Genomic DNA, 57671 nt, shown 5'->3' with positions numbered 1-57671 from the left:
CAAGTTGCTATACCAATATTTCGGGCATTTATCAAAGTTTGGGCAACCAGAGTCAGGCGCTGGTTTATCTTAAAATGGCCTTAAAAGTATTTGCCCAGGAAGGCGAAAATTCACGCGGGGTAGCCGTTGTTTATGGTTTAATTGGCAGCAATTATTTCGAAGCTTCAGACCGTGAATTAACGGAAATGAATGTTTCACCTGACCAAAAGATAAAATTGGCACTGGAGTATTACAATAAGTCTTTAAAGGTATCGGAAGCAATAGAAGATACAGGTTTGATAGCCAGTGTTAAACGTAATCTGGCCGATTTATATAGTTCGGTAGGGCAGCAGGAACAAGCTTTAAAATCTTACCAGAAATCGGTAGAACTGAGCAGGGATGGCGAAGATCAGGAAAGTTATGCCTCCAGTTTATATGCGCTGGGTAACTATTACCAAAAAGAAAATGATTTGGGCAATGCCATTGTTTTACTTAACCACAGCTTAAAAATTGCCGAAGAAAACCGGTTGCTCGATATCGAGAAAGAATCGTGTTTGGGCTTAAGTGCAGTTTACGAAAAAAAGAAAGATTACAACAAGGCATTGGCTTATTACAGACAGTATATCGGCGCAAGAGATCAAATTTTCGACAAGGAAAAGGAAAAGGAGATTACCAGGAGGCAAATGCAGCTCGATTTTAGTGTTAAGGAACGCGATTACCTGCTCAAACAAAAAATTACCGAAGGTGAACTGAAAAGGCAGCAACAGGAATTGGTGTTAAAGCGGCAGCAGCTGGCCCTGAGCGATAAGGAAAAGGCCTTGGATTTACTTACCTTTCAAAAGGCAAAGGCCGATCTGGATTTCCAGCGTTTGGCGCAGGAAAGCAAATTTGAAAAAGTTAAATTCCAGGCACAAATGGCTGCCGAAGTAAAAGACAAGGAAATTAATAAGCAGCGTCAGCAGATTAAGCTTGATGAACGTGTAAAATTACTGCTTACCATTGCCATTACCTTAATTCTGATTATCGCTGTGGTAATTTATTTTAACCAGCGCAAAACAACCAGGCTTAATAAAATTATCAATACGCAAAAACGCGAACTGGAGCAGTTGAGTAAGGTGAAAGACCGCATTTTTAGTGTGGTGAGCCATGATATGCGTACCCCTGTTAATTCGCTTATTTCGTTTATGCAACTGCTGGAGGGTGGAAACATTGAACAGGAGAAGTTAAACCGTTACGCAGCATCGCTGAAAAACAATTTGACCTATACTTCTACCATGATGGAAAACCTGCTCAATTGGGCTGCCAGCCAGATGCATGGTTTTAATCCTTGTTTAGAAACACTGGATATTCAAAGCCTGGTAAACGAGGTGCTTGGTTCGCTACAGGATCAGGCCAATGAAAAGGAGCTGAAATTGCAAAACGTAATTCCTGACGGAATCACTTGTTTGGCCGATGCCAATATGCTTAGCCTGGTAATCCGAAACCTGGTGAATAATGCCATTAAATTTACCCCAAATGGAGGAGCAATTGAGGTAAGCTCGGTTAATGGATCCAACCACCTGGAAATTAAAATTGCTGATAATGGTATTGGCTTAACCCCGGTTCAAATCGATCATTTTAATAAACCAGGTTATCTTGGTGGCGGGCTAAGTACGCCGGGCACCAATAAAGAAAAAGGTACAGGATTGGGTTTGTTGCTATGCAGAACATTTATCGCCCTCATGAACGGTAAAATTACTGCCGGTGTTAATGTGGCAGGAGGGAGTTACTTTAAGATTTTACTCGGTAGATAACTACTTTAAAAAACGCGAAAGGATTTTCTTATCAATCGATTTTTCTAACAGTTCCTGTCTGTTAGTTGCACTGATGGGTACGGTAAAATTGTGATCTAAATGTACCTCGTGATTGGTTAAGGTAGCAATGTGGTTAACGTTAATGATATACTGCTTGTGCACGCGGGCAAAAAGTTTAGCCGGCAATTGTTTCTCCAGGTTCTTCAGGCTAACTAAAATTACGTGCTTATCGGTGCTGGTAAACAGCTTCGAAAAATCGCCCATACTTTCGATGTAAATCACATCATCATACTTTAATTTGGTAATGCCTTTGGTTTCCCTGAAAAAGAAGTGATCATCTTCTTCTCCAACAGGTTGTTCATCCTGAGAAGTTTCCTTTCCAACCAGTTTTTTAAGTTCAAGGTATTCAATAGCCTTATTGGTGGCTTTAAGTATGCGCTCAAAGGTAGCCGGCTTTACAATAAAATCTAAAGCATCGAGGTTAAAACTTTCGGCAGCATACTCGCTATATGAAGTAATAAATATAAATAAAGGCTGTTTTTTAAGGCTTTTCATCAAATCCATCCCCGAAAGCTCAGGCATGTCAATGTCCGAATAAACAATGTCAACCTTGGTTGAAGCCAGGATTTGTGAGGCCTCGATTCCGTTACTACAAACTGCTAAAATGTTTAATGAAGGGATTTTTTTAAGGTGCATTTCAATTGCATCTCTTTCTATTTCGTTGTCATCAACAATTAGGCAGTTGTAGGTCATTTAGGGATAGTACTTAATTTAGTTAGAGAACAAGGGATTTACACTTAATGTTTCAAATTTAATTGAAAATGTGAATTATTGTGTAAATCCCCTTAATTTTTTATCAATCCCCGATCGGGAACTATTTGCGGTGTTTCTTTTCGCCGGTGTATAACTTTTCGCCTGCTGCTACCGCCAGTTGTAAGTCGTTTTCTTGGGGTGGAACCGGACAACGATAGCCCTCGCTATAAGCACAATACGGATTGTACGCCTTGTTAAAATCTATTTCAATCTGGTTGTTTGTAATTGCTTTGCTATCCAAATCAATATACCTGCCACCTCCATAAGTGATTTTGCCATTGGTTTCATCGGTAAAAGGCAAAAACAGATGATCTTTGTACACCGGGTTGGCCGATAGCGCAACACTTTTGTATAAAGTCATTTGTAGTTTTTTACCATTTAAGCTGAAATTCACATGTGCATACCGGTAATAATCGCTGCTGGTGCCATCGTAGGTCGGCATTTTGAAAACTTTTTCGTTTTGCAGCAGTGTTACATCAGCCAAAACTTTATAAGTACTGTCTGCATCGTAGAAATGAAGATTTTCGAGATCTTTTTTCTTTAATGGAGATCGGCTGTCGGTAATAAAATCCTGTTTGTACGCTTCCCTGTGCTTTGCGATTTTTGCTGAATAGCTTTGTGCAAAGGCATTTATACTGATAAAAACGAGTAGAACAGGCAGGAATCTCATCATAGGATTTATAAGGTACTTACTTTATTTCTTAAAAACTGATCGGCCAAAACCAAAGCAGCCATAGCTTCTACAATAACAACAGCGCGAGGTACCACACAAGGATCGTGACGGCCTTTACCTTTAATTTCGGCAGCTTCGCCGGCGGCATTAATGGTTTGCTGGTTGTGCATAATGGTGGCAACAGGTTTAAAAGCCACTTTAAAAGTAATATCCATCCCGTTCGAAATGCCACCTAAAATACCACCCGCATAATTGGTAGTGGTTTTAAATACTTTCGAGTCGGCTGCTTTAGGCTGAGGGATATCGTTATGCTGCGAACCTCTTAATTCGCTGCCTGCAAAGCCAGAGCCATACTCAAAACCATGAACGGCATTAATGCTTAACATGGCTTTGCCTAAATCGGCATGTAACTTATCAAAAACAGGTTCTCCTAATCCGGCAGGGCAGCCTTTTACCACACAACTGATCTTTCCGCCAACAGTATCTCCATCTTTGCGTACAGCATCAATAAATTCGACCATTTCGTGTGCAGTGGCGGGATCGGCACAACGTACAATATTTTCTTCCCTGATTTGAAGTAAAGCAGATAAATCGTTGCTTTCCAGATTTGGAGCTTCAATGGTTCCTACTGCAGTTACATGTGCAAATATCTCAATGCCTTGTTGTTTTAAGAATAGCTTGGCAATTGCACCTGCGGCTACGCGGGCAGCAGTTTCGCGCGCCGATGAACGGCCTCCGCCACGGTGATCGCGGATACCGTATTTGGCATCGTAAACATAGTCGGCATGGCTCGGACGATACACATCAACATTGTGGCCATAATCTTTAGAGCGCTGGTCTTCGTTTGGAATAAGCAAGGCAATTGGCGTTCCGGTACTTTTTCCTTCAAAAATACCCGATAACACCTGAACGGTATCGCTTTCTTTTCTTTGCGTTGTAATTTTCGACTGACCGGGTCTGCGTTTATCCAGTTCTGACTGGATAAAATCCATATCAATATCCAATTGTGCCGGACAGCCATCGATAATTACACCAATAGCTACGCCATGAGATTCGCCAAAGGTAGTGATGCGAAAAAGTTGTCCGAAAGAGTTACCTGCCATATTTTATTTTAGATGTTAGAAGTTAGATATGAAGCAGGAGAAATATCCCGGTTATCATGTCTAAACTTCAATTTTTTAAGGTTAATTATTTTACTCCAGCTGTTAGCGTTGAGATATAAGAATTTTCTCTGTCTATTATCTCATATCTACCGTCTCACATCTCACTTCTCAAATCTCCTGTATCTCGAATCCCGCCTTTTTCAAATCCTCCCAGTAATACGGATAAGATTTTTCTACAACCTGCATTTCCTCAATTTCAACTTCGTTGATGAGTAGGGCAAGTGGAGCAAAGGCCATTGCCATACGGTGGTCCTCGTAGGTTGCAATGGTAATTTTATCAGGGAAATGAAGGTTGTCGGTATTTAAAGTATAAACCAGGTTATCTTCTGTTAAAGTAACACCGATTTTAGCCAGTTCGTTTTGTAATGCGGCAATACGGTCGGTTTCTTTGATTTTTAAGGTCTCTAAGCCTGTAAAAGCCATGTTTTTGCCCAATGCAGCTGCAATAACCACAATGGTTTGTGCCAAATCCGGGCAGGTTTTAAGGTCTAACACCTGATTGGTATCTAAAGATAAGCCCAGGTTGCTGATCGAAATCCCTTTTTCTGTTTTGCTGGTTGCGATGCCAAAAATTTTCATGATTTTCTGGATCTGGCTATCGCCCTGCAAGCTTTTATCTTTTAAAGCCGGTAGGCTGATTTCGGCTTCATCGGCTAATGCAGCAATGCTGTACCAGTAAGATGCAGCACTCCAATCCGGTTCAACAACCAAAGTGCCTGGCTTAAAAGCCTGCGGTTCAATAGAGATTGAATTTCCGTTCCAGCTGTGTGCAATACCCACTTCTGCAAGCATATCTAAAGTCATATCTACATAAGGCTTAGAAGTAAGTTCGCCCTCAATTTCTAATGTTAAGCCTTGAGGTAGTACAGGAGCGATCATCAACAAGGCAGAAATGTACTGACTGCTGATATCGCCTTTAATTTTTACCTGGGCAGTTTTCTGATCCAATGGACCGATAATATTTAGTGGGGGAAAACCCTCGTTTTCTGCATAAGAAATGTTTGCACCGATTTTTTTAAGCGCTTCGGCCAGAATACCGATTGGGCGTTGTTTCATACGCTCGGTTCCGGTTAACAGGAAATTACCGTTTTTTGCCGAAAGATAAGCCGAAAGAAAACGCATTGCAGTACCTGCAGGTCCTACATCAACCAGTTCGGAGTTTGCAGTTTTCGGTTTAGCATCTCCTTCCAACTCACTACCCTCAACTCCCAACTTACTTAGAATACCATTTAATGTTACCGTATCGGCCGCATTGGAAAGATTTTCTACTTTAACCAGTTTCTTGCTTAAAGCGCTTATAATTAACGCCCTGTTGCATTCGCTTTTAGAGCCTGTTAATTGGATTTCCGTGTTAATATTCTTGGTTCCTTTAAAAGAAACTAAGGCATTTTTTGACATTTTAGTTCTGTTTTATGCTCAAATGTAAGTGTCAGATGGAAACATCTGACACTTCATTATATATTGTTAATCGTCACATTCCTTCGACAAGCTCAGGATGACATCGCTGTCAGACGCCGCTTTTAGCTTTAGTCTTTGAGCTTTAAGCTTACCTATGCTTTAACTTCGCTATGTTGCTCAGCAGCAATGCCTTGCTCAGCTTTGCCAGCGTTCATGATTTCAGTTTGCTTGCGGATTGACTCACCGTGTACCAATTCTAAGAATTTTTCGGTAAAGTTTAAGTCTAATTTTAATGCTTTTGCAAAAGCCTGACCTTTTTGGATGATGGCATCCCAACGGTTAACCTGTAAAATAGTTACCTGGTTATCGCGTTTAAATTCACCAATTTTAGCAACAATCGCCATACGCTCACCTAATTTCTGTAATAAGATATCATCAATTTTATCGATTGATTTACGTAAGTCAGCTAATTTATCGGCAGATGCTTCGTTTGGTGCTTCTGGTTCGCGTACTGTTAAGCGGTCTACCAGTTCTGCTAAAGCAGCTGGGGTAACTTGTTGCTTAGCATCTGTCCAGGCTACTGAAGGATCAACGTGCGATTCGATCATTAAACCTTGCATATCTAAATCCAATGCTTTTTGCGAGATGTAAGGGATTAACTCACGGTTACCGCAAATGTGGCTTGGATCGTTGATGATTGGTAAATCAGGGCAAAGCGTTTTTAACTGGATAGCAAGTTCCCACATTGGTTCGTTACGGAAAGAGCTTTTCTCGAATGAAGAGAAACCACGGTGAATGGCACCAATTTTAGTGATACCTGCGCCATTGATACGCTCAATTGCACCAATCCATAACTGTAAATCAGGGTTAACCGGGTTTTTAATCAATACCGGAACATCATGACCTTTTAAAGCATCAGCAATTTCCTGTACGGTGAAAGGGTTTACAGTAGAACGTGCACCAATCCAAAGGATATCAACACCTGCTGCTAAAGCCTCTTCAACGTGTTTTGCATTGGCAACCTCAACAGCAGTTGGTAAACCAGTTTCTGCTTTAGCGCGTTTTAACCACTCTAAACCAATACTGCCGATACCTTCAAATTCTCCCGGACGGGTACGTGGCTTCCAGATACCAGCTCTTAAAACTGATACTTTACCAGTTGCTGCTAATAAATGTGCAGTAGTTAATAATTGTTCTTCGGTTTCTGCACTGCATGGTCCAGAAATTAACAACGGCTCGTTGTTTGTGTTTAACCAGGTGTTTAAAGGTTGAATGTTTAAATTTAGTTTCATGATGATTGGTATTTAATTCCGGAGTCCGGTTTATATTTTAAATTGTTTAATTGTTATATTGTTGGATTGAACTGCCAACTGAAAATTGTTTACTGCCAGCTTTTTACACTTTATCGTTCTTCTGATATTCGCCAAGGATATTAAAGTTCGAGGTATATTTTAATGCCTTCCTGATAGCTTTATCGTATTTATCGGTGCTTGGCCATTCTAAATCGACGTAAAAGTAGTATTCGTTTCTTTTACCTAATACCGGCATAGATTGTATTTTTGTTAAGCTTACATCCTGTTCGGCAAAAATGTTTAACACGGTGGCCAGCGAGCCGGCTTTATGTCCAACCTGGAAACAGATAGAGGCCTTGTTTATTTTTTTGCCTTCGTCTGTTTTGTCTTTTTTCAGGATCAGGAAACGGGTATAGTTTTTCTTGTTCGATTCTACACGGCGCTCTAAAATATTTAGGCCATAAAGTTCTGCGGCTAAGTTATTTGCGATCGCCATTGTATCTGTCAGTTTTTCTTCCTGAATGCGTTTGGCACAGGCTGCAGTATCATTGCTCTCTACAATTTTAATGTGCGGATAATCGTAAAAGAAATCAATACATTGACGGATGGCGATAGGGTGCGAGGTTACCACTTTAATATCCTCGAATTTTACACCAGGTAAAGCCATTAAGTGCAATTGGATAGGTAAATACACCTCACCAACAACCGAGAAACCATAATCGCGAATCAGGGTGTAGTTTGGCAATAAGCTACCTGCAATGGAGTTTTCGATGGCCATTACCACGAAATCTGCTTCGTTTTTTTCAAGCTTATCGCAGGTTTCTTTAAATGAATTACATTCTACAGTTTCAATGCTTTTACCAAAGAATTTGTAGGCTGCTTCTTCGTGAAAAGAGGCCTTAATACCCTGAATTGCTACTCGTTTTGTCGTTTCCATTTTTTGTGTTAAACAAAAAAAGTCCCGGCTGTTTGCCAGGACTTTTTTATACATTTTAATATTTTTATATATCTTTTTGCATATTAGCCCCGGCTCTCACTAAAATAGTAAAAGTAACCAAAGTAATATGTGTTAAAATTTTTCATTCTTTTTTTTCGTTGAGCCAAATGTAGTAACAAAATTTAATTTGTCAATAGGAAATTGAAAATATTTTTAATAAAATTTAATTTTATTGATTTTAGACCGTTTTGGTGCATGGTATAAATTCTGTAAAAGGTTGGTTTGAAGTAATGAAAATGAGCGCTTGTTATTGGGAATACGTAGGGCAAGTGATTTATACGTTGTTAAGGAATTGAATATGTATCACAAGGTATCAATTATTTTCTGTATGTCTTTTTTAGTAATAGTAGCCTCTTCTGATTTGTCATAAATGTAAATCATATTGATTTCATTTTTAATTTGTAAGTAGGTAATTACTCTATAACCACCACTTTTTCCTTTTCCCTTACTTTTTACAGCTAATCTTATTTTGAAAATGCCATTGCCTAAATCAGTACCTGTTCTTGGGTTCTCAAGTAATACGGATTCTAATTCAGATAAGTCGCTAATTAATGATGCATGTTTCTTCTTTAGCTGCTTAGCTTTTTTTATGAAAATTGGCGAGTAGACTATGGTAATTTCTGCCATATCATATATCTTTCAATGATAATGGCGCAATTTTTCCGGCTTTGATTTCTTTTGCTTCTCTTATTCCTTGCGTAATGCCATCAAGTAAAAGTTGCTTTTTAGAAGTTTGGATCACTTTCGCATTAATTCTTTTTAGTACCTCTAAAAGAAATTCTGTATCGTTATCTTTAACTTGTATAGTCAATGTTGTCATAGCAATAAACTTTATATCAAAAATACGAATTATATCTTTAAATATTTTGGCGCTGTTTGTCCATTTCTATAAGGATTAAATCAAAAAAAAGCGGCCCGTAATACAGACCGCTTATTTTTAAACTGCCGAACTTAATTCGGGTTGTTCAGACTTTAACTTTTTTGATTTTTCGAGGATCTCAGCATCCCGAAGCTCCTGTTGCATAATTTTAGCAATTTTGGTGCTGCCATCATGGCTCCATCCCGGCGGATTGAAAACGTATTTTACTTTATCCATAAAAGTTGGGGCCTTTTTTACATCAGCGGTTAAGGCAATAAATTCGTGGAAAATGATATTTACAGGCCCGGTATCAGTAGGTTGGGTAGTTAAACCGTATTTTACTTCATCTTCAGGTAATTCGGCCTGGAAAGTTCCAAACCATCTGTCCCAAAGAATTAAAACCATGCCCATGTTTTTATCCAGGTAACGCACATTGCTGGCGTGGTGCACACGGTGGTGAGATGGCGTTACAAAAATATATTCGTACCATTTCGGGAATTTGATATTGTATTGGGTATGCACCAGGTTGCCATAAATTTGGGTAACCAGGTAGGCAAAAAGAATATCAACCGCAGTAAAGCCCATAAAGGCTAACGGCAGGTAAAAGAATACCCGGTACAAAGGTTCAAAAACAGTAGAACGGAAACCAGTGGTTAAGTTAAAATGCTCTGACGAATGGTGGGTAACGTGCATGGCCCAGAAAAAGCGCACGTAGTGGCCAACGGTATGCAAAAACCAATACAGAAAATCTTGAGCTAAGATTAACACCAGCCAGTAAATCCAGATATTGCTGATCTGGAACAAACGGAACTGGTAGCAATATTGCAATAAGAAAAATGTACCTGTTTTAGTCGCCAAATTGATTACAATAGCGGCTGTCATCAGGTAAATATTGGTCCAGGTATCGCGCTTGGTATATAATTTTCTGTCGTGCAGGTAACTGAAATACATTTCAACCAAGGTTAAAACGATTACGAAACCAAAAAGCCCGATTACAGAAATATCACTTCCGGTAAACTTCATGTTATAAACTGTTATAATAATCTAAACTGCTCAAAATATCGGCTTTGGTAGCACGGCAGTTAAACGCGCATTTGCCTGTTGTTTCTAATAATGAGAACAAAATGTTGCCATCTTCGTTCTTTTTATCGCTTTTCATCAATTCTAAAAGTGTATCATAACTTTCTTTTTTGATGTGGTATTTAGGATATAGCGATAAAATATATTTACTGATATCTTCCAGTTCCTCGGTGGTAAGTGTACTGTTATTAATCGAAAGCGCAGCTTCGCACACAAAACCAATAGCAATGGCTTCACCGTGGGTTAGCGGATTTTCGTCGTTAGTTAGCGAGTAACCTTCAATGGCATGACCAATGGTATGACCGAAATTTAAAATCTTACGCAGATTTTTTTCATGCGGATCGATGGTAACCACCTCGTTTTTAATTTCAACAGAGCGGTAAATATCTTCTGCAGATGGTGTTAGGTAGCTGCCCGCCTTTAATTTTTCGTAATAAGGTTTATCGTAAATTAAACCATGTTTAATCATTTCGGCAAATCCTGATAAAAGTTCGCGCTCTGGCAGGGTTTCTAAAAAGCCGGTTTCGATAAAAACCATTTGTGGCAGGGTAAAAGTGCCTACCATATTTTTTACGTTATCAATATCAATTCCGGTTTTGCCACCCACAGAAGCATCAACCTGCGAAAGGAGGGTAGTGGGGATATTGACGAAATCAATTCCGCGTTTGTAGGTAGAGGCAATAAAGCCCCCCATATCAGTAATTACACCGCCACCAAGGTTGATCATTAAACTTTTGCGGTCGGCTTCAAAATCCAGTAAGGTTTTCCAGATGCCGATACAGAAATCGATATTTTTATTTTCTTCGCCTGCTGCAGTTTCAATCAGGTCAAATTCAGAAAAATCTAAAAGTGATTGAAAAAGCGGTAAGCATACTTCACTGGTATGTTCATCAGCAAGTACAAAAACTTTGCTGTATTTATTGCTTTCTAAAAGTACTTTTAAAGCTGCTAAATTACTTTCGAAATAAACGGAGTGGCCTGCGCTTGTTAGTGGTTCCATTAAATAACTTCTATTTTATTTTCCCCAAAAGTAATAATATCGCCAACTCTAACCTTATAACGTTTGCGGTAATCTACTTCGCCGTTACATTTTACCAAGCCTTCTGTTACAACGGCCTGGGCATCGCCGCCGCTTCCAACCAACCCGGTAGCCTTTAACAGCTGAATTAGTGGAATAAATTCGCCTTCTAATTTGAATTGTATCATTTTCTGCAAAAATACGATTATTTAAACCTTTTTAGTTTTAACAATCAATGCTTTTTATAATTTTGCACCAATCTGACTTAATTTATAGCATACAAATGGATTTATCCCCCAATAAGCAACCAAATTTCGATAATACGGAAGTTGCATTCCGCCAAAAAAGCAATACAGAATTAAAAAAAGCTTACTGGCTTTTTAAAATTATCGCCAATAATTTTCTAACCAAAGTTGGCCCGGCCATTACCAATTTCTTCTTAAATATCGGACTACCGATTCAGGGTGCGATTAAAGCAACTATATTTCAGCAGTTTTGCGGTGGCGAAACCATTGCTGAGTGCGATAAAGCAATAGAACAATTACATAAAGGTGGTGTAGGTACCATTTTAGATTATTCGGTTGAGGGAGAAGAAGAAGAGCAGGTGTTTGATGAAACCTGTGAAGAAATTATCCGCACCATTGTTCGTGCCGATGGAGATATAAAAATTCCGATTACGGTATTTAAAATTACAGGTATTGGCCGTTTTGCCTTACTACAAAAATTAGATGCGAAAGAAACGCTTACGGCAACTGAAGAGGCTGAGTACGATAAAGTAAAAGTGCGTTGCGAAAAAATCTGCCAAACCGCTTATGATAAAGGTGTGCCGATTATGATCGATGCGGAAGAAACCTGGATACAGGATACCATTGATGCACTGGCTTTAGATATGATGCGTAAGTTTAACCGCGAACGTATTATTGTGTACAATACTTATCAGATGTACCGTCACGATAAACTGGCTGATATGAAAGCCGACCACTTAATTGCGAAGGCCGACGGCTTTATTTTAGGTGTTAAAATGGTTCGTGGCGCTTATATGGAAAAAGAACGCAAACGTGCAGCAGAGATGGGCTACCCTTCACCAATACAGCCGGATAAAGCTGCTTCTGATCGCGATTATAATGAATCGTTACGCTACTGTGTAGATCATATTGAGGAGATTGCAATTGTTGCCGGAACGCATAACGAAGACAGCAGCCGTTTGTTAACCTATTTGCTCGAAGAAAAAAATATTGACCATAATCATCCGCACGTGTATTTTGCACAGTTGTTAGGTATGAGTGATAATTTAAGCTTTAACCTGGCCGATTCGAATTACAATGTGGCTAAGTATGTGCCTTACGGACCAATTAAAGCTGTAATGCCTTACTTGTTTAGAAGGGCCCAGGAAAATACTTCTGTTGCCGGCCAAACCGGTAGAGAGCTGGGTTTAATTGAAAGAGAATTGAAAAGAAGGAAACTGTAGGTCAGTTTTCAGTTAACAGTTTTCAATTAACAGTTTATAGTTAGCAGTTGGTAGTTTTCAGTTTTAGGTAGTTTACTGCCAGCTGAAAATTGCCAACTGTTTTTTTAATTTAGGAAGTTTCAGTTTTCAATTTTAAATGGTTTACTGCAAACTGAAAATTGCCAACTATTTTTTGCCAATTGAAATCACTTCTTCACCACGAAAGCCTGTTTTCCGGTTAGCAAATCATAAAAAAGGATAAAATCGCTGGCTAAACTGTAGCCCGGATATTGGAAGGTAGCAGGTTTATTCTTCTCGAAAAAGAAATGCCCCACCCAGGCAAAACTATAGCCTACCAAAGGCATTAACAGGAAAAAACGCCAGTTGTGGAAGAGAAAGCCTGCAAAGAAAGCCAATACTACTAAACCGGTACCTACAAAATGCAGTACACGCGAAGTGGTATTGGTATGCTCTGATAAGTAAAAAGGATAAAATTCTTTAAGTGATTTGAACTTTTTCTCTGCCATACCCCAATTTACAAAATTCCATTCGCTTTCAGAAACGCGCCTAATTGTGCTGGTTTTTCGGTCATGAGTAAAGTATTTAAACCTACTTTTTTAGCACCGGCTATGTGTTGGGGGCTATCGTCAATAAAGAGGGTTTCGGCTGGATCTAAGTTATTTTCTTTCAGTACCTGCTCAAAAATATCGGTATTGGGCTTGCGCAGTTTCATGTGCTGCGAGAAATAAGCCTTTTCAAAATAATCGTCGTAATTGTTCATTTTGAAAGTAGCCTGCAGGTAATTGATAATCCAGTCGTAATGGATTTCGTTGTTGTTACTTAATAAAAACGTCCGGTATTTTGCTTTAACCTGTAACAGCAAATCATGGTTTTGTTGTATGGTACCAATCAATAAACTATTCCAGGCGTCATCAATCTGCTGGTCGGTAAGCTGGGGTTGGCTGGCAGCTGCTCTGATGCCCGCCCTGAATTCGGCTGGAGAAATGGCTCCGGTTTCGAAATCATCAAATAAACTGTTATGTGCTTTATGTGCAAAAAAGGTTTCTACATCGTTAATGCCCAGTTTTTGGAAAGATGCCTGTGCGATTCTGAAATCTATATCGAATATTACGTTTCCGTAATCAAAAATGATGTTTTTAATGTTTTGCATGTGCTACCAATTTGCTGCAAAGATATTATTGCTGCATTAAAGAAATGTATAAAAGCTTATCTTTTTACAATAAAAAAGCCCGGAAATTTGTTGTTCCGGGCTTGCAGTTTATTTTGGTGTGACCATTATAGACTGGATCACGAGCTTGCTATTTTTATCTTCAGGTTTTACGCCTTTAAATACAAAATAAAGGGAATGAAGTTTTCCATCAGCGAGGAGGTTTACCGGCGTAGCGCTGGTAAATGTCGATTTTCCGACCAAAGCTCCATCTTTACCATCTAGCCTGATTTCAATTTCGCCAGCTGTGCCAGGTGCTAAATTTGCAAATGAAAAACCAAAACTGGCAATGTCAGTTAAATCTATATCCTTTAAAGCTAACCAGCCATTATCACGGGTTAAAACCAGTTTTTCGCCACCATAAATATCTTTCTTTTCAAAACCTCTCAATTCTTTAATGTCGTCAGCATCAATTGTGCTGCTTCGCAGGTTAACCAGGTTAGTTGTGGTTAAAGGTTTTAAGCCTTTTGCGCCTGCATCGGTATAACTTGCTTTAAGTGTCATTACCGATTTCTTTTTATCTACATTGGCCGGTGGTACAATTTTGCCTGAAGCAGGTAACGAAGCTGCAACCGTTTCTTTATTGCCTAATGTCATAATCCATTCGGTAATCTTTTTTACCTCGGCTTCTTTCATGGCGCTATGTGCAGGCATGGGTACTTCGCCCCAAACACCATGGCTTCCACCAATTACTTTCGATGCCAGATAATCAACCGCTTTACTGTCGTTTTTATATTTTGCAGCCACTTTTTCAAAAGCAGGACCAATTGAAACTGCCGATTCTTTATGGCAGGTACTGCAATCTGATTTTAACATCAGTGCTTTACCAACAGCTGTTTGTGCAGCTTGCTGGTGTCCTAGCTGTGCGCCAGCCATATCTGTTCCCTGCGTATAGGTATTGGAAATATAAATGCGGTTATTGTTAACTTTAGCACCTTTGTCGCTTACCAGTACTTTATAATTTACTACCTTATTTGGAAAGTAAAAACTTTTGTTACCAGCCAAAACGATATCAACAGCAGGGTGCTCGTTGCCGGCAAAAACCGGAATAACCTGACTTTTTGCAGCAGCTTTACTTTTATCCATAACGGTAACGCTTACCGGGTATTCGCCGGCTTTGGTATAGGTGTACTGTACAGTTGGTGTGGTAGTGGTTTTGGTAATTCCTTTGCCCAGGTTCCACACGTAAGTAAGTGCATCACCATCCGGATCTTTGGCTTTAACCGTTGCGGTTAATTTATACGGAAGTAAACCGCTTGTTTTGGTAATATCGAGGCTTTCTACCCTTGGCGGGCGGTTTCCTTTGATATAATCGATACGCGAGATGGCTGCATCCGGATTTTTAGAGAACCAGCCTTTTCCATATTCCAGGATGTAGAGTTTCCCGTCTGGTCCCAGTTCCATATCAATAGGCGCTGCTAACGAAACTTTAGATAAAAATGGTTCCATGCTTACGTAATCGCCGGCAGCATTCATGGTTACAGCTTTTACCCAACCGCGTACCCATTCGTAAATAATCAGTTTTCCATCGTAGTAAGCCGGGTAAGGCGAATTGGCATTGGCATAATAAACCGGCCCTGCCATAGCGGTACGGCCACCGGCGCCAACCTGAGGAAATTCGTTCGATAAGCCATAAGGATACCATATAAAGGCTTTTTGAGCAGGAGGGAGCTGCGTTAAGCCTGTATTGTTTGGCGAGTTGTTAATCGGAGCAGCCGGATCGAAAGCACTGCCGTTTTCGCCATTAGTAAAATCATAAGCTTTGTAAGGATAATTGTTTCCTATAAACAAAGGCCAGCCGAAATTACCTGCCTTACGGGCCTGGTTAACTTCATCATAACCTCTTGGACCTCTTAAAGCATCATCATCACTGGCATCTGGTCCAACCTCGCCCCAATATAAAAAGTTGGTTTTCTGGTCAACCGAAATGCGGTAAGGGTTGCGGTTACCCATCACATAAATTTCGGGTCTGCTTTTCGGGTCGTTTTTAGGGAAAAGGTTTCCGTCCGGGATGCTGTAAGTGCCATCTTCGTTCACTTTAATCCTTAAAATTTTTCCTCTTAAATCATTGGTATTTCCAGACGATCTTCTGGCATCATATTGCTCAAATCCTTTCCGGTTATCAAGGGGAGCATAACCCCTGTTTACATATTTTTGATTCGGCGCATCGAAAGGTGTGGAGTTATCGCCTGTAGAAACGTAAAGCAAACCGTCTGATCCAAAAGCGATTGAACCGCCGGTGTGGCAACAAATATCGCGTTGCGAATAAAATTCGAGTACAACTTTTTCTGATTCTTTTACTATCTGATCGTTAACGAGTTTAAAACGCGATAGCCTGTTTACCGATTTATCGAAAGGACTGTAAAAAAGGTAAACATATTTGTTTATGGCGAATTTAGGATCTGCGGCCATACCCAGTAAGCCTTCTTCGGCATTTACCCCCGGCGCATTTGTTTTAAAATAAACATCGAGTTTACCGGCTTCTTTAAGTTTTTTAGTCTGATTTTTATAGATCAATATTTCACCTCTTCGTTGGGTAACTAAAATATCGAGGTTAGGTAAAACCGCCATTTCTGTGGGTTCCGTAAATTCGCCTTGTGCCAGGGTAGCTTTTACAAAGCGATCCTGATCTGGCGTGTCAATAGACAGGAAGGATGTTTTTTTGCTTTCGTAGGTGTTTTTGTTAAATGTTGCTGCAGAAATAAGGGCAGCAGCAGACAGCAATAGTGTAAACGTTGTTTTCATTTATTTGGTTAATGGTGTGCTGCGTAAATATATGATATTATTTTATGCAATCGATACATTGTATCAAAATTAATGCTTATGGCCAGATTTGGCTTAAAAAGAGCCATTTGGTTCAGCACCCATTAACCGTAAGATTTAAAATCAAGTTTGTTTTTTAAGCCCGGTAAAACCTAAGTAAGGCATTGCTTAATAACGAGGATCGTGCCATCGTTTTTGAGCTTATAATAATATTGCTTTTCCCGCCGGCGGTTTAAAATCTCGATATGCGCCACTTCTCCCTGTTTCCCGGTATCGTCCTGGATGTTGTCGCCTTCTTTAATGTTATCTAACTCTTTTTCCGAACTGTTTTTTGTTAGTTTTTTCATGTTTTGATCTGTTGATGTATAGTATTAACAGGTAGTAGATTATATGGTTTTGAATTTGTTTAACAACTATAGGTTGTAAGCTTAACAAATTTAACATTTTGGGCCGATCGGTCAGTTTTGCACATCAACTAGTCTGTTGGGGTTATCTATTTATTTCAATGTAATATCTACTGCTGTAATAGTGTAGTATTAATAAGCCTATATTTATGAAGCTAAACGCTTAAATTATTTTTGTATGACGGGAGTGATTACTGCTTATAATAAACAAAGGGGATTTGGACTCATTTCTCAGTTAATGGTTGCTGAAAGTATTTATTTCGATATTTCAGAATGCAAGGCGAGAGGCTTGTATATTGGTAGCTCGGTAGAGTTCGATACCCAGATTACAAAAAGAGGTGTGGTGGCTAAAAATATTACAGCGTTAGTAAAAAATAAACCTAAAATGAAAGCTTGCCTGTAACCGGGCTTTTATTAGCTACCCATTCTCTCCATCAATTTCAAAACTATTATCGCTTAACGCAATAGTTTTTATATGTTTATGTTAAAAATCTAAATTAAATGCAAGGAACAGTAAAATTTTTTAACGAATCTAAAGGGTTTGGATTTGTAATTACCGAAAGTGGCGAAGAGGTTTTCGTTCATGTTACGGGTTTGGTTGACAAAGTGAAACAGAACGATAAAGTAACTTTCGAAATTGCGCAAGGCAAAAAAGGCCCTAATGCCATTCAGGTAAAACTGGTTTAATTTATTCTATCAGGTTAAGCAGGAAGAGATAAATACATCTTTTCTGTCTCAAGTAGTTGTCCGTCTTTTTTTTTGTGAACCAGCATGTGCATATATTTGCCTGTGCTGGAATTTTTTTGGCATAGTTTTTTACGCTAAGATGTAAAATGAGCTTAGGCCAAAATGATAAAACAAATGGGGATAATAGGATGTTATAGTGAAACAGAGGGTTTTGGTAAGATTAAAACTGATTTCGGAGAAGAGGTTTTGTTTTACCGCACCGGAATATTAAATGGTGCTGAGTTAAAAACGGGCTTAAATGTGTCTTTCGAGTTGCATCAAACCCTATCAGTAGCCATAAACATACAAGTAATTGATCAGTCCGGTATTACTCAAAAATAGGTATATTGGTTGTTTTTTATAGTATTTGTCATACATGTTGATAAGTTTTATCTTTAGCCATGTAACCAGATAATATAATGTTAGTCATACTGATGTTTATTCCATTAAGTTTATATGATACAGCTGGAGCCCATTAGCGGGATTTTTAAGAGAGAGCGTGCGCTTTTGGCAGCATTTCCGATGCGGATGTTAATTGTTAAAGAGGGTGCAGGGTATTTATGCATGAATTCTGGCGATTACATGCTGGCGAACGGGAGGATATTCTTTATTCCGGAAGAAGGTTTGGTTCGGCTGGAAGGGGAAATTAAATCGGGTTACTGGCTTACTTTCAGTAGCTTGTTGTATGCCGAATTTTTATTGCAACACCTCGATCCAATGGCTAAAAACTTGTTCCTCAACTTATCCTTCAGAGATTTAGCACAGCAAGAATCAACCAAAACTTATAGTTTGCTCGATCAGTTGCGCAGAGAAATTAATGCCCGCAATGATTTGCCTTTTCTGGCCCAATATTTATCCTTGTTCTTAGGTTATACTGCAGGTTTAGATGGTTACCTGGCGGCCTTAACTCTCGATGAATTGCAACAAGTACTTCGTTTCAGGGCCATTTTAGAACAATATTACAAGCAGGAACGCGCTATTCAGTTTTACGCCGAAGGGATGGGTATGAGTGCAAGTAAATTAAACCGTTTTCTTGACCGTGTTTTAGGGAAAAGCCTGGCTGCATTGATTAAAGACCGCATTATGCGCGAAGCAGAGGCATTATTAACCCATAGTGATTACAGCATTGATGAAATAGCTAACCTATTGGGGTTTGAGCAAACCGCTAACTTTAACAGTAGCTTTAAGCGTTACAAAGGAATATCGGTATTTCAATTTAGCAAGCAGGCGCTGTTGAATTGAAAATTGGTGCGTCTGGCAAAGAAATGGGCATCTGTTCGATTTCATCTCTTCAAGAAAACAGGTTTTCCCGACCTCACCACATTAATTGCTATGGCGCCTAACGCGTAAGGCCTTGCTCGCTGCATCTTTAATTCAGTCGCACCAATTTTACAAGGCCTAAAATATAAAATCCCGCTTTAAGAAAGAAAATATTTTTTAAACAGATATAGAATGAACTGTTTTAAATGCGATGTTTTTGCCAGGCAAGATTCAGAGACAAACGATCAAAAAAAAAGTCTAGTAAATTTGTAGTCTATTTGAAAAAAATTATATTTGCCAAAAATATAATCATTATGAAACAAGAATTTACAGAAACTTTAAGTCTGGCTAAAGGGCTGGTTAAAATTTTAAAAGAGATGGGTTGTTGTTGCTGATGGTAAAGATTTTTGATTCCAATCCATAAACGGATAGGGCAAAAAAAAAAGGAAAATACAGTTTGTATTTTCCCCAGGCAAATTAACTGAACAGGGATTCAATTGGCGTTGCGCCCTGTTCTAATTCATTCAAATCACCTATTTCAAAGTTATGCAAAATTTTGAGAAAGTCAATCCCGTTTACCGGGCTTTGGCTTTACCATGCCTGTTATCCGGGGTTAAACTGGATATCAAACAAATGGCGCGTGTTTTAGCACCGCTTTTATGGCTTATTGTACCGCTGGTGGTACAAGCCCAAAATCCCACCGAACCAACTATTAATGCCACCTTAACCGGTACCGTTATCGATTCCAAAACAAAGGAAACCTTAATCGGCGCAACCGTTAAAATACAAGGTACAACCAACGGTGCTTCTACCGACCGCGATGGCAAGTTCAGGTTAGTTACAGGACAAAAATACCCCTTTACGTTACTTGTTAATTTTGTTGGCTACAAACAAAGCGAAATTGTGGTTACCCAGAGCCAAATAACAGTAGCGCTGGTAGAAGACAACAACCCTTTAGATGATGTCGTAGTGGTAGGTTACGGTACCCAAAAAAAGATTAATCTTACGGGTTCCTTAGCTATTGTCGATGCCAAAACATTAGCCAACCGGCCTATAACGAATGCAACACAGGCTTTGCAGAATGTACCAGGCGTTTTTACTAACCAAACTAAAGGCAGGCCAGGGGCTGATGCTGCTACAATCCGTATTCGTGGGGCAGGTACGCTCAATAACAACAATCCGCTGGTGCTGGTTGATGGTATCGAATATCCTCTGGGCGATGTAAATCCAAATGATATTGAAAGTGTAACTGTTTTAAAGGATGCTGCCTCTGCAGCTATTTATGGTAATCGGGCAGCTAATGGCGTTATTCTGGTCAAGACAAAAACCGGTAAAAATGGAAAATTTTCTATCGATTACAATTTTTATGCTGGTTCGCAAAAGGCCACCCAGTTTCCGGATGTGGTAACCAATACGGTTGATTACATGATTGGCAAAAACAGGGCACTGGCCAACGAAGGCAAACCTGCCGAAAGTAGTGAGGCACTGATTAATGAATTCAGGACTGGTACCGATCCGTACATTTACCCCAATACCAACTGGTTTGATATTATGTTCCGCAATGCCGCCATTCAGGAGCATAACCTCCGCATTTCGGGCGGAACTGAAAAAACTGCTTTTTCGATCTCTTTAGGTTATCTGGATCAGGATGGAATATTAATTGCTTCTTCGGGGAAGCGCTATTCTTTAAACACAAATATCAGTTCAGAAATTACCAAAAGATTAAAAGTTGGAGCAAGCTTAACGGCTAATTTCTGGAATAGCAAAGAAAGCGCTTACAGTGCAGATGATGGAAACGGTGAGGGTGGATTGATGGGGCTGACCTATCGCGGCCTGCCTTTTCAAACTGCTTATGCCCAGGATGGAACTTATGCCGATCAATGGATTCGCGTACCCGGGCACAATTTTTTTAGAAATACTGTTGCGCTGGCTAATGAAGGGTTTAATAAAAACAATCAATACCGTACGCTGGCCAATATATTTTTAGAATACCAGCTACCCTTTAACATCAGGTATAAGACCACCCTGGGGGCAAATCTGCTTTATGGCATCAACAAATATTCTTACCCGGCCATTAATTTAACCAATCCTAAAACAGGGGTAATAACGCCAATTGGCAATACGCCAGCCAGGGGGGTAAGACAAATTAGCCAGAACAACATCAATATTACCAATTTCCACACTTTAAACTGGGAAGGAGCCTTAAATCAACATCATTTTGGTGCTTTGGCAGGGTTTAGCCTCGAACGTTTTGATGATGGTAATTTTTCGGCTTATAACGAAGGCTATTTGGGTAATTATTTAACTGAACTGAATGCCGGCAGCACTTCGCCACAGGTAACTGGTACAGGCGGTGCTTCTCGCTTACAATCATATTTTGGCCGTTTTAATTACAATTACAACGAAAAATACCTTTTCGAGGCTAATTTCAGGTATGATGGCTCATCGCGCTTTGCAAAAGATAAAAGATGGGGCTTTTTTCCTTCATTCTCGGCCGGATGGCGGGCCAGCGAAGAAGATTTTATTAAAGACCTGAATGTTTTTAGCAATTTAAAAGTACGTGCTTCATATGGCAAGCTGGGTAACCAGAATGTTTCGCTGTTTAGTTATGTAGATGCCATAGCCCTGGGCCAGAATTATAATTTTAACGGCACAATTGTAAGTGGAGCAGCCATTACCCAGCTTAGTGATCCAAATATTACCTGGGAAACAACCAGCATGAGTGATATAGGTTTGGAAGGTAGCTTTTTTAAAGGTAAGTTAACTTTCGAACTGGATTGGTTTGATAAACAGACTTCGAAAATTTTGCGGCAAATCAGTGTTCCCGGGCAGGTGGGTAATTTGGCCGGGCCGGTAAAAAACATTGGGGCGGTTAACAACAGGGGCTTCGAAGTTACGGTAGGTTTTAAAGATGCCGTAAACGATTTCAGGTATAACTTAGATGCCAATCTCACCTATGTTAAAAACAAGGTGACCAATGTAAACGGCCAAAAATATTATAGTGGTAACACCATTATTCAGGAAGGTTCTGCTATAGATAGTTTTTACGGATTGCAGGCAGAGGGGATTTTCCAAACGGCAGATGAAGTTAAGGCACATGCTTTTCAAAATGCAGGTACTGTTCCGGGCGACCTGAAATATAAAGATGTAGATGGCAATGGTGTAATCGATAACAACGACCGGGTGGTAATTGGCAACAGCATTCCAAAATTTGTATACGGTTTTTCTGGTGGTTTTGGCTATCAACGGTGGGATTTTAGCTTCATTTTTCAGGGATTACAGGACGTAGACACTTATTTAAGCGGTAATTTGGCCCAACCTTTCAAGAACGGTGCCGGAGTAACCAAAAATTGGCTTACCGATTCGTGGACACCAACCAATACGGGGGCAAGTTTACCACGACTCACTACTTCGAACGGATATCCGCAGAATTTCCAGACTTCGAGTTTTTGGGTACGCGATGCTTCCTATCTGCGACTGAAAAATGTTCAGGTAAGCTATTCATTTCCCACTAAATGGCTAAGCAAAGCAGGTATCGATGTGTTAAAGGTTTTTGTAAATGCGCAAAACTACCTCACCTTTTCGAACTTTAAATTTAGCGACCCTGAACGCAATTTAACACGCGCTGATTTAATTGAGTATCCCAATGCCAAAACAATTAGTGCCGGACTTAATGTATCATTTAAATAAAAAGGAAATGAAAAAATATTTGCTGCTGTTAACGGTTTCGGCGCTCTTTTTCGGTTGTAAAGATTACCTCGATGTAACGCCAACGGATCGTTTTACGCAAGACACCTATTGGAATACCAAAGTACAGGCAGAAGCTGCTTTAAACGGAACCTATACAGCCCTCTACTATAATGTATATGCTGCCAATTCGATTTATCTGGATGCGCTAACGCCAAATACTTACCAATACAATAACGATTACAATATCATTTCGCGGGGTTTACACAATGCAGCTACCGGTTACTTTAACGAAACCTGGAACGGCAGCTACAAAGGAATTGGGCGGGCCAACAATGTGCTGGCCAATATCGACAAAGTAAATATGGATGCTACGCTGAAAGAAAGATATAGAGCAGAAGCAAAATATCTGCGTGCTTTGTATTATATACCACTGTGGAACCTGTTTGGTGGTGCGCCATTAATTACCGAAGCCACCAATTACGAAACCCAGGCTACTTTGCCAAGAAATACGGCAGATGAACTGTTAGCGCAGATTTTAAAAGATCTTAACGAGGCCTCATCTGGCACGGTGCTTCCGTTGAGCTATTCGGGAGCAGACAAGGGGCGGGCTACCCGCGGTGCAGCTCTGGCTTTAAAAGCGAGGGTATTGCTGTATGCTAAACGCTGGAAAGAAGCTGCTGAAGCGGCCAAAGCGGTTATCGATTTAAAAAACTATAGCCTCTTTCCCGATTATCGCGGTTTGTTTTACCTTGAAAATGAAGGAAATGCCGAAGTGATTTTCGATGTACAGTATAAATATCCTGAGTTTACGCACTCGCTCGATATCAGCCTGGATCAACAATTGGGCTCGGCTCCATTACCCGATCTGGTAAATGCCTATTATGCTACAGATGGCAAGCCAATCTCCGGTTCGGCTGTTTACAATGCTGCAAAACCATTCGAAAACCGCGACAGCCGCCTGCAGGCAACTGTAATTTTACCCGGTACCCAATTTAAAGGTGCTGTAGTAACTGCCATTCAGTATCCAAGTACAGGTTATGGTTTAAAAAAATACACCATTTTTAAAGATAACGAAAAACCAGTTTCGGCCCCAACCAGCGGCACTTCTGAGCTGAATCTTATTTTGTTGCGTTATGCCGATGTACTTTTAATGTATGCAGAGGCTAAAAACGAAGATACGGGGCCCGATCAATCGGTATTTGATGCCTTAAATCTCATCCGTGCGCGGGCGAAAATGCCTAATGTTGCAACAGGTTTGAATCAGGAAGATCTTCGGGCAGAGATCAGGCACGAGCGGAGAATAGAACTGGCTGGAGAGGGTTTGTATTATTACGATATACGCCGGTGGAGAATTGCAGACCAGGTGTTGAATGGAAATGTAACCAATAGTGCAGGTGCGAGGATTGACAGCCGCCTTTTTGATGCCAATAAAGATTACCTCTGGCCGGTACCTTCTATTGCAATTCAGAATAACCCCGCCCTGAAACAGAACCCTAACTACAATAAATAAAAAATATGAGACACACTTTAAAATATATGGCTTTAGCCTTACTGATAGGCAGTGGCTACGAGGTGCAGGCGCAAAGCAAACGGAAACCCAATATTATTTTTATCCTGGCCGATGATTTAGGTTACGGAAATGTGAAAAGTTTTAATCCAAACAGCAAAATACCAACCCCAAACTTAGATCGGCTGGCAGGAGAGGGCATTAAATTTACCCGTTTCTACTCAGGCAATACAGTTTGTGCACCTTCACGCTGCGCCTTAATGACGGGTTTTAACATGGGACACGCCTGGGTACGCGGAAATGCTAAAGCGAAAGACGGCCTGGCTGCTTTACGTGCACAGGATACCACTTTGGCCCAGCGTTTAAAAGGTAATGGTTATAGAACTGGTATGTTTGGAAAATGGGGGTTAGGAGATGATGACAGTCAGGGGGCACCACATTTAAAAGGCTTTGATGCTTTTTATGGCTACCTGGATCAATCGCACGCCCATGATTATTATACCAATCATTTATACGAAATAATTGGTGGTAAAACCGTAGAAGTACCGGTTGATACAGCCCAATATACCGAAGACCTGATTGTAAATAAGGCTGTTGATTTTATTAACGCCAATAAAGACCAGCCTTTCTTTCTGTATTTGCCTTTAACGGTACCACATGCCGAATTGAAAGTGCCGGCAGCGTTGCTCAAGAAATTTCAGCATGCCGATGGCTCGAGTAAATTCCCACCCGAAACACCTTTCGAGAAAAAAGGGAATTACGATAGTCAGGCGCAGCCGCATGCAACGTTTGCAGCAATGGTAAACAAGCTGGATGCGGATGTAGGTACCCTTGTAGCCCTTATTAAAAAACTTGGACTGGATAACGATACCTATATTTTCTTTACCAGCGATAATGGCCCACATAAAGAAGGTGGGGCAGATCCGGTTTATTTTAACAGCGGTGGTGTATTCAGGGGTGTAAAAAGAGACTTGTACGAAGGCGGTATCCGCGTTCCACTTATTGTAAGGGCGCCAGGTAAAATAGCCGCAGCACAGGTAAATCCCTCTCCCTGGGCTTTTTGGGATATTTTGCCAACTCTAGGCGAGCTTACTGGCACCGCTACACCAAAAAATATCGATGGTCTTTCTTTTTTACCACTACTAAACGGTAAAAAAGCAGTAAAAGAGCACGACTATTTTTACTGGCAATTTAATGAAAATGGTTTAAAGGAAGCTTTAACCAAAGGAGATTGGAAACTGATTCGTTTTAAAGATAAGGGAACCGCTGAAAAGCTGGAGCTGTATAACTTAAAAAGTGATATTAGTGAAAAACATGATATCGCTGCTAAAAATCCCGATACAGTGAAGGCTTTGTACGCATTGATGAAAAAGGCCAAAACCCCTGCTGAAAACCCAAGATTTGATTGGTCGGAAATTGAACAATAATGCTTAAAAAGCGTTTCACACCGCCTCATGAACTGAAATCAGTGCGAGGTGGTGTGAATTACTTAATCTTCAAATAAATAACCGCTATAGGCCAATCCTTTAGCTACACTTTTAAAGTTATCGCCCGAGTTTAGCGGAATGTGCGGGAATTTATTTTTGAAAAGCTGTTGTACGGCTGCCACCATCGATGTTCCACCAGTTAAAAACAAGCAGTCAATATCCTGAGGTGCCACCTGATAGGTTTCCATAAACTGATCGAGGTATTTTTCAATTTTTTGGATATCTTTTTCGATAATGTTGTTGTATTGTTCCAGAGAAATATCTTCATCAATTTCGATTTCCATGTTCGAATAGGCGAAGTTGGATAAAGGTTGACCGGAAAGTTCGATTTTTGTTTTTTCGATTGATCTGAAGAGTGAATAGCCCAGGTTATTTTCGATCAGGGTAATCAGGTTTTTAAATTTAGGATCGTTGCCCGAATAGTAGTAATATTCTTCAATCTCCTTCTGGATTTTTAAACCATTAAAGAAGTTCATCTTATCCCAGGTACAAATATTAGCAAAAAGCGATTTGGGTACATTAAGTACTTTGCCAGGTGTGGCTTCGTACATGGTGTTTTTACCGAAATAAGGCGTTCCTTTTTCCCACATAAAAGCCGAATCGAGACTATCGCCACCAATGTAAATACCACCAGAGGCAATCATATCGTTTTTGCGGTCTTTGCTGCCTACCTTGTCAGGATCAAGTACCAGGTAAGTAAAATCGGTTGTTCCACCACCTAAATCGGCTACCAATACACGTTCCTTTTTAGTAATGGTTTTTTCGTAGGCAAAGGCCGCGCCAATGGGCTCGAACTGAAAGCGTACCTGGGTAAAGCCTGCATTTTCAGCGGCTTTTTTTAAACGGGTTTGCGCAAGGGTATCTTTCATGGTGCTATCGTCGTCAAAGAAAACCGGACGACCAATAACAGCCTTTGTACAATCTTCGCCAATAATGCTGTCGGCTTTATCTTTTAAGTCTTTTAGGATTAAAGTAACCAGATCGGATGCGGTATACCTTTTATTGTGGATGCGTGTTTCGGTAAAGGTTGTACGCGAAAGGATTTGTTTAATCGATTTGATAAACCTTCCTTTCATGCCATCGTTCAGGTAGGCATCTATGGCTTTTTCGCCTACAATGTGGCTTTCGCCATCTACCATGCTTTTGGTTTCTGTAAAATAAATGAGCGAAGGAATGGAAATGGTTTCTACAATTTCTCTTTTTTCTTCATCGTAAATGGAAAGGGCCGAATTGGTTGTTCCAAAATCTATTCCGTACAAAAACTTGCTCATGGGCTTGGTATAAAGTGTAGTGACTAAAATGGGGCTGCGAAAGTATTAAAAAAACAATTAGCAGGCTAAACTTTTTTAAAATAACTCGCTCGTGCCTAAATGGGCATTAACAATACGGGTAATTTGCTGACCAAGTTCTTTTGCATTGCCTATGCCCACGCTTTTTAATGCAGCCAGTTGATCGGTTGTGCGTGGCATCCGTTCGGCAATGGATAGCAGCGCCAGATCGGAAAGTACTGCATGGTCGGCTGTTCCTCTTTGTGTTGCAATGGTTTTTCGCCACTCAACCAGGTTTTTGTACACTAGTGGATTGCTAATTTCTTTGGGCTTGATGCTCGTTTTTACCTGTTTCTTTTCTCCAGACTGCTTGTTGCTGCTGGCATGCAGCGTATCGATATAGTTTTTAATCGAAAAAGGATTCCAAGAAATATGAAATAAGGCCAGCTTGATATTCAAGGCATCTTTGCAATCTTTCAGCAAGGTTAACAGCTTATCTGAATGGGTATCGTTGTAAAAATTGATGGCCACAATTCTGTCCATTAAGGCAATAACCCGTTGCAGTTTTGGGATGAAATAATCAGCAGCTTTTTGCAAACGCTCCATAAAAGTGCTTTCTGTAGCCGGATGCCCTGAGGTAGAAACTTTGGCATATTCTTTTACAATAAAGCTGCGGGCCACTTTAAAAATTTCGTTTTGCAGCAGCTGATTTCCCTGTTCATATAAGGCCAGGAAAGCGTTCTTTTCGTCCTTATCAATCAGTTTGGAACGTCCTAGTTTTTCCCAGTCTTTGGCCACCAGTGTAAAGTCGAGCAATTCGTGTATTAGTCCCCAGGCATATTGCTGGCTACAGCGTTCCAATAGTTCGGCTGTGGGTTTTTCCTGGTGACAGTTTTTGATGAAACTGATTACTTTGGCATCGGTAATGATGTTTGCTGCTGCTACCGGCGATTTCAAAATCAAACCTTCCAGACTTCGGCAACGGCTCAGGGCTACATAAGCCTGTCCATGCGTAAAAGCTGTACTTACATCGAGTATAGCCTTATCAAAAGTTAAACCCTGACTTTTATGTACGGTAATGGCCCAGGCGAGTTTAAAAGGGTATTGTGCAAAAGATCCGGTACTGTTTTCGTTTATTTTGTTGTCTTCTTCGCTGAGGCTGTATTTAACATTCTGCCAGATTTCTTTCTCAACTTCAATTTCGCGGCCACTATCTGTAAAGGCAACTTTAATGCTATCCTGACTAATAGCGGTTACTTTTGCTGCCTTTCCGTTATAATATTGCTTTTTACCCGATGAGTCATTTTTGATGAAAATAACCTGTGCGCCAGGTTTCAACTGTAATTTTTCATCGGTAGGGTAGGCATCTTTCGGGAAATCGCCGCTTACTTCTGCATCGAATTCAACTATTTCGCCATCCAGTTTTTCCAGGCAGCTTTTATTTATTTCGTTTACCAGCTGGTTGTGTGTGGTTAGGGTAATGTAATCGTCTTTCCATTCCTGGTTAAGTGAAGCATCGTAGCGTTCGTTCAGTTTGGCCAGTAAAGCAGTGCTCAGGTTATTTTCGCGCATGCCATTTAAGATATCCAGAAATACCGGGTCGCTTTGGCGGTACACTTTTTCCAGTGTAAACGTGAGCATTGGGGTCGATTTGAAAATCAGACTATCAAAGAAATAAGGGCTCTGATAATAGCTGCCCAATATGTGCCAGGCATCATGAAAGATGGGCGAAAGCTGATATAAATCGCCAATCATGAGTAGCTGAACGCCCCCAAAGGCACGGTTAGAGCCTTTTACCCTCTTTAAAGTACGATCTATAAAATCGATAATATCTACCCGCACCATACTAATCTCATCGATAATTAAAAGATCAAGACAACGGAGCAACCTGGTTTTCTCATCAGAATATTTAATCGGAACCTCTGTATTTTCATCAACCATCGGTACCAAAGGTCCAAAAGGAATCTGAAAAAAGGAGTGGAGCGTAACACCGCCTGCATTTATGGCAGCAACAGCTGTGGGGGCTACCACGGCGTAGTTCTTTTTGGTCAGTTCTCTGATTTTGCGCAATAGCGTGGTTTTTCCTGTACCGGCCTTGCCCGTTAAAAACAGGGGCTGATTGGTTGTGGCTAGAAAATCTAAAAGGAGCTGGTTGTCCGGATCGGGCGTATTCATATCTAATACAAAAATAGCCTATTCGAAACGGATTTGATAAAGGAGGGAAGACCGTTTTATCCACAAAATAGCCTGATTCGGCTTGTAGTACTGAAGAAAATACCTGTATCTGACTAATAAATCCATTTTGAAACTTTAAATTAAGGAGTTGAAAATGAGTTTGTAGCTGAAATAATTTGATTTTTAGTGAAAAACATTTTCGAAAATTGAATGCAAATTTGTAACATTGCACTCGCAAAAAGCCAAGGCTTTTTTCCGGGCCTATAGCTCAGTCGGTTAGAGTAGAAGACTCATAATCTTTTGGTCCCTGGTTCGAGCCCAGGTGGGCCCACCCTAGTGGGTAAGCACGTTTTTACGTCGTTTACCCACTTTTTTTTGCTTTGTAACTTGCTGGAAATCTGACTGATAAGAGTAACTATCTCGTTAGTTCTTGTGGTTCGATGTTGCGTGCCGTCAAAACTCAATTTTTCGGGAAAGATCGAACCAATTATTGTTCTTTTTAGAGGAGTTTTTCCGGTTTTATACAGTAAATGTAGGTTTGAGAGCACTTCAGCTGCATTTTTCAATTCCTTTTCGATATTTACTTTTGGGTCAGAAGCTTCAAACAGTTTTCTTTCCAAAACAACAATTTCTGACTCACACTCGGTTTTGATTATTTTGTAATCACCACTGGGGATTATCCAAAAAGTGGCCACCTGTTTTTAATCAAAGTGGCCACTTTTTTCGGTCTAAATTAACCACTTATTTCGCGTAAAAATGACCATTATGCTTATTTTAAGCTGTTTTAAGGCTTGTGAGATGATGGTTTGATTCAATGATTGTTTTTGTGTTCAAAGCTTCTCCAGGCTAGCGCTAAAGCGCTTAAAAAAGATTTTTTTTCTAGGTGTGCTTCCCGGATTTTTTATTGGTATGTTTTTAATGAAAACGTGTTGTTGAAACAGCCTGAAAGTGAATTTGACCTGCCTGGTTAGCTGTGAATGGATTTTGCAGAGCTGGAAGAGGAGTTGTTAGATTAGATTTCTCTTAACGGGGTTTTGGCAGGAATGGATATATTTGGGTCTGTTCTTAAAGCTATTCTCTCCTGATTTGGGTAAATCCCCAGGTGTACAGTTTGAAACGGAATCCGGTGGCTACTATTGCCGAAATCCCCACAGCCGCCCGGCAATCGAATTTGCATACTGTTTGGTACGAAACAGACTGTGTAGCTTCATTGGAATATGCAGGTAAGGCAAGTTTCGAGCAACTTAGAAAAAGATTAATACTGAAACTGGATTAAGCAACAAATTTAGGGAAGAACCAGTTTCGACAAAATGTACAGTAATGGCCATTATTGTTAACAAAAAAATAATCTTTAGAAGAGATTACCCCCCAAAATTTACTGTTATACACCCTATTTCTTCATCTAAATATATGGATTTTTGGCTTATTGACAATGTTAAACAGTCCTGTTTTTGCCTTAAGGACAGGTTTAAAAATAATATTATGGATGTGGGTTGAGATTGAATTTTTATTCTGAATTGATAATCTCTTTAACATTCTAGCCGGCGATTGTTATAACAAAGGCTGCAACAAAATTTAAAAATATAATAATCTAAATTCACTATATCTAAACCTTTCTCCTGTAAAAATCGTAATGGGGAATTAAAACGACGACTCATGATATTAAAATGCTCTACATCCAATCTTTATCAATATGATCCATCCCAAAACCAATAACGGGTATTTTACTGGTTCAGTTTAATTGTAAAATTTCTTCCCTTTAATCAATTCATAGAACATGAAATTAAAACTATTTCTAATGGCCATGCCATTGGCTTTACTGTGCGCGATCGGTAGTTCGATAAAAGCCCAACCCAAGGTGCCTGTCTCTCCAGAAGCTGCTGCACTGACTAAAATGGTAAACTATCCGGTCAATTTCAATACTGGTATACCTGATATCTCTGTCCCTTTATATACACTTCAGTCCGGAAACCTGAGTATGCCTATTACTTTGAGTTATCATTCCGGCGGGTTTAAGATCCAGGAAAAGGCAACCCGGTCAGGGATGGGGTGGTCGCTGAGTTCGGATATCCAGATAACCAGAAGTGTAAATGGCATTGATGACCTTGGTCCTGGGGGGTATTTGCAAAATAGCCTGATCAAGGTATTTAAGGATAATCGTCCCGATCTGCAATATCCGATAAGCGATAATGATGCATTGGACAACCATAGAATTGCATCAGGAGAGCACGATGGTATGCCTGATAAGTTCAATTATAAATTACTGAACAAATCAGGGTCTTTTTATTTTAGAAAGGATGAGGCTGGCAGTGGATATTCAATTGTTCCGGTACCATTTGACAATTTAAAGATTACTTATGTAGAGGGGGAATTCATTATTGTCGATACCGATGGAACAACCTATTACTTCGGTGCAAGAGGTCAAATGAATGTTGGAGACCGAGCTTCCAAAAATGTTGAGTTTACGGGTTTGATCAAAACTGCATTTAAATGCCGTAAAATCGAAAATGTCAATAAAACTGAAAGCCTGAATTTTACCTATGTTTTGAAGGCACCGGTGAAGTTTAATGGGATTAACCAGTCCATTGAATATTATACGAATGAAAATCCATGTGGAATGGATACTTATTACAGAGCAGACCAGATTGCAGGACCTTATCCTACATATGAAAGACTGATGTCCGCCTACCGCCCTTTTCGTTTATCGTCGCCCAGGTACATGGAACATCAGTCAAACGGAAGGTCTATCTTTCACTTCCCATATCTGGATGCCTCTAATAATGTTGTAGAAAAAACCTATCCCTCAGAGATTCCAAATTCAAATTTAAGCACGGTTTACGGTATTGCACTGGCGAGGATCGATTTTCGTAATGGCTATGTGGAGTTCAATGGCGCTGAGCAGCTGAACTCGATCAAGGTCAAAAGGCTGGATAATCAACAGGTAAAGTCGTTTGATTTTTTCCAGTCTGTAGCATTGCCCCAGAACATAGCCGGTTTCGGGGAAGCGAATGGAAGTGATTATTCGACGCGGTATCTGGATTCTATAAAATGTTCCGGTAGTACCACTGCATTTGAAACTTACAAATTTCTATATGGCAGTAAATTCTGTTTTGGCGATCACCTGCAGGGAAAGGATGCCTGGGGTTACCCAAATGCATTTACTGCGCAGGTAAACCAAAATATTGGTTTTACTTCTATTCCTGAAACAAAGATTACCCAAATGTTTTACAATTCCCCCCAAGACGCATGCTTTGGGAATGGGGTAAGCTCTGTATTTACTTTTGGTAGCTCCAATAGTCAGAACAAAAATGTTGAGGCTGTAGATGAACTCCCTTTGAATGCCGGGATGTTAAAAAGGATTATTTATCCGACAGGGGGATATGTAGACTTTGAATTCGAGGCCAACGCAGCCAGGCAGGCTGTAGGGCAGCAACAGGACTTGTATGCAATGACAGGTGGGCTCAGGATAAAGACCATTAGCCACTATGATGGAAGATCAACAAAGCCTGCAACTTACAAGTATTACCGTTATGGGGATATGGAAGATGGTACAGGTATCTTGATCAATTCTCCCTACAGGGAATATGATTTAGCGAGAAAAACTTTCAAGCCTTACAATTATAGTCAGGTTGTCGCATATATGGCGGGTCCTGGATCGACCAATATAGGGGAGGATTTTACGCCTATACCTTCGAACTGTGGTACTCGTGGCTGTATTCAGGTTAAGTTCTCAGAAAGAAGAACAACTTATATCCCTGCATCATCAACAGATTATACCTATCCGAATGGTGCACCTATTTACTACACCAAAGTAACGGAATATAATAATGACCTTGGTGGGATAACGGGTAAAAAAGTTTATAATTATTACTTGCCTGGACAGTTTTTGCCATATTCATTCAGTAGTGATGCGATGATAACAGGAACCAACATACCCGTCCTTCAAACAGACGGGTTGATGGGGGTGGAACGACTTATTGAAGATTATTCATTTGAATCCGGGAAATTTAGCCTGGTGCACAGTAAAGAGTTTACGTATTCAAAGTACAGTAAGACCGATCAGATTAGGGTAGTTTATTCTTATCCAAAGATGGATTATTCATTTTTAGATGGTTATCCCCTTGGACTTTCAGACGCTTCGTTGTACAACCTGAACAATTCGTTTAGTAACGCTTCCCAAAACGTTTACGATGTTTTTAATGCAGGGCAGTATGGTATCCAGGTGGCGAAACTGTTACTTAGTGCTGAATCTGAAAAATGGCTCAAAGGTGACGATGTAACCGTAAAGAATACTGTGTATGAATACAATAATTCGAGCTATCCCCAGATCAGTAAAATCATCACATCAGGAAAAAATAACGGGACGGTATCCAAAGTATTTAAATATGCCTATGATTTCCCGGGACTGGCTATTTGTGATACAATGAAAAACCGTAACATGGTCAGTCAGGTAATAGAGGAAATCAGCTATGCTACAAATGACAGTAATGTCCAGATCGAAACCTCACACTCAAAAACAGATTATGCAGCGTTACACTCAGGGATGCATGTTCTGCCTGTTACTTTGCATAAGTCGGTAGCAGGGGCACCATTGGAGGTAGCCATGAGTTTCGATCTTTATGACGATCATGAAAATGTGCTGCAACTTACCGAAAAAAGTAAGCTGCTCAAGACCTATTTATGGGGGTACAACGATCAGTACCCAATAGCTGAGGTAAATGGCGCAGGATATTATGAGGTTACCTCAGCTTTCAATGCCTCCCAGGTTTATACCGCGACTACGCCTGCTGAAATTAAGGCAATCGGCTCGAGTATCAGTACTGCCCTTCCACAGGTAATGGTTAGTACCTACGCCCATATCCCAATGATTGGCATTGCTGCTTTAACTGCACCAGATGGAAGATCGAAATATTTCAGTTATGATGATTATGGGCGTTTGGTTATGGTTAAAGATGACCAGGGCTATATAGTGAAAAAACACGAATATGTACTGGCTAAAACCCCGGCAATAGCAAAAACGCTTAATACCGTAAACAATCCCATGATGCTGACATTCAATCATGTTTATAGCGACAATGTAAGGCGGGTTGTAAATTCCGTTCAGCCAGCCGGAGCTTTTTTCAACCCAATTTCATCTCTTTCGGCAAATACTTATGCTGAGCAGAACCTCAATTCCTACTGGAGTTCGATGATTGTAGGGGAAGATTCCGAGGGACCGGAGGCAAATGTATTGTTGAAGCTTAATACCTGGCCATCTGCAAGCAACGTTCCAAGGGCGGTTTATGTTGACCTGCTTCAGAATAATTCAATTGTGGTGAGTAAGCGGATACCATACAACACGCCCACCAACAACTTCGCCGAGCTATACATAGCGCCTGGTGAGTATAAATTGGGTATTCGTTTCGAAGACAACTATAATGGAAGCCTTTCAAGGCTGGTTTGGGGTAGCACTGTATTAAGAAGTGGAGATCTGGTGAATTTACAGGCAGGGACAGAACATACCATAGTGCTTTTTAATGAATAATAGTTTGGTTCAGAAAACTTTCAATTTAATTCAAATGAAAAAAAATATAATCGCCTTTACCCTGTTTGCATTGTTGTTTTATGCCGGAGGTGAGGTTAGTGCTCAGCAGAAAAAGGAAGATAAGAGTAAACAGGATCTAAGGTCATTCTATAAGGCAACCCTTCGGGTAGATTCGCTGAAGGCCGGACAAGTGGAGAAAATCCAGTCGGATTATAAGGCGAACCTATTGGTTGTAGAACGGGATACTTCAGTTTCCGGACAGTTGCGCCAACGTAGGATAAAGGCAATGATGAATGATCGGAATAATAAACTCAGGGTAATATTGACTCCCCTGCAATTGGAAAAACTGGTATCGCCAGTTGAACGAACTGTGACAGAGCCAACAGTTAAGGATAATTAATCTTGGATGTCATTTTATTGGTGAAGTTATGAAAAAATTAATGCTCAGAATCCCGGCACTGATGTGTCTTGTAATATTCTTTTGCAATTTGAATACTAAAGCACAGACAGGGGCTTCCATGTCCAGTGCAATCTATATTGGCAGCTATAGCAGCAGTGGTGGCCCTGTTTTTACGGATAACCGCAACAGTGCTGCTTATGGAGGGACAACTTATACTAACAACATGGGGCAGTCCAGCCCGGAGGTATATTACCGCTTTGTTGTTACCAACACTGCAACGCTGGATTTCTCCCTCTGCGCAAGTGATTTTGATACTTATATACACATATTGAATTCCAGTGGGGCTGTGGTGACTTATCAGGATGATTCCCAGGATTGCGGGACTAAGTCTCACTTAAGTTATACATTGAGCGCTGGTACTTATTATCTGGCAATTGAAGGTTATAGCAGTAGTACCGGAACGATAGCGCTACAGGTGAGTTCGCTTGACTCGGGTTCCTCAACAGGGGTTCCCATAATCAGTTATAATGCGATAAATGTGTTTACTTTAAGTTCATCGGTGAACCTTTCACCTGTTAACTCAGGGGGCGCGGTCGCCGCAGGAGGGGTGACTGCAAGTACCTTTGCCGGGGCAAATGCTTCAGGTGTATCAAATGGTAGTGGTTCAGCTGCCTATTTCAACAATCCTTTGGGAACTGCTGTTGATCTTTCGGGCAATGTTTATGTTGCCGATGCAGGTAACCATTTGGTACGTAAGATCAGCCCATCCGGAGTGGTATCTACGCTCGCAGGGATAGGTTATGCAGGTTATGCTGATGGTACGGGTACTGCAGCACAATTTCAACACCCTTCCGCCCTGGCAGTCGACGCGTCCGGAAATGTTTTTGTTTCCGACCAGCAAAACCATAGGATACGCAAAATTACCCCTTCAGGTGTAGTCACAACTTTTGCTGGGAGCGGGTCTGCGGGTTCAGCCAATGGCATGGGCACCGCGGCCAGTTTTAGCAGTCCGATCGGGTTGGCATTCGATGCCTCTGGCAATTTGTATGTAGCAGATTACGGAAATCATAAAATACGTGTGATAAGTCCTTCGGGAATTGTGGCTAACTACGCAGGGTCAGGAGCGGCAGGTTCGACAAATGGAACTTTGTCTTCAGCATCTTTCCGGAATCCAATGGGACTGGCATTTGATGCTTCGGGTACTTTGTATGTAGCTGACCGTCTTAACCATTTGGTCCGGAAGATCAGCGGTGGAACAGTTAGCACATTGGCGGGAAGTGGTTCCATAGGATCGTCAAATGGTACCGGAACAGCGGCAAGTTTTAATTATCCCAATGGGGTGGCGGTAGATGTTTCGGGAAATGTATATGTTGCCGACCAACAGAACAATATGGTAAGGAAGATCACCTCTTCGGGTGTAGTAAGTAGTTATGCTGGTATGACATCGGCAGGAACGGTCAACGGCACAGGATCGGTAATCCGTTTCAATTCTGTGTATGGGCTCAGCATTGATGGTCAGGGAAATCTATTTGTAGCGGAAAACGCATCCCATAACATCCGGAAGGTAGGTCTGATGGTAGGCTATATGATAAGCCCTGCACTGCCACCTGGTCTGGTACTTGATGCGAACACAGGTATCATTAGTGGGGTGCCTAGTGCCCCTTCGCCCGCGGCAACATACACAGTTACAGCTTATAATAGTTCTGGTAGCGGAAGTTTCGCATTCAGCATCGCGGTTTCGGGATCAGCTTCCGAATCCACATCAGACTATAATTATATTTATACCTATACACCACGGACGCAGTTGACTGATGTAGCTTCACTTCCTGGAAGCAGTATTCCAAATGTCAACAGGAATGTCCAGTATTTCGATGGTCTTGGAAGAAAGATGCAGGTAGTGGATGTTGGTGCGAGCCCTTCTGGTAAAGATGTGATCCAGCCGCTTGTTTATGATGATTTTGGAAGGGAAGCTGTACAATATCTTCCGTATAGTGCTGCTGATGGGGTAGCAGGTTCATTCAGGACAAATGCGTTAAGCGGCGCTGGTGGATACGGGAATAGTGCACAAAAACTATTTTATGCCCAGAACGGATCTGATCACGTGATGACAGATTATCCATTTGCAGAAAGTAAGTTTGAAAAATCGCCATTATCACGGGTAATTGAACAAGGTGCTCCCGGATATAGTTGGCAGCCTGGCTTAGGACATACGATAAGAAGCGAGTTCACTGGGAATCATTATGCAGGCTTTCACGATCTGGCAATTATGCGTTATGATGTGCTGATTAATACTTCTCCAGGCCAACAGTATTTGCGGACTTTGTCGGCAAATGGAACGCAGAGTTATAGCGGGTTGCTCTTAACCATTACCAAGGATGAAAATTGGACGGAAGCAGATGGCAAGGAAAGGACTGTCTATGAATATAAGGATAAAGAAGGCCATCTAGTGCTGAAGCGCCAGTTCAATCAGCCTGCTGGTGGAACTTTGCAGATGCTTTCTACCTACTACGTTTATGATGATCTGGGCAATCTATGCTTTGTGCTTCCTCCAGGGGCAACACCTGATGATGGTGATATTAGCCAGGCAGACCTTGATGATTTCTGTTACCAGTATCGTTATGATAGTCGTAATCGGCTAGTGGAAAAAAAGATTCCAGGTAAAGGCTGGGAATATACAGTTTATAACCAGTTAGATCGGGTTACCCATACACAAGACGCTAACCAACGTGCATTGAGCCAGTGGAGCTGGATCAAGTACGATATACAGGGAAGAGTTGTACTGACTGGTGTCGAAAACGCCCAGGGTATTGGCCGTTTAGGCATGCAGAGTTATAATGATGGTGTTGCAGCTCAATGGGAGGGGCGTACAAGCTCAACACTAGAAGGGTATAGCCATAATACCCATCCAGAGGTCGGAGAGGAGTACACAAACGTGGAGTTTCTAACGATGAATTATTTTGATAATTATGATTTTCCAGGCTATAACAGTAGCTATGCACCCAGTGTTACTGTGAGCACAAGGACCAGGGGGATGGCTACAGGAAGTTTCACGAGGATTCTGGGCTCTACGACGAAGTTATTAACAGTGAATTATTATAATGAGGAGGGAAAGCTTAAGGAAACGGTGTCGGATAATGCAAAGGGCGGTAAAGACCGTACAGTGAATATTTATGCCTTTTCTGGCGAATTGCTCTCGAGTGTAAGGATGCATGAGGTAGGGGGAGCGGCAACCACAGTAGCTTCCAGTTATGGCTATGACCAGGTAGGGCGTAAACGCTTCACCAATAAACAGATCAGTAATGGAAGTTCGATAGGTGAAAATGTACAGCTCAGTGAATATATTTATAATGAGATTGGGCAAGTATTGCAGAAGAAGTTGCACAATGGGATGCAGGTTACCGGGCTGTCCTACAATGAACGCGGTTGGCTGAAGACGAGTATCAGCAATGAATTCAGCATCCAGTTAGATTATCAGGAGAATGGGGGAAACCAGTTCAACGGGAATATCAGCAGACAATTTTGGTCTCAGAATAATTCACCTACAACTTCTGCAAATATATTCAGTTATAGCTACGATAAACTTAATAGGTTGATTAACGGAACGAGTACAGGGATTGCCATGAGTGAGGTGATCAGTTATGATAACATGGGAAATATTAACCAGCTAAGCAGGGATGGTGGTCTGATGAACCAATATTATTATAACGGTAATAAGCTGGATCATGTGGATCATGTTACAGGGCAGTATTCCTATGATCCGAACGGTAACGCAACGATCGATGGAAGAAACGGCATGAATCTTAGCTACAACCTGCTTAATTTGCCTTCCGGCGCAAGCGGTGGAGGAAAAATATTGAATTATATTTACGATGCTGCCGGGCGAAAACTCAGAAAGGTTTCGACAGAAAACGGGTCGACAATAACAAGAGAATACGTAGATGGGATTGAGTATAATGGGAATAATATAGATATTGTCCGTACGGAAGAAGGTTTGGCGCAGCGGAATGGTGATAACAGCTATAGTTATCATTATAATCTTTCTGATCATCTTGGGAATGTGCGTTATACCTTTGATGTTTACAACGGCCTGATTAGGCAATTGCAGGTAGATAATTACTATTCTTTTGGGAAACGGAATAGTTTAGCTTTTGGGAATAATAAATATCTTTATAATGGAAAAGAAGTTCAGGATGAGCTGGCAGGACAGCTGGATTATGGAGCAAGGTTTTATGATCCTATTGTTGGCAGGTGGGCAAGAATTGATAACAAAGCAGAGGCATTTGAGATGGTAAGCCCTTATGTATATGCTGTAAATGATCCGGTGAACGCTATAGATCCGGATGGTAATCTTATAATTTTTGTCAACGGGTTCGTTCCTGGCGACTGGGCGAGACAAAATAATAATAGATATACATTGCCAGGTCTGGGATGGGGTGGCGGAGACTTGAATCCTAGGTATAGACCTTATCCCCCATCAAGGGAGTTGTCTAGTGGTTTTCCCAAGTATTTAGGCAAATCATTTGATTATTGGGGAAATATAGATAATGCATTTATGAAGGGCTATGATGATAATCATACTATGTACATCAATGCCTCCTCAAGTAATACATCAAAAGCAGGAGACCGCTTTGCGGAAGGTGAAGCTTCGGCAAGGAATTTGATATCCCAAATGGAAAAAGGCCAGATTACTTTGGGAAAAGGGGAAACAATCAAATTAGTAGGTCATAGTCAAGGTGCTGCTTTCGCTGCGGGGATGGCGTCAGTTCTTTCGAAAAATAAAAAATATGCATCAGTGCTTCAGGAGGTGGTTTACCTCGAACCGCACCAGCCTGCAGATTTTAGCCATCCATCAGCAATTAAAGGCACTCAAATATCTTCTTCGCAGGATATTGTCGCTAGTAAGAACTCGTATACTTGGGGGCATAAACAGATTTCAATTCCTCTTGGATGGGCCAAAGGGAAAACAAGTTTTTCACGGATCAAAGGTATTTCTGAGTTCATTGCTAACGACTCTCACGAAGGCGATAGCTTGGGTGGGCATTCTGTTGGTACAAATCTGGATGAAATAATTACCTACTTTAGGTCGCAAGGTGTAACCGTAAATATAAGATAATGCTATGATGAAATTCAAGTTATTGAAACCACTTTTTTTTATATTGATGATGTTTTGTGGATGTAAATATCATTCATCAAATAAAATGGAATGCTTTAGTGAGGAACAAAAAAGGCTTAAAGGAGCATCGGAATATCGTGATGTCTTGGGATCGGCTTCGTCTGTAATTTCAACACTAAAGAATCGGAATGGAAAAGTACTATTCGATAATGGCTGTGTCAATGTTTGTTCCAAATTGGACAGCGTAGTGTTTTTTAATGAGAAGAAAGACAAATGTTTATTACTTCTTTTGCAAAAATCAATCAGTGGTTTAGAAAATGATCAAATCCGCATCATTCAGGGCACTTTGGAGCAGAACCGATGGACGTTTTCATATGATCGCATGCCTGATGTTCCTGAAGTTACTTTCTCGGTTGCTAAACATGAAAAAAAGACCTCAAACATTAATGACCCTTTTAAAGTGTTATCCGATAAGGGAATAGAATTTGTTTTAAATGCAGGAACTACATTTGACGATAATTGTAAAATTGATGTGGCGTATTGGTTTGCAGATTAGATAACTAAGCTGAATTTTAATGTTGATTGACTGGGAAGGTTGAAAGACTCAAATGCTAAGAAGACAATTTACAGAGCTATGGATATAAAATCCCTGAGCAAACTTAAAGATGAGAAATTTGACAATATCGATCATTTCTACCAACTGAAGTCAAGTATGGCACTTGTTACTATTTACAAAGATGGTACGGCGACTGTGTTTCCTTCATCAGGAGGAGAAGGGCTCTATGCCCACGATATTAAATATCTGGAACCCATGATTGAATCTGGAATTTATCCCGTAAAAGGTGACGGATCATTCCTTGAGAAGGAAAAAGCTAGGATTGCTAACCTGAAGGAATCGATTCCTTTGTATTGTACACAGTTATCTCAAGAACTCGATTTTGATGTCAAGGTTAGCCTCGACCCGTTTTATCTAAAAGGACTATCGGCTGTTATCACCAAGAGATTTAATACAAAACGCAAAAACTACCCCTTAGCATCTCCCTTGTCGTAAAATGAGTAATTTAGATGTAGTAGTTCATTCAAATAAGAGAGTTTCAATTATGGACTCTCTACATCCCATAGATGTTAGTGAGTCAAAGTGGGATTCTTTGTTTCAATTTTTGTTGAATAATAGTGAAACAGTATACTTTTATGGATTAAGAGTTTTGGTAACTAATGAAGAGCTCTTCAATACTATTGGTTTTGCAGCAGAAAGAATATTGATAAATGAAAATTACAACAGGATATTTTTTCGTTTAAAAACTGCAAATGTACTATTAAACAGGTCCTTGATAAGGACACTCTGGTTATTTTTTGAAACAGCTTCATTGGTGTTTTTGATAGATAGAGATTGCGAGGATATACTTTTAAAATCAAGCAGTAGGAATATCTTAATAAAGGATAATATTACTCAAATAGATGGTTGTTTTTTTGTTTATCAGGGGGTCGAGAGTAATGTTTTATGGGTGGAAAGCGATCAGGATTTTTCAAATGTTGTTTCGAATTTAAAACGTTAGATTAATGTGATTGCCAATGTACCAAATCTAGTGATAGATTACGGATTTGGACTTTATAATCAATCAGGAAATAATAAAACAAAAATGAAAAAAATGGCAGTAAGTGATTTGGCAATTGGTGGAGTAATCCCGGCAATTGGTATATACAATTTTTGAAGATAGCCTTAACAGGAGAAGATAAACTAACAAGAGATGGAATCAATGCAGGGAAAAAAATTTTTCACTAAAATGGTGATTGGATTTGTATTTTTTTTAATGCTCAATTGGTCGTGCGAGCAAGAGCAAAAAAAGATTATTCATTACAGTTTTAATAATGTCACTGTTAGTAGGTATGATGACAAAAAAAAAACTTATTTATACATGGGTTATTGCAAAAGCATAGAATCTATCAGGAAACATGTTTCGATAATTATTGATTGGGAATTTGATGATTTTCTGTTAGCTTCAATGATCTTTCATAAAAATGGGACTGTGGAACTCATCAGTGGAGGCGGTGGAGAGTTTAAAAAAGTTGGAACACAAACTTTAATGTTTTTTAAAGAATACACACCTGCTCAATATACCAAAATTGTCGAACAGTTTTCCACGCCAGAAGGAAACAAAAACCTTTGTGAATTAAGTGATAATTTAGATTTGGAAAGAAAAAAAACAAAGATAATAAGAGCTATATAATCATTTCCTATGAACAGGCGGCTATCTCCAAATGTGAATAAATAGACAAGCTGCTTTAAAGTTTCGTTAGGCCTCGAAATGAAGGTTCTTCTTTTGGCTATTATAGTCCTTTGCAGATGTAAATGCTAGTCTTTTAGTGAAATAAAATGCTTAGTGAGTAACAAATTTTCAGTTTCCTGTCGCATCAAGATTTTTGGCTAAATCTGCGATCAAACGCAAATCAGACAGGAAATGTTTTGTTAAACACCCAGTTAAGCCCACTGACAAAAAATCGCCCTTCAGGAATACCTGAAGGGCTTTTTTGTGCCTTTTAAGGCCGTTTTTTTAGGTTTTACAATCAGTTTGTGTTCATTTTCGCTGTTCGTTTCAACAGCAACTTTTAATTAATTTAGAACAAAATGTTCAATGATTTTGGCAGAAATGATTTGGTACTTAAGAAATACTTAAAGAAAACCGAAACAAAAATTAATCCCTAACCAATATTTATGTTTAGCGTGTGTCGTTCTAAAGGAGATTGCGAACCTCGCGCGTAAAAACGTATGTTTTATGCTTCTAGTATGATTGAAGAGACAACAGGGGCGATTAAGTTATTCGCTGCGGCGCTTGTAAACCTTGAACTTATTGATGCTTTCGACCGTTGTTATAGTGAGTCCGAAAGGATGGAATAAAAGGAGTCGCCGAAAACCTCAAACAGAGTAGGCATTATTAAAATTAGAAACGTTATGAAACTTCAAGAGTTAAATTTAAACGAAATGAAAGAAATCAACGGTGGTGGTTTATTAGGTGGTAATGATTCGTCAAATTCGGGCGGTCTTTTGGGATCGATCGGTATTGGTAACTTGTTATCATTTTCAAATGAGACACACGACGGTGATGAATCGAGTAAAACCTCGTTCTCTTTGGGGAATAACATCGGTGGAAGCTTGGAAGGATTATTCAAAAGCTTAACCAGCTAATTTGACGTAAAAACTCAATTTTATAAAAAAGGACTTCTTCGGAAGTCCTTTTTTATGCGCCCGTTTTTGTGTTCTTGCGCGTGTTAACATCCAGTAGTAGTTAATTGTTTTAATTTATCGACAACCAGTACGGTTAATGTACGCTGTGGCGTTGTTGGAAACAGCCTTTTGCACACATCTGTATGTGCAGCGGATGCGTTTGTTATAATAAGGGGAAGCCGAAAACCTTTAAGAGTAGGCAAAAATAAATCTATTTATTATGAAAATGCAGGAATTGAATTTAACAGAAATGAAAGAGATTAATGGTGGCGGCCTGTTTGGAAACAATGATTCTTCAAATTCGGGCGGTTTATTGGGATCGATCGGTATCGGCAATTTATTGTCATTCCAGACCGAAAGCAGGGATGGTGATGAATCAAGTGCCAGCTCCTTTTCTATCGGGAACAACATCGGTGGTAGTCTAAAAGGCTTATTCGATTCATTAAGCAGATAATTACCAGTTCATACTAGATTTAGGGGGGTAAATTTTTTATCCTCCTTTTTCTTTTTTAATCAATCTAACCTCATGGAAAATTTGACAAAAAAAGAATTAACAGAGATCAGCGGCGGCGCTTTGCAAAGCGGGAATCCGGCTGGTTTTGGCATTTTGCTCAGTGCAGGTACCGATAATTTGTTGAGTCTCACTTTTAATAATGCTTATGAGGACCATCAAGGCAGCACAACGCTTTCCATTGGAAAGGATATCGATCTGGGGCTGGGATGGTTAGGCTCAAAACAATAAAAAGACAATCCTGTTAAGATAGGGCTTGCCGGCTGTCACCGGTTTCAAGGAGATAGCTATGGATTGGCAATTGAAATTAATTTATGGACAGCGATAAATACATATTCCCGAAAGAGGTTATTGAAAATACGGCCGAATACCATTTTCATACCCATAATTCCTACACCAAGGTGATCTATCAGGTGATGCTCGCCGTTTTGATAGCAGCTTTTCTAGCCATGTTCCTGATCCGGGTAGATGTGAATGTAAAAAGTACAGGACTGTTCAGGCCTGCTGCTGAGCGCAATGAGATCAAGCCGCTGGTAGCTGGTAGGATCGATTCGCTTTTTATCGAGGAAAATATGCATGTGAAGGCAGGGCAGGTGCTGCTGACCATTAAAAAAGAGAATATCGAAAGTCAGGGCGAACTTAATGAGTTCCAGCAGCAAGATGTCGAAGATCAGCTGTATGACCTGGGCTTGCTAATCAATGCCTACCGTAGAAATGACTGGTCTAAGAAACTGCCGCTTAAATCGGGGGTTTACGGGCAGCAGTACAGCCTTTTTATGCAGCGGGTTACCGAGGCAAAAGCCCGTTATCAACTAGCCTATAAAAATTATGACCGCTATGCTTATCTCTACAAAAGAAAGGCCGTTTCTGCGCTGGAATACGATGAGGTAAAACTTAAAAAAGACAATGTATTTAATGAACTCTCGCTGATCGGGGAAGAGCAGGGAAGCAAATGGCAAACCGAACTCAATCAGTTAAATATCCAGCGGCAGCAGCTTGGGAGTAAGGACAGGCAGTATCGGGAAGAAAAGGAATTTTATACGATCAGGGCGCCGCTTACCGGTACTGTGCAGCAACTAAAAGGCATCCAGCCGGGCAGTTCGATTTCTGCCAATGAGATATTAGGCGAGATATCACCTGATTCGGGTCTGATTGCCGAAACTTACGTTCAGCCGAAAGATATCGGGCTTTTGCATGTGGGCACAAAGGCACGTTTCCAGATCGATGCCTATAATTATAACGAGTGGGGGTTGGCAACGGGCAGGGTAATCTCCATCTCCAGTGACGTTTTTATGCAAAACGGCGCACAACCATTTTTTAAGGTAAGGTGCTTGTTAGATAAAAACAGTTTAAAACTACGCAACGGCTATCTGGGGAGGATCAAAAAAGGGATGACGCTCCAGGCGCGTTTTTTTGTAACCAGAAGGACCCTTTTCCAATTATTATATGATAAGGCGGATGACTGGCTGAACCCAAATGTCATCCCGGAAAGTAAAACAAAACAGCAGGCAGGCCTATGAAAAGCACCAAACAGTTTTTTAAGGGCTTTTGGCCCGGTAAAAAGACAAGGAAAACCATTATCAAGCAGCATGATGTAACCGATTGCGGTGCAGCATGTCTGGCATCGATTGCCATCCATTACGGACTGGATATGCCTATTGCGCGTATCCGCCAGTATGCTTCCACCGATAAGAAAGGAACCAATGTACTGGGGCTGATTGAGGCTTCAGCCAGGCTCGGTTTTTCGGCGAAAGGTGTGAAAGCAGCTTATGATAACCTTTTTACCATTCCGCTGCCGGTGATTGCACATGTGAACCACAATAACATTGCCCATTATATCGTGCTGTACCACATTACCGAATCCTATGTGGAGGTGATGGATCCCGCTTACGGCGAAATGCAGCGGTTGACGCCGGATGAGTTCAGGGGAAAATGGACCGGTGTGCTGATTATGCTTTTACCTGGAGACGATTTTACTGCTGGAACCGAGCGGATTTCGCTGGAAAAAAGGTTTCTGTATCTTTTAATGCCGCATAAATCGGTACTGTTACAGGTACTTATTGGAGCAGTATTTTATACTATACTGGGGCTTTCTACCTCAATATTCCTGCAGAAGATCGTAGACAATGTGCTCCCGGAGGGAAATATGAACCTGCTCAACCTGATGGGTACGGTCATGATCATCATCATTCTGGTACAGATCTTTATCAATTATGCAAAGACCCTGCTGACTATCAAAACCGGGCAGCAAATTGATGCCAGGCTCATTTTAGGTTATTATAAGCATCTTTTAAGATTACCGCAGGCATTTTTTGATACCATGCGGGTTGGTGAAATCATTTCCAGGATGAACGATGCGGTAAAGATCAGGGCGTTTATCAATGATGTATTGGTTGGCTTTGCGGTCAATGTTTTCATCCTGGTTTTTTCCTTTGCCCTAATGTTTACCTATTACTGGAAACTGGCATTGATTATGCTCACCGTCGTTCCTTTGTATGCACTCATTTATTATATATCCAACCGGCTGAATAAGGCCACCCAGCGACAGCTGATGGAAAAAAGCGCCGAGCTGGAAAACCAATTGGTAGAATCGGTAAATGCGGTGAGTACCATCAAGCGGTTCGGACTGGAGAATTTTTCCAATCTGAAGACCGAGATCAGGTTTATCAACCTGCTAAAAACCGTATATACCTCAGGTACCAATTCGCTTCTGGTAGGGAATGCCAGTGGTTTTATCTCCAGTATTTTTGCGGTAATCCTGCTTTGGGCGGGCGCGGGTTTTGTGCTGCAGAATCTGATCACCCCGGGCGAGCTGTTATCGTTTTATGCCATTATCGGCTATTTCACGGGGCCGGTAATCGGTCTGATCGGAATGAACAAAGTGTTCCAGGATGCACGTATCGCTGCCGACAGGCTTTTTGAGATCATGGACCTGGAACGTGAAAAAACAGAAAACAGGACTGATCTTACCCCGGATATGATTGGCGATATCGCATTCAGGGATGTACATTTCAGGTACGGAACGCGGGTAACGGTATTTGATGGTTTTGATCTGCAGGTACCCAAAGGGAAAATCACGGCTGTTGTGGGCGAAAGCGGCTCGGGAAAAACTACACTGCTTTCATTGTTGCAGAATATCTATCCTTTGCAGTCGGGTAATATCATGATCGGGGAATTTGACATCAATTACCTTACCAATGAATCGCTGCGCAAACTGGTTGCTGTCGTGCCACAGGATGTACATCTTTTTGCCGGGAACGTAATCGAGAATATTGCTGTCGGGGACATGGAACCGGACATGAAAAAGATCATCCGCATCTGCGTCCAACTGCACATCATGGATTTTATAGAGCGCCTGCCCAATGGTTTTGATACCTATCTTGGTGAAAATGCAACCAATTTATCTGGTGGACAGCGCCAGCGGCTGGCTATTGCCAGGGCACTTTACCGTGACCCGGAGATACTGATACTCGATGAGGCCACCTCTTCACTCGATTCTTCATCCGAGGAGCATATCCATCACGCTATTTCCCTGCTTAGGGAACAGGGGAAAACAATTATATTGATCGCACACCGGTTGAGTACCGTGATTAATGCAGATAAGATTGTGGTATTAAAAGAGGGGAAACGCATGGAGGAGGGAACCCACGACGAACTATTGGGCTTAGCGGGAATGTATTCCGGAATGTGGCATAAGCAGTTTCCCCAAATGCCTCAGCGCTGATCAGGAGGGTTAAGTTGAGTTATTTTGATGGAAAAGAGTGCATCCTGGGTAGTACCTGGACTGCGCTTTTGTGTTTTAGAAGTTCAGCTGCTAAAACGAGGTAGATTGCAATAGTGCTGGCCGGATCTAAGCGGTTGTAATGAAATGTTGTTAATCATGGTATTGATATTAGTTTTTTTAAGCATTTCTAATGATTTATTGCTGGACACTGCAGCGAGCTTTCATGACCCTCATGATTTGGTGCTGCACACTGCAGCTGGTTTTCATGACCCTCATGATTTGGCGCTGCACACTGCAGCGAGCTTTCCTGACCCTCATGATTTAGTGCTGCACACTGCAGCAGGTTTTCATGAGTTTTAGTCAGTTTTAGCCCGAAAAGACTGCTTTTTAAAATTAGCTGTACTGTTTTTGTCGCTAAGCCCAGCATAGGGAGGATCGCTAATCATAACGTATATCGTGATAATACCATTTGTTTATGGATATAAAACCCATTAAAAAATGTGCGATGATTTATTTAGCTGTAAACGTAATTAGCTTAATTGCAAAAAGTTTTTTAGCGTGGAGCAAGTTGCGGTGGGCGTGATGATGTTGTTAATTTGATAAGCTTATTTGATATCTAAAATCTAACCAGCTCTTATTCCATTTTTTACGGGTTAAACACAGTAAAAATTTACCCTTTCTCTATCAATTTTTTGCCATTTTATGAGGTGTTTTTAAAATCGCAAAAACACGTTCGTCACCTGAAAACGATCGTTCATGTTAAAAAAAGCATCGTTCGTCAAAAAGATTTTACAATTATTAATTATTTATCCATATTAGATTATATTTAAATCTAACCAATTATGTCTCTCAACAAAATAAATGCAAAGTTTCGAGTTGCCGTACTTTTGACCCCTGTCTTGATCTTTCTTTCTATTAAGACTCTTAAAGCCCAGAATCTTACTGATCAAATTCCACCTTCTCCATCCAGTATGCAAATGCAGCGGTATGGGGATTATCCTGTCAGTCAATACACTGGTATACCTGATATCAAGATTCCAATCTATACCATTACGGAAGGAGATATTACTGTGCCGATTTATCTCAGTTTTCACGCCTCGGGCCTGAATCTAGATGAATGCAGCGTACCACTACTCATTGGCCCTGGATGGACACTTCAGGCTGGTGGTCAGATGACGCGTACGGTGAACGGCTTTCCTGACGAAATTTTTGGAGTCAGCACTCCCGATTTCAGTCAGAACTATCAAACTAGTTTTCAGGCGATGAAAGATCAGGTTGAGCTCTATGATAGTGAGCTTGATGTATATAGTTATAATGCATTGGGACTATCGGGGAAGTTTATGCCGAATGCAAATTACTTGTTGGATCCATATGGCCCCTACAAACCATTTCCCCTTAAAGAGAATAACTATCAGCTCTATCCAGGGGCAATAATAGATGATAAAGGTATTAGTTATAGCTTTGGAGGTAACAATGCTGAGGAATGGGTACAGTTTCAGAGTCGTCTTCTTAATACTCCGTATAATGCCGTAACAACCTGGCACCTTACTACAGTATCTTCGGCAAAATTTCCTGGAATGGGGGTGGGGTTTTATTATCAAAACGGACCTCAGGTCGGATATCAATATTCGACTGCATATATGATGGATGATGCCTATTACATCGCAGGTCAGACCTCAGATCCTTCAGCTGATCTGGGGAATAATTTCCCTTACTCTATGCCTTTGGATAATAATCGCGTCACTAATTTTTCTTCCAGAATATATTACCCGAAATTTATAGAGAAGATCGTTTTTTCTACGGGTTTCATCAAGTTTATCCTTAATACCAACAAAACCCTGAACAGGATAGAGATATATAATAAAGACCAACAACTCTTAAGAACCGTACAGCTTAACATTGATAAATTTGGAGGAGCCTCCGGAAGTGTCAATAGATTAAAATCCATAGTTTATAATGATGCTTTGGGAAATGAGCAGGAACGATATACTTTCGGTTATGTCGGTGAATTTTCTCCGTTAGGTGCATCGTCTAAAGATTATTGGGGGTTTTACAACGGTCAGCCTTACACGGGCGACTATGTTCCAAGGTTCAATGTTGATATCAGTTATGCAGGTGGTTATTACGAAGATTCCAGGATAGGAATGTTTGGGGGGTATGCAAATCGTGATCCGGATGCTACCTTTTCTGTACTGTATATGCTCAACCAGATAACATATCCTACAGGAGGATATACCACATTTCAGTATGAGGGAAACACTTCTAATAGTGGCCCGGTTGGAGGCTTAAGAATCAAGACTATTTCATCTTACGATCGTGATGGAACGCTAGCTTCGAAAAAAGATTATAATTATTGGCATGGTGCAACTGAGGTATACATAGAAAAAGATCTTTTTCGTGAAGAGATGGGGGTTATATCTGAAGGAGTAAGAGCAAGAAGGAGATCTTTTCTGGAAAATGCAGCAATTCCCCTGTCACCAAAAGGAGCACCAATGGGATATCAAAGAGTTGACGAGACGGAGGGACAGCGATATACTGTTTATTATTTCGATGATCAGCCTGCTTATCAATATGAATTACTCAATTCGCCGTTACTCTATCTAAATGGAAGGCATGAAGGGCACTTTAGGCGATTTGCTCATCACTATCAACCCTGGAATTTCGGGGATTTGATAATAAAAGCAGTTTCCGGGCCAGGCTTTTACAAATATGAAGGTTATAGCTATGATTCTTACATCAATAGTACCGTTACCGATCTTCTGATTAAGCGCGTGGTTGATTTTATTCCTGGTTCTCCTGGAGCCCCGAGCGAAAGTTTAGCTCATGAAACTTTAGGGTCGCTCTTTAATTTTGCCAAACAGTATCACTATTCTGGGGTCAAAAGACTTTCGGTGAAAAACACCTGGGATGGAGATTCCGTTAATGGCACAGGCATAGGAACTACAGAAACTTATGCCTATACCGATCCGCTTCATCCAATGAACATAACATCTACTAGTATGGTAAATAGTAAAGAGGAAACGATTAGAACAGATCTGAGCTACCCGTATAATTTCACTGGCCCGGTATATGATGAAATGGTTTCGCAGAACAGAATTGGTGAGCCAATCGAGCAGGTCCAAACTAATATTACCAAAAACAAGGAATTGAGCCACATGAAAATGGAATATGACTTTTTCAATCCCACTTCTTCCGGTCCAGGTAGATTACATCTAAAGAATATAAAAAAGTCAGTTACCGGTGCACCACTTGAAATTGAAGCTACTGCCCAACGTTATGATAACCGGGGCCATATTCTTCAACAAGTTGGCAAAGATGGTGTTATCGTCAGTTTTATTTTCGGCTATAATGACAATTACCCTGTTGCAAAAATTGTTGGAGCAGATTATGATACTGCCATTGCGTTGGTTATCCCGTCGTATTTCAATGAGAACTATTTTTCCCATAACGATACCGATATGAGAAACCATCTGGCCGCTATAAGGAATGGACTTCCCAATGCTTATGTAACCACGTACACTTACAAAATGGGAGTAGGACTAACCAGCGAAACAGACCCAAAAGGGCAAACAACTTTTTATGAATATGATAACATTCAGCGACTTAAAAAGATTAAAGACCAAAATGAAAATATTATTAAAAGCTTCGATTATCATTTTAAACATTAAACAAATGAAATTATTTTTGACCATCCTTGTTTTATTTTTAGGATATAGCAATTTGAATGCCCAACAGATCCCAGATTCTTTAAAATTCAGGGCTCAGCAATTCTTCTATCAACGGTTGTTGCACATCGACTCATCTAAAGCACGTCGGGTAGCTTTGCTACAAGTCGATCATAAGGACCGGGTAAAAGATGTATACGGGCGGTTTGATCTTAACACGCAGGGCAAGGCAAAGATTCTTTCCGACTTGGATAGCACCCGATTATCAAAATTAGCACAAATATTAGATCCCAAAGAGCTTAATATATTAAAAAAAATAGGCTCAAATTAGCCTTTTGTGGTACTGATACATTTTTGATTAAGCTCAAATTGATTCAAACTTAGGTAATCAATTAAATATTTGTGTTTTATGAAAAAGTTACACACACACACACAGATTTTGTCGATATGGACTGCACTCAACCTGTAGCATAGTGTTTCCTTTGCGCCGGGTTATAAAGCGCTAATCAAAGACCAGAATGGCTACATTTTAAAACAAACCGATTATCACTATAAAAACTAACGCTCCCGATGAAAAAACAATTTAAACACATTGCTGCAGCAGCACTATTGCTGTTTGGTAGCCATGCCTTTGCCCAGAAAGTGGTATCGGTGCATAATGGCGAAAGCGAAATCAGTGCACCCAGTAGTGTAACGCTGATCGATGGTTTTCATACCACCGGTGCGGTACGTATTTTTACCACCGGGCTGAGCTACCTCAATTGTCAGCAGCTCTCCTCAACACCTAGCACCAACCAGAATTATATTCTTACCCGAAGCTTCAAAGTACCCGGGGTAAATGAAAATACCCTTGGCAACAGCCGCAACCTGTGCGAAGAAAACCAATCTATCCAGTATTTCGATGGCCTCGGCAGGCCTTTACAAACCGTGCAGGTACAGGGCAGCCCAGGTTTTAAAGATATTGTACAGCCTGTGGCTTACGATGCCTTTGGCCGCGAGCAATTTAAATACCAGCCCTATGCTGCACAAAGCGGTACCACGGGCAATTACCGCGCAGCTGCCCTGGCCGACCAGCTGGCTTTTTACAACAGCCCTACAGCTGGTGTAAAAGCTACCGCCTATCCCTTTGCCGAAACGCAATTTGAAGCCTCGCCACTTAACCGGGTATTGCAACAAGGTGCGCCGGGTGCTGACTGGCAACTTAGTAGCGGACATACGCTAAAAACCGTGTATGGCACCAATGCCCAGGATGAGGTGAAACTGTGGACGATAAATGGTGGCGACAATGGTGCAACAGCCGGTGTTTACCTGCCGGGTAAACTCTACAAAACCATTGTTAAAGACGAAAACTGGAAAGAGGCCGACGAAAAAATGGGTACGACCGAAGAGTTTAAGGATTTTGAAGGGCGTGTGGTATTGAAACGGGTGTGGGAAACCAATAGCAAAAGCCTGAGTACCTATTACGTGTACGATGATTTGGGTAATCTGCGTTATGTATTGCCCCCCGCCATAAACGAAAACGGACAGGCCTTAAACAGCTTTGATGAAACCCAAACCATTTTCGATCAGTTTATTTATGGTTACCATTACGACGGCCGTAAAAGGCTGGTAGAAAAGAAAATTCCAGGCAAGGGCTGGGAGTTTATGGTTTACAACAAACTCGATCAGGTAATATTTGCACAGGATGCTGTACAACGTGGCAAAAGCCCGCAAGAGTGGAACTTTACTAAATATGATGCTTTTGGCAGGGTAGTACTTAGTGGCCGTTATATCGACGATTTGCATAACGGACAGTCGGGAACCAATTACAGAGCTTCTTTTCAATCTATTGCTGCTGGTACCGCTGCTTTTGAAAAACGTGACCCTTCAAATACATTAACCGGTTATAGTAATGATGTGATGCCGCAGGGCAGCATTGGCGATTACTATGTGATGAATTATTATGATGACTATGATTTTCCAGACAATAGCTTTGGCCAGCCTTCAGGCAGCCAGGCGCCGGCAGCGCGTACCAAAAGCCTGCTTACAGGTGCCAAAGTGAAGAACCTGGGCACGGGTGCCATGCTGCTTACCACCAATTATTACGATTTGGAAGGGCGTGTAGTACAAAGCAAAAGTAGCAATCACTTAAATGGTACCGATGTGGTAGATAATACCTGGAACTTTGATGGCAGCCTGAAAGCCAGTACCCGGACGCACACCGTTGCTGGGGTAGTGACTACCATTGCCAACCGCTATGAGTACGACCATGCCGGCCGCAAACTGGCTACTTTCGAAAACATCAATAACCAGGGCGAGGTAGCGCTTAACCACCTGGAGTACAACGAAATTGGCCAGCTCACTAAAAAGAACCTGCACAACGATAGCCAGGCTACTACCTTTGCCTACAACGAACGTGGCTGGATGAAGAACAGCACTTCCGATCAGTTTAGTATGCAGCTCGATTATCAGGATGGTGTTGCGCAAGGCTACAACGGTAACATTACCAAACAATATTGGGATTGGACAAATACAGCAAACCCAACTGCAAATATTTTTAACTACGGTTATGATAAGCTGAACAGATTGCAAACTGCAGCAACGGTTGCCGGTATACCGATGAGCGAAGCCATTAGTTATGATGTAATGGGGAATATTACCAGTTTAACCCGTGATAATCTTACTACCAACAGCTATACCGGTTATGATGGTAATAAGTTAACAGCTATTAGTGGTTTTATTAACAGTACTTACAGTTACGATGTTAACGGTAACCAGAAAACCAATACGGCCAGGGGCATTACAAACATTGATTACAATTACCTCAACCTGCCTGTTTCTATTGCAGGCCCGAATGTAAGCTATACCTATGATGCTGCCGGACAAAAACTGCAAAAGCAAGCTGGAGGTACCACCACCAATTATATTGATGGTATCCAGTATACCAATAACAATATCGATTTCATTCAAACCGAAGAAGGGATAGCTAGAAATAACCCTGGGGGTAACTACAGTTACGAGTATAATCTGAGCGACTACTTGGGGAATGTTAGGGTAACTTTTAAACAAAGCCCTATACCTCCCTATGCTTTAGAGGTAATACAACGTGATGATTACTATGCTTTTGGTTTAAGAAAAGAAGGTTCTCCAAATGCCAATGTAAACAAGTACCTTTACAATGGTAAGGAGTTGCAGGAGGAGTTAGGACAATACGATTATGGGGCAAGGTTTTATGATCCGGTAATTGGGAGGTGGAATGTAATTGATCCGCTAGCGGAAAAGATGAGAAGGCATTCTCCGTATAATTATGGGTTTAATAATCCGATTAGGTTTGTAGATCCTGATGGTATGGAAGGTAAAGATTTTGTGAAAAGAAAGGATGGAAGTATTTATTGGGATGATAAAGCTAATGATCAAGCGAGTACTAAATCTGGGGAAACTTATTTAGGGAAAACCTTAAAATTTGAATTCAATAGCTATATTGATGGAAAGCTTTGGGACGGGCCAACAATGGGTGGATTGATAGATCCAGCTGGAGATAAGCTCACCAGCACAGTAACATTAAAAGCCAGCGAGAATGAAAATGGAGAGTTGACTGGGTTGACTGCGTCTAAATCGGTAAAATTAGGTGATACACCTTTCGGCGAAGCAAGAGGTTACTATCCTGGAGAGGGGGGGAATAATAATGTATTTTCGAAAATGGCTACTTCACAGGGTACAGGCATCAACTTTGAACAGCATGCAAGCGTTTCAAAGTCAGAGGAGATAGCGCTAAACTCTATTGGATACAAAATTGTAGATGTGGCCCAAAAACTTACCATCAATTATAACAAAAGTAATGGAAATCTTTCTGTTGCTGCTTTCACAAATATTTTTCCTTCAGCTACTCTAAAAGTAAATGGAAGTAATGTAATGCAGTATAACCAACCTTCCTTCACTAACACCCACACTGCCCCGTATCGAAGTGTTCCATATGGTGGAAGGGTTTATGACTTCAGATATTATCCAACAAAATTTTATAAGCGTTAAAAATGAAATCTAAATCACAACTAATTATTATAGTTTTAGGGGTATTATCACTGTGCCTCGGCGTTTGGCAGATGATGCAAACGGCAACGATGATATTGTCTCCTTGGTTTTTAATATTATTCTATTCATTTATTACTATTTGTGTTTCATTTGTATTAGGTTATTTGTTAAAAAAAATATTGAAATCAACTTGGTATAATGTAACATTTGCTAGTATGTTTATAATGTTGGCTTGCATTACTTTTTATGTAACCCAATATAAGTCTACTTATGAAATTGTTGTTCCAAATAATTATACTGGAGAAGTTAAACTATTTTTGTCTAATGAAGACGGAAATGACTTTATAATCAATCAATATGGTATTGGCTATATAGATGAAAATACCTTTAAGGATGGGTTTAATCCAAAAGTTATTAAAAAGAACGTTGATATTACAAAGCAAATCAAACAATATAATAGAGGTGCTTTTGCAACTACTCAAAAAAGTAAATATTCTTATGAGTACCTATCTTTTTCCGTTTCTGGCAAAGTAGAGGATATAGATGAAAGAGATATTTCGGAGCTAATTAAAATTAAGGCAGTTGATACCAATCGTTTATACAGGAAACATTAATTTAATGAACCCCTCTGGTTTTAGCGTCTCGCTAAGATCAAAATAGAACTTACATATCAAAGCCCGGCAGTTTAAAAATAGCTGGGCTTGTTATTTCTGTAGGAGTCCAAGTTTGATTAGCCTTGCTTTAATGACACCGTAGGTACGGAAATGCAGTTTGGCGAGTTGAGTAATCCTGATGCCTTCGTTAAAGCGCTCTGCTAGCAATTCATCTTCTTCTTCATTCCAGGGTAGTTCTTGGTTACCTTATTGTGAGAGGGCTTCGAGTTGATTAATGGCAAAGAATAATGCCCATCTATCCGTAGTCTTGAGCCCTCGGATTGAGGGTAGGGAGACTACGGATTAATTAATGGGATCGCGGGTGAATAACTTATAGCCTGGCCTTAGTTTGTATAGCAATTATTATAATTAGCAGTAGTTATCAATTATTTTTTTACGCAGCTCAGTTTGTTATCCTAATGATTTATTTTCTATACTTAAAATGTATTAGAACAAGTGAACTTTACAAGCCTTCTCACTATATCAGGATGATTATTATTTTAGTTTTGAATTTATATGCATTCATTTTTCAGTAACACTGGCGCTACAATTATTACAAGGGATACAAGGATGTTTAAATTTATGAGGGCAGCAGGTGTTCCTTTCTTACAACTTTAATTATGGGAATGTACAATATTTTAAAAACAGAGGTTCAGTGTGCTTATTGCAAGAACTTTTTTGAGGGTAACATTCAATTTAAATTTGGTGATACTTGGTTGTATGAATATTCAATTGGAGATGCTATTAAATGGGGAGGGCTAGACGTTGGAAGTTCCAGTTATGACAAAGTTAAGGTGTATGGTTTATTAGAGGAGGACAAATGCTTAATCTGCGGATTGGAAATTGAATATGAATATGATATCATTGTAGAAAAAAATATTATCAAGTGTGTTATCCCGATTTCGAGTATGGATGAATATAATTCTACTGATGGTAACTATCATGTTTTATAGGCGACTGCATAAACAGTAAACCACATGTTTGTGGGCGCCTGCTACGTAGTTAATAAAATTATAGCCAGGCCCCCATCTGTCCGTAGTCTTGAGCCCCTGGATTGAGGAGAGGTCGACTACGGATTAATTAATGGTGGCGCGGGTGGATAACTTATCTTTAAAAATGATTTTAACTTTAGCCTGGCCTTAGTGCCAGGCTTTTTATTTTTTTGCCAGAATTATACCAGCGGTGCAGCCAATACTTCAGTTATACTTACGACAAGCTGAACCACTTAACTAACACAGCCGCAGGCAACAATCTGGGCGAAGCCATTAGTTACGATGTTATGGGTAATATTACCAGTTTAACCCGCGATAATTTTGGTACTAATAATTACACAGGTTACAATGGTAACAAGCTGACTAACATTAGTGGCTTTACCAACAGTACTTATGCTTACGATGCCAATGGTAACCTAACCAGCGATAGCCAAAAGAATATTAGTTTAGGATATAATTTCCTTAACCTGCCGCAAACCGTAAGTGGAAGCCAGAATTTAACTTATACTTACAATGCCGCTGGCGAAAAGCTACAAAAACAAGCTGGAGGTACCACCACCAATTATATAGCTGGTATTCAGTACACCAATAACAATATCGATTTCATTCAAACCGAAGAAGGGATAGCTAGAAATAACACTGGGGGTAACTACAGTTACGAGTATAATCTGAGTGATCACTTGGGGAATGTTAGGGTAACTTTTAAACAAAGCCCTATACCTCCCTATGCTTTAGAGGTAATACAACGTGATGATTACTATGCTTTTGGATTAAGAAAAGAAGGTTCTCCAAATGCCAATGTAAACAAGTATCTTTACAATGGCAAGGAGTTGCAGGA

General features: G+C 40.5%; 45 protein-coding genes, 1 tRNA gene and 1 pseudogene (1 of these 47 running past the window's edge). 30 read left to right on the top strand and 17 right to left on the bottom strand.

Annotation, left to right across the window (positions count from 1 at the left end; all coding sequences use genetic code 11):
* A protein-coding gene (locus OC25_RS16895; RefSeq protein WP_039478427.1) for a tetratricopeptide repeat-containing sensor histidine kinase crosses the window boundary here: on the top strand, positions 1–1772 show its 3' portion. Its footprint begins 544 nt before the window's first position; only the last 1772 of its 2316 coding nucleotides appear in the window; its start codon lies off the left edge, out of view; the stop codon is at positions 1770–1772.
* Here the strand turns inward: OC25_RS16895 and OC25_RS16890 are convergent, their stop codons facing one another.
* From OC25_RS16890 to OC25_RS16840, 11 genes are all read right to left on the bottom strand, one after another.
* On the bottom strand, positions 1773–2525 hold the full coding sequence (locus OC25_RS16890; RefSeq protein WP_039478425.1) for a LytR/AlgR family response regulator transcription factor: 753 nt from the start codon (positions 2523–2525) through the stop codon (positions 1773–1775). It abuts the gene before it with no gap.
* 121 nt (positions 2526–2646) lie between these two features.
* Positions 2647–3258: a DUF1684 domain-containing protein gene (locus OC25_RS16885; protein ID WP_245222034.1), complete on the bottom strand. Its 612-nt coding sequence runs from the start codon at positions 3256–3258 to the stop codon at positions 2647–2649.
* A gap of 5 nt (positions 3259–3263) precedes the next feature.
* Positions 3264–4361: a chorismate synthase gene (gene aroC / locus OC25_RS16880; protein WP_039478421.1), complete on the bottom strand. Its 1098-nt coding sequence runs from the start codon at positions 4359–4361 to the stop codon at positions 3264–3266.
* 168 nt (positions 4362–4529) lie between these two features.
* Positions 4530–5819 carry a 3-phosphoshikimate 1-carboxyvinyltransferase gene (gene aroA, locus OC25_RS16875; protein ID WP_039478419.1) on the bottom strand — a complete coding sequence of 430 codons (1290 nt, stop codon included), beginning with the start codon at positions 5817–5819 and terminating at the stop codon, positions 4530–4532.
* Between the two features lie 152 nt (positions 5820–5971).
* Positions 5972–7111 carry a chorismate mutase gene (locus tag OC25_RS16870; protein WP_039478416.1) on the bottom strand — a complete coding sequence of 380 codons (1140 nt, stop codon included), beginning with the start codon at positions 7109–7111 and terminating at the stop codon, positions 5972–5974.
* A gap of 103 nt (positions 7112–7214) precedes the next feature.
* On the bottom strand, positions 7215–8048 hold the full coding sequence (locus OC25_RS16865) for a prephenate dehydratase (RefSeq protein WP_039478414.1): 834 nt from the start codon (positions 8046–8048) through the stop codon (positions 7215–7217).
* A gap of 363 nt (positions 8049–8411) precedes the next feature.
* The gene (locus tag OC25_RS16860) at positions 8412–8735 is read right to left on the bottom strand and encodes a type II toxin-antitoxin system RelE/ParE family toxin (protein ID WP_039478413.1); all 324 of its coding nucleotides are present in this window, start codon (positions 8733–8735) and stop codon (positions 8412–8414) included.
* A 1-nt stretch (position 8736) separates the two neighbouring features.
* Positions 8737–8928: a hypothetical protein gene (locus OC25_RS16855; protein WP_039478412.1), complete on the bottom strand. Its 192-nt coding sequence runs from the start codon at positions 8926–8928 to the stop codon at positions 8737–8739.
* Positions 8929–9045: 117 nt separating this feature from the next.
* Positions 9046–9990: a sterol desaturase family protein gene (locus OC25_RS16850; protein ID WP_039478410.1), complete on the bottom strand. Its 945-nt coding sequence runs from the start codon at positions 9988–9990 to the stop codon at positions 9046–9048.
* A 1-nt stretch (position 9991) separates the two neighbouring features.
* Complete coding sequence (aroB, locus tag OC25_RS16845) at positions 9992–11047, bottom strand: 3-dehydroquinate synthase (RefSeq protein WP_039478408.1); 1056 nt, start codon at positions 11045–11047, stop codon at positions 9992–9994.
* The gene (locus OC25_RS16840; RefSeq protein ID WP_039478407.1) at positions 11047–11253 is read right to left on the bottom strand and encodes an RNA-binding S4 domain-containing protein; all 207 of its coding nucleotides are present in this window, start codon (positions 11251–11253) and stop codon (positions 11047–11049) included. The genes aroB and OC25_RS16840 overlap by 1 nt, the downstream gene beginning before the upstream one ends.
* 95 nt (positions 11254–11348) lie before the next feature.
* Here OC25_RS16840 and OC25_RS16835 point away from each other — a divergent pair, with 95 nt between their 5' ends.
* On the top strand, positions 11349–12533 hold the full coding sequence (locus OC25_RS16835) for a proline dehydrogenase family protein (protein ID WP_039478404.1): 1185 nt from the start codon (positions 11349–11351) through the stop codon (positions 12531–12533).
* Between the two features lie 185 nt (positions 12534–12718).
* On the opposite strand, the gene OC25_RS16830 is transcribed toward OC25_RS16835, so the two are convergent.
* From OC25_RS16830 to OC25_RS16815, 4 genes are all read right to left on the bottom strand, one after another.
* A complete protein-coding gene (locus tag OC25_RS16830) occupies positions 12719–13039 on the bottom strand; it encodes an Mpo1-like protein (RefSeq protein WP_039478401.1) in 321 nt (106 codons plus the stop codon).
* Positions 13040–13047: 8 nt separating this feature from the next.
* Positions 13048–13683 carry an HAD family hydrolase gene (locus OC25_RS16825; protein ID WP_039478399.1) on the bottom strand — a complete coding sequence of 212 codons (636 nt, stop codon included), beginning with the start codon at positions 13681–13683 and terminating at the stop codon, positions 13048–13050.
* 108 nt (positions 13684–13791) lie between these two features.
* Positions 13792–16485 carry a PQQ-dependent sugar dehydrogenase gene (locus OC25_RS16820; RefSeq protein ID WP_052266268.1) on the bottom strand — a complete coding sequence of 898 codons (2694 nt, stop codon included), beginning with the start codon at positions 16483–16485 and terminating at the stop codon, positions 13792–13794.
* Positions 16486–16655: 170 nt separating this feature from the next.
* Positions 16656–16850, bottom strand: a complete 195-nt coding sequence (locus OC25_RS16815; RefSeq protein WP_039478396.1) for a hypothetical protein — start codon at positions 16848–16850, stop codon at positions 16656–16658.
* A 235-nt stretch (positions 16851–17085) separates the two neighbouring features.
* Here OC25_RS16815 and OC25_RS16810 point away from each other — a divergent pair, with 235 nt between their 5' ends.
* The 7 genes from OC25_RS16810 (at position 17086) to OC25_RS16775 (ending at position 25517) form a co-directional block, all read left to right on the top strand.
* On the top strand, positions 17086–17310 hold the full coding sequence (locus OC25_RS16810; RefSeq protein WP_039478393.1) for a cold shock domain-containing protein: 225 nt from the start codon (positions 17086–17088) through the stop codon (positions 17308–17310).
* 98 nt (positions 17311–17408) lie between these two features.
* On the top strand, positions 17409–17594 hold the full coding sequence (locus OC25_RS16805; RefSeq protein WP_039478391.1) for a cold-shock protein: 186 nt from the start codon (positions 17409–17411) through the stop codon (positions 17592–17594).
* Between the two features lie 162 nt (positions 17595–17756).
* Complete coding sequence (locus OC25_RS16800; RefSeq protein WP_039478388.1) at positions 17757–17975, top strand: hypothetical protein; 219 nt, start codon at positions 17757–17759, stop codon at positions 17973–17975.
* A 114-nt stretch (positions 17976–18089) separates the two neighbouring features.
* Positions 18090–18875 carry a helix-turn-helix domain-containing protein gene (locus OC25_RS26995; RefSeq protein ID WP_052266267.1) on the top strand — a complete coding sequence of 262 codons (786 nt, stop codon included), beginning with the start codon at positions 18090–18092 and terminating at the stop codon, positions 18873–18875.
* A gap of 564 nt (positions 18876–19439) precedes the next feature.
* The gene (locus OC25_RS16785; RefSeq protein WP_082018629.1) at positions 19440–22583 is read left to right on the top strand and encodes a SusC/RagA family TonB-linked outer membrane protein; all 3144 of its coding nucleotides are present in this window, start codon (positions 19440–19442) and stop codon (positions 22581–22583) included.
* A 7-nt stretch (positions 22584–22590) separates the two neighbouring features.
* On the top strand, positions 22591–24093 hold the full coding sequence (locus OC25_RS16780) for a RagB/SusD family nutrient uptake outer membrane protein (RefSeq protein ID WP_039478633.1): 1503 nt from the start codon (positions 22591–22593) through the stop codon (positions 24091–24093).
* Positions 24094–24098: 5 nt separating this feature from the next.
* Positions 24099–25517, top strand: coding sequence for an arylsulfatase (locus tag OC25_RS16775; protein ID WP_039478383.1), 1419 nt, complete (start codon positions 24099–24101; stop codon positions 25515–25517).
* A gap of 62 nt (positions 25518–25579) precedes the next feature.
* Here the strand turns inward: OC25_RS16775 and OC25_RS16770 are convergent, their stop codons facing one another.
* Together OC25_RS16770 and OC25_RS16765 are read right to left on the bottom strand one after the other, a co-directional pair.
* Positions 25580–26848 carry an Hsp70 family protein gene (locus tag OC25_RS16770; protein ID WP_039478381.1) on the bottom strand — a complete coding sequence of 423 codons (1269 nt, stop codon included), beginning with the start codon at positions 26846–26848 and terminating at the stop codon, positions 25580–25582.
* Positions 26849–26923: 75 nt separating this feature from the next.
* A complete protein-coding gene (locus OC25_RS16765; RefSeq protein WP_052266265.1) occupies positions 26924–29020 on the bottom strand; it encodes an HRDC domain-containing protein in 2097 nt (698 codons plus the stop codon).
* 257 nt (positions 29021–29277) lie between these two features.
* Between OC25_RS16765 and OC25_RS16760 the strand changes: the two genes are divergently transcribed.
* The 21 genes and pseudogenes from OC25_RS16760 to OC25_RS16665 all read left to right on the top strand — a co-directional run.
* Positions 29278–29351: transfer RNA gene (locus OC25_RS16760), tRNA-Ile, on the top strand.
* A 780-nt stretch (positions 29352–30131) separates the two neighbouring features.
* Entirely contained in the window at positions 30132–30296 is a 165-nt protein-coding gene (locus OC25_RS27970) for a hypothetical protein (protein WP_156131506.1), read from the top strand.
* Between the two features lie 501 nt (positions 30297–30797).
* The gene (locus OC25_RS16755) at positions 30798–34544 is read left to right on the top strand and encodes a hypothetical protein (protein WP_156131505.1); all 3747 of its coding nucleotides are present in this window, start codon (positions 30798–30800) and stop codon (positions 34542–34544) included.
* A gap of 34 nt (positions 34545–34578) precedes the next feature.
* Positions 34579–34944 carry a hypothetical protein gene (locus OC25_RS16750; protein WP_156131504.1) on the top strand — a complete coding sequence of 122 codons (366 nt, stop codon included), beginning with the start codon at positions 34579–34581 and terminating at the stop codon, positions 34942–34944.
* A gap of 118 nt (positions 34945–35062) precedes the next feature.
* A complete protein-coding gene (locus OC25_RS16745; RefSeq protein WP_039478374.1) occupies positions 35063–40057 on the top strand; it encodes a DUF6443 domain-containing protein in 4995 nt (1664 codons plus the stop codon).
* 4 nt (positions 40058–40061) lie between these two features.
* On the top strand, positions 40062–40613 hold the full coding sequence (locus OC25_RS16740; protein WP_156131503.1) for a hypothetical protein: 552 nt from the start codon (positions 40062–40064) through the stop codon (positions 40611–40613).
* Between the two features lie 78 nt (positions 40614–40691).
* Complete coding sequence (locus tag OC25_RS16735; RefSeq protein WP_039478371.1) at positions 40692–41108, top strand: hypothetical protein; 417 nt, start codon at positions 40692–40694, stop codon at positions 41106–41108.
* Between the two features lies 1 nt (position 41109).
* Complete coding sequence (locus OC25_RS16730) at positions 41110–41613, top strand: hypothetical protein (protein WP_039478368.1); 504 nt, start codon at positions 41110–41112, stop codon at positions 41611–41613.
* A gap of 192 nt (positions 41614–41805) precedes the next feature.
* Positions 41806–42285, top strand: coding sequence for a hypothetical protein (locus OC25_RS16725; RefSeq protein ID WP_039478366.1), 480 nt, complete (start codon positions 41806–41808; stop codon positions 42283–42285).
* A gap of 722 nt (positions 42286–43007) precedes the next feature.
* A complete protein-coding gene (locus tag OC25_RS16720) occupies positions 43008–43241 on the top strand; it encodes a hypothetical protein (protein WP_039478364.1) in 234 nt (77 codons plus the stop codon).
* A gap of 259 nt (positions 43242–43500) precedes the next feature.
* Positions 43501–43734: a hypothetical protein gene (locus tag OC25_RS16715; RefSeq protein ID WP_039478361.1), complete on the top strand. Its 234-nt coding sequence runs from the start codon at positions 43501–43503 to the stop codon at positions 43732–43734.
* A gap of 72 nt (positions 43735–43806) precedes the next feature.
* Positions 43807–44022: a bacteriocin gene (locus tag OC25_RS16710; RefSeq protein ID WP_039478359.1), complete on the top strand. Its 216-nt coding sequence runs from the start codon at positions 43807–43809 to the stop codon at positions 44020–44022.
* Between the two features lie 83 nt (positions 44023–44105).
* On the top strand, positions 44106–45311 hold the full coding sequence (locus OC25_RS16705; protein ID WP_039478357.1) for an HlyD family secretion protein: 1206 nt from the start codon (positions 44106–44108) through the stop codon (positions 45309–45311).
* A complete protein-coding gene (locus OC25_RS16700) occupies positions 45308–47515 on the top strand; it encodes a peptidase domain-containing ABC transporter (RefSeq protein ID WP_052266264.1) in 2208 nt (735 codons plus the stop codon). Before OC25_RS16705 ends, OC25_RS16700 begins: the two co-directional genes overlap by 4 nt.
* A gap of 156 nt (positions 47516–47671) precedes the next feature.
* A complete protein-coding gene (locus OC25_RS27965; protein ID WP_156131502.1) occupies positions 47672–47875 on the top strand; it encodes a hypothetical protein in 204 nt (67 codons plus the stop codon).
* Positions 47876–48357: 482 nt separating this feature from the next.
* Positions 48358–51183 (top strand): RHS repeat domain-containing protein, encoded by a 2826-nt coding sequence (locus OC25_RS16690; protein WP_039478352.1) that lies wholly within the window; start codon positions 48358–48360, stop codon positions 51181–51183.
* A 4-nt stretch (positions 51184–51187) separates the two neighbouring features.
* Positions 51188–51511, top strand: a complete 324-nt coding sequence (locus tag OC25_RS16685; protein WP_167335405.1) for a hypothetical protein — start codon at positions 51188–51190, stop codon at positions 51509–51511.
* Positions 51512–51750: 239 nt separating this feature from the next.
* Entirely contained in the window at positions 51751–55188 is a 3438-nt protein-coding gene (locus OC25_RS16680; protein WP_039478347.1) for a DUF6443 domain-containing protein, read from the top strand.
* A 2-nt stretch (positions 55189–55190) separates the two neighbouring features.
* Positions 55191–55802, top strand: coding sequence for a hypothetical protein (locus OC25_RS16675; protein WP_039478344.1), 612 nt, complete (start codon positions 55191–55193; stop codon positions 55800–55802).
* A gap of 665 nt (positions 55803–56467) precedes the next feature.
* Complete coding sequence (locus OC25_RS16670) at positions 56468–56794, top strand: hypothetical protein (protein ID WP_156131501.1); 327 nt, start codon at positions 56468–56470, stop codon at positions 56792–56794.
* A gap of 209 nt (positions 56795–57003) precedes the next feature.
* Positions 57004–57671, top strand: a pseudogene (locus OC25_RS16665) (DUF6443 domain-containing protein); the annotation flags it as partial.

It is taken from the genome of Pedobacter kyungheensis, assembly GCF_000812965.1.
Classification (GTDB): domain Bacteria; phylum Bacteroidota; class Bacteroidia; order Sphingobacteriales; family Sphingobacteriaceae; genus Pedobacter; species Pedobacter kyungheensis.
The sequence above is the reverse complement of the archived record's forward strand: the minus strand, read 5'-3'. Positions and strand labels throughout refer to the sequence as shown.

What these genes read in the sequence shown, in the direction of transcription:
- OC25_RS16890 (WP_039478425.1), bottom strand. Translation starts at nt 2,525, where the DNA reads ATGACCTACAACTGCCTAATTGTTGATGACAACGAAATAGAAAGAGAT.
- OC25_RS16885 (WP_245222034.1), bottom strand. Translation starts at nt 3,258, where the DNA reads ATGATGAGATTCCTGCCTGTTCTACTCGTTTTTATCAGTATAAATGCC.
- aroC (WP_039478421.1), bottom strand. Translation starts at nt 4,361, where the DNA reads ATGGCAGGTAACTCTTTCGGACAACTTTTTCGCATCACTACCTTTGGC.
- aroA (WP_039478419.1), bottom strand. Translation starts at nt 5,819, where the DNA reads ATGTCAAAAAATGCCTTAGTTTCTTTTAAAGGAACCAAGAATATTAAC.
- OC25_RS16870 (WP_039478416.1), bottom strand. Translation starts at nt 7,111, where the DNA reads ATGAAACTAAATTTAAACATTCAACCTTTAAACACCTGGTTAAACACA.
- OC25_RS16865 (WP_039478414.1), bottom strand. Translation starts at nt 8,048, where the DNA reads ATGGAAACGACAAAACGAGTAGCAATTCAGGGTATTAAGGCCTCTTTT.
- OC25_RS16860 (WP_039478413.1), bottom strand. Translation starts at nt 8,735, where the DNA reads ATGGCAGAAATTACCATAGTCTACTCGCCAATTTTCATAAAAAAAGCT.
- OC25_RS16855 (WP_039478412.1), bottom strand. Translation starts at nt 8,928, where the DNA reads ATGACAACATTGACTATACAAGTTAAAGATAACGATACAGAATTTCTT.
- OC25_RS16850 (WP_039478410.1), bottom strand. Translation starts at nt 9,990, where the DNA reads ATGAAGTTTACCGGAAGTGATATTTCTGTAATCGGGCTTTTTGGTTTC.
- aroB (WP_039478408.1), bottom strand. Translation starts at nt 11,047, where the DNA reads ATGGAACCACTAACAAGCGCAGGCCACTCCGTTTATTTCGAAAGTAAT.
- OC25_RS16840 (WP_039478407.1), bottom strand. Translation starts at nt 11,253, where the DNA reads ATGATACAATTCAAATTAGAAGGCGAATTTATTCCACTAATTCAGCTG.
- OC25_RS16835 (WP_039478404.1), top strand. Translation starts at nt 11,349, where the DNA reads ATGGATTTATCCCCCAATAAGCAACCAAATTTCGATAATACGGAAGTT.
- OC25_RS16830 (WP_039478401.1), bottom strand. Translation starts at nt 13,039, where the DNA reads ATGGCAGAGAAAAAGTTCAAATCACTTAAAGAATTTTATCCTTTTTAC.
- OC25_RS16825 (WP_039478399.1), bottom strand. Translation starts at nt 13,683, where the DNA reads ATGCAAAACATTAAAAACATCATTTTTGATTACGGAAACGTAATATTC.
- OC25_RS16820 (WP_052266268.1), bottom strand. Translation starts at nt 16,485, where the DNA reads ATGAAAACAACGTTTACACTATTGCTGTCTGCTGCTGCCCTTATTTCT.
- OC25_RS16815 (WP_039478396.1), bottom strand. Translation starts at nt 16,850, where the DNA reads ATGAAAAAACTAACAAAAAACAGTTCGGAAAAAGAGTTAGATAACATT.
- OC25_RS16810 (WP_039478393.1), top strand. Translation starts at nt 17,086, where the DNA reads ATGACGGGAGTGATTACTGCTTATAATAAACAAAGGGGATTTGGACTC.
- OC25_RS16805 (WP_039478391.1), top strand. Translation starts at nt 17,409, where the DNA reads ATGCAAGGAACAGTAAAATTTTTTAACGAATCTAAAGGGTTTGGATTT.
- OC25_RS16800 (WP_039478388.1), top strand. Translation starts at nt 17,757, where the DNA reads ATGATAAAACAAATGGGGATAATAGGATGTTATAGTGAAACAGAGGGT.
- OC25_RS26995 (WP_052266267.1), top strand. Translation starts at nt 18,090, where the DNA reads ATGATACAGCTGGAGCCCATTAGCGGGATTTTTAAGAGAGAGCGTGCG.
- OC25_RS16785 (WP_082018629.1), top strand. Translation starts at nt 19,440, where the DNA reads ATGCAAAATTTTGAGAAAGTCAATCCCGTTTACCGGGCTTTGGCTTTA.
- OC25_RS16780 (WP_039478633.1), top strand. Translation starts at nt 22,591, where the DNA reads ATGAAAAAATATTTGCTGCTGTTAACGGTTTCGGCGCTCTTTTTCGGT.
- OC25_RS16775 (WP_039478383.1), top strand. Translation starts at nt 24,099, where the DNA reads ATGAGACACACTTTAAAATATATGGCTTTAGCCTTACTGATAGGCAGT.
- OC25_RS16770 (WP_039478381.1), bottom strand. Translation starts at nt 26,848, where the DNA reads ATGAGCAAGTTTTTGTACGGAATAGATTTTGGAACAACCAATTCGGCC.
- OC25_RS16765 (WP_052266265.1), bottom strand. Translation starts at nt 29,020, where the DNA reads ATGAATACGCCCGATCCGGACAACCAGCTCCTTTTAGATTTTCTAGCC.
- OC25_RS16755 (WP_156131505.1), top strand. Translation starts at nt 30,798, where the DNA reads ATGAAATTAAAACTATTTCTAATGGCCATGCCATTGGCTTTACTGTGC.
- OC25_RS16750 (WP_156131504.1), top strand. Translation starts at nt 34,579, where the DNA reads ATGAAAAAAAATATAATCGCCTTTACCCTGTTTGCATTGTTGTTTTAT.
- OC25_RS16745 (WP_039478374.1), top strand. Translation starts at nt 35,063, where the DNA reads ATGTCCAGTGCAATCTATATTGGCAGCTATAGCAGCAGTGGTGGCCCT.
- OC25_RS16740 (WP_156131503.1), top strand. Translation starts at nt 40,062, where the DNA reads ATGATGAAATTCAAGTTATTGAAACCACTTTTTTTTATATTGATGATG.
- OC25_RS16735 (WP_039478371.1), top strand. Translation starts at nt 40,692, where the DNA reads ATGGATATAAAATCCCTGAGCAAACTTAAAGATGAGAAATTTGACAAT.
- OC25_RS16730 (WP_039478368.1), top strand. Translation starts at nt 41,110, where the DNA reads ATGAGTAATTTAGATGTAGTAGTTCATTCAAATAAGAGAGTTTCAATT.
- OC25_RS16725 (WP_039478366.1), top strand. Translation starts at nt 41,806, where the DNA reads ATGGAATCAATGCAGGGAAAAAAATTTTTCACTAAAATGGTGATTGGA.
- OC25_RS16720 (WP_039478364.1), top strand. Translation starts at nt 43,008, where the DNA reads ATGAAACTTCAAGAGTTAAATTTAAACGAAATGAAAGAAATCAACGGT.
- OC25_RS16715 (WP_039478361.1), top strand. Translation starts at nt 43,501, where the DNA reads ATGAAAATGCAGGAATTGAATTTAACAGAAATGAAAGAGATTAATGGT.
- OC25_RS16710 (WP_039478359.1), top strand. Translation starts at nt 43,807, where the DNA reads ATGGAAAATTTGACAAAAAAAGAATTAACAGAGATCAGCGGCGGCGCT.
- OC25_RS16705 (WP_039478357.1), top strand. Translation starts at nt 44,106, where the DNA reads ATGGACAGCGATAAATACATATTCCCGAAAGAGGTTATTGAAAATACG.
- OC25_RS16700 (WP_052266264.1), top strand. Translation starts at nt 45,308, where the DNA reads ATGAAAAGCACCAAACAGTTTTTTAAGGGCTTTTGGCCCGGTAAAAAG.
- OC25_RS27965 (WP_156131502.1), top strand. Translation starts at nt 47,672, where the DNA reads ATGGTATTGATATTAGTTTTTTTAAGCATTTCTAATGATTTATTGCTG.
- OC25_RS16690 (WP_039478352.1), top strand. Translation starts at nt 48,358, where the DNA reads ATGTCTCTCAACAAAATAAATGCAAAGTTTCGAGTTGCCGTACTTTTG.
- OC25_RS16685 (WP_167335405.1), top strand. Translation starts at nt 51,188, where the DNA reads ATGAAATTATTTTTGACCATCCTTGTTTTATTTTTAGGATATAGCAAT.
- OC25_RS16680 (WP_039478347.1), top strand. Translation starts at nt 51,751, where the DNA reads ATGAAAAAACAATTTAAACACATTGCTGCAGCAGCACTATTGCTGTTT.
- OC25_RS16675 (WP_039478344.1), top strand. Translation starts at nt 55,191, where the DNA reads ATGAAATCTAAATCACAACTAATTATTATAGTTTTAGGGGTATTATCA.
- OC25_RS16670 (WP_156131501.1), top strand. Translation starts at nt 56,468, where the DNA reads ATGTACAATATTTTAAAAACAGAGGTTCAGTGTGCTTATTGCAAGAAC.